We start from the raw sequence: 54,260 nt of genomic DNA, 5'->3' as shown, positions 1-54,260 counted from the left end.
CCTGCCGGATGGTCTGGCTTCGGCGGGTTTCGATCAGGCGGTGATCCTCTGGGATCCGGAGCGGGCACAGGCGCGGCGGGTGATCCGCTGGCATGGCGGGGCGGTGAATGCCCTCGCCGCGCTGCCGGGCGGCGGCCTCGCCAGCGCCGGAGAGGATGGGCGGATTGCCCTCTGGCCGCCGGGCGGGGCGGCGCAGCCGATGCGGGTGCTGGAGGGGCACCGGGCGCCCGTCGCGGCGCTCGCGGCAGGGCCGGATGGGATGCTGGGCAGCGCCGGCTGGGATGGGATGGTTCGCCTTTGGTCCGCCGATGGGACGGCGCGGGTGCTGGAAGGGCATCAGGGCCCGGTCAACGGCATCGCATGGACAGGCACGCGCTGGGCGAGCGCCGGCTATGACGGAACGGTTCGGACCTGGGATGGCCAGGGCGGGCAGGTGCTCGCCGAATTCGGTCTGCCGCAGCATGCGCTCCTGGCCCTGCCCGGCGGCGGGCTGGCCGCGGGCGGGGCGGATGGCATCGTCCGGCTGATCGGTGACGATGGCGCGGTGCGGGAATGGGCCGCGGGCAACCGGCCGGTGGTGGCGCTGGCCACGGGTGGCGGGCGGCTGGCGGCGGCCTCGCTCGGCGGGAGCGTCACGCTCTGGTCTCTCGCCGAGGGGCGCCTGCTCGCCACGCTGGAGGGGCCCGGCCTGCCGGTCTGGTCGGTCGCCTTCGCCATGGATGGGCGGATGCTCTGGACCGGCGGGCAGGACCGGGTGGTGCGGCGCTGGGATGCCTCGACCGGCAACCCGCTCGGCCCGCTCGCTCCGGTCGCCGAGGAGGCGCTGCCGGCCGGGGCTGACGCGGAGGGCGCCCGGGTCTTCGGCGCCTGCCGTGCGTGCCACGCGCTTGCGCCCGATTCGGGGCCGATGGCGGGGCCGAGCCTGCACGGTATCTTCGGCCGGCGGATGGGCAGCCTGCCGGGCTATCCCTATTCGCCGCGTCTGGCGCGGGGCGATATTACCTGGACGCCGGAGACGGTGGCCGACCTCTTCACCCGCGGGCCGGATGTGGTGACGCCGGGGACGACCATGCCGGTGCAGCGCCTTGGCGACCCGGCGGCGATGGCGGCGCTGATCAGGTTCCTGGAAGTCGCTACCGCCGGTCGGCCCGTCCGGTAGCGCGGCCTTGCGCGTCATAGGCCCGCCAGCTGCCGCCCCGGTCCTCGATCCGGCCGGTGCTGCGCCCCTCGGCGTCGTAGAGGCGGGTCGTGCCGCCATGGGTTTCGGCCCGCCCGGTCGAGCGGCCCATGGCATCGTAGCTGCGGCCGCCCTTGGCCCGGCCCGTGCTTCGCCCCTGTGCGTCGTAGAAGCGCGTGGCGTCTCCCCTCGCTTCGGACCGCCCGGCGGAGCGGCCCTGGGCGTCATAGAAGCGGGTGACGCCGCCGTGGGTCTCGGCCCGGCCGGTGGAACGACCCTGGGCATCGTAGAAGCGCTCGGTCTGCGCGGCGGCGCCGGTGGCGAAGCAGAGAAGAAGCAGGAGGAGGCGGACCATTGCGCCATGCTGCACCGGGCCCATGGCCGGATCAGGGCAACAGGCGGGCAATGGTCACCTCGCGCATGTCGCGGTCCTCCAGCTCCCGCGTCACCGGGACGGCGAAGCGGGCCATCTCCGCGAGCCCCTCGCGCGGCACATAGGCGCGGCCCGGATCGGCCAGCCAGACTTCCGCCCCGGCCGCCGCCATGGCGCGGAGCCAGGGTAGGATGTGGGCAGTCATCGGCGCCTCGTAGCAGACATCGCCGGCGAGGATGAGGTCCCAGCGGCAGGGCGCGCCGACCACGTCGCCGTCGAGCGGCGTGACCGCCACGTTATTCAGCGCGGCATTCAGGCGGATGGCGGCGATGGCGAGCGGGTCGATCTCCGCCGCCTCGGCCAGCGCCGCGCCCGCCTGCGCGGCGGCGATGGCGGCGAGGCCGCAGCCGGCGGCGAAGTCCAGCACGCGGCGGCCGGCGGCATGGGGCGGCGCGTCGAGGATCAGCCGCGCCATGGCCTGGCTGCCGGGCCAGGCGAAGGCCCAGAAGGGCGGCTCGATCCCCTCCTGCGCCAGCCAGGCCTCGGTCGCCTGCCAGATCGGCGTGATCTCGGTGGCGAGGTGGAGGCTGATCTCCGGCACCAGGGCCGGGGCGGCGATGGCAGTGTGGGCGCGGAGGAAGGCCTCGGTGTCGCTCACAGCCGGCCGATCAGGAAGGCGAGGGCCACGGCGAGCCCGGCCTCGCGGTTCGCCCTGAACAGGCGAAGGCAGAGCGCCGGGTCGTGGATGTCGAGCCGGACGACCTGGCGGGCCAGCAGCGCGGCCGGCAGGAGCAGCGCCGGGAGATAGAGCCAGCCGAGGCCGCCGGCCCAGCCGGCCAGGGCGAGCAGCGCCAGCATCGCGGTGTAGCAGGCGGCGAGAAAAGGCCGCGTCCGCTCGCCCCAGCGCAGCGCCGTGCTGCCGATGCCGACCATGGCGTCGTCCTCGCGGTCCTGATGCGCGTAGATCGTGTCGTAGCCGAGGATCCAGCAGAAGGCCGCGGCCCAGAGGATCAACGCCACCGCATCCACCCGGCCCGTCGCGGCGGCGATGCCCTCGGGCGCGGCCCAGGAGAAGGTGAGGCCGAGCATCGCCTGCGGCCAGTTCGTCACCCGCTTGGCCAGCGGGTAGAGCAGGATCGGCAGCAGCGAGCAGACCCCGAGCAGGATCGCCGTGCCGTTCAGCTGCAGCAGCACGGCGAGGCCGATGCAGCAGAGCACGGCGAGGAAGACCAGGGCCTGGAAGGGCGTCACCGTCCCGGCGGCGAGCGGGCGGCCGCGGGTGCGTTCCACGCGGCGGTCGATGTCGCGGTCCCAGAGGTCGTTCACCACGCAGCCGGCACCGCGCATGGCGACGGCGCCGATGCCGAAGAGCAGGGCGAGGCGGAGCCCCTCGGCCCAGCCCGGCGCGGCGAGCGCGAAGGCCCAGAGGCCCGGCAGGAAGAGCAGCCAGGAGCCGATCGGCCGGTCGAAGCGGGCGAGCAGCGCATAGGGCCGCCAGCCCTGCGGCAGGCGGGCGACCCAGCCCTGCGCCTCGATATCGGTGAAGCCTTGCATGCGCCCTCTGTTCCAGCGAAAGGGCGGCATGTCCATCCCGCGGCTCTATCTGGATCAACCGCTCGAGGCCGGGCGCGAGGTGCCCGCCACTTCGGGCCAGGCGCACTATCTCGGCAGCGTCATGCGGCGCGCGCCGGGCGATGCCGTGCTGCTGTTCAACGGGCGGGACGGCGAGTGGGAAGGGCGCATCGCCGCCATCCGCAAGGACCGCTGCACCCTGGCCCCGGAGCGGCTGGCGCGGCCCCAGGCGCCGCAGGCCGATACCCGGCTGCTGGTCGCCGCCCTCAAGCGGGACGCGATGGAATGGGTGGTGGAGAAGGCGACGGAACTCGGCATCGGCCTCATCCAGCCGGTGCTCACGCGGCGGAGCGTGGCGGACCGGGTGAACACAACACGGTTAGCCGCCATCGCCCAGGAGGCGGCGGAGCAGTGCGAGCGGCTCGGCCTGCCCAGGGTCGAGCCGGCCCGCCCCTTGCCGGCGGTGCTCGATGCATGGGATGGGATACCCCTGCTCGTCGGCGCCGAGCGGCGGGAAAGCCCGTCGCTCGGTCGTGTCGCCCAGGGGATGCACGCCCCCTGGGCGTGGCTCGTCGGGCCGGAGGGCGGGTTCGAACGGGTGGAGCTTGACGATCTGGCGCGGCGCGCCTTTGTTTCGACGGCCAGCCTCGGCCCCCGCATCCTGCGGGCGGAGACGGCGGCGGTTGCGGGGCTCGCGCTTCTCCAGGCGCTGGCCGGCGACTGGGACGATCAACCGATATCCATTGGCGACAGGGCATTGGGCAGTTCCGCCCGGGCCGGGACATGACGGAAGGCGGGGATGTCCAATCCTGGCGAAGCGGACCTGACGCCCATCACCGACCGGCGGCAGCTGGCCGAGTGGTTCGCCGCCGGCAGCAAGCCGCGCGGCGAATGGACCGTGGGGACCGAGCACGAGAAATTCGGCTTCACCCGAACCGGCTTCGTGAGTCCGGGCTATGACGGGGAGGCCGGCATCCGTGCCATCCTCGAGGGGCTGGCGGCGCTCGGCTGGACGCCGATCCTCGATGACGGCAAGCCGATCGGGCTGAAGCGCGGCGGTGCCTCGATCAGCCTTGAGCCGGCGGGGCAGCTGGAGCTGTCGGGCGGGTTGCAAGCCGACCTGCATGCGACGCATCTGGAGCTTGAGGCGCATCTGCGCGAGGTGCATCAGGTGGCCGGGCCGATGGGCGTCGGCTTCGCCGCGCTCGGCTTCCACCCGACGCATTCGCGCGCCGAGATGCCGTGGATGCCGAAAGGCCGCTACGCCATCATGCGGCGCTACATGCCGACGGTGGGCTCGCTCGGCCTCGACATGATGCAGCGCACCTGCACGGTGCAGGCCAATCTCGACTATGGCGACGAGGCCGACATGGTCGAGAAGCTGCGTGTCAGCCTGGCCCTGCAGCCGGTCGCGACGGCGCTCTTCGCCAACTCGCCCTTCACCGAGGGGCGGCCGAACGGCTTCCGCAGCATGCGGGCGCAGGTCTGGACCGATACCGACGGGGCACGCACTGGCATCCCCGGCGTGGTCTTCGAGCAGGGCTTCGGCTTCGAGCGCTTCGCCGACTGGCTGCTCGACGTGCCGATGTATTTCGTCATGCGCGAGGGGCGCTGGCTGGATGCGGCGGGCGCCAGCTTCCGCGACTTCCTCGATGGCCGGCTCGGCGTCCTGCCCGGCGAGCGAGCGACGATCGGCGACTTCGCCGACCACGTGACGACGGCCTTCACCGATGTGCGGCTGAAGCGCTTCCTCGAGATGCGTGGCTCCGATGTCGGGGCCCCTGGGATGATCGTGGCGCAGGCGGCGCTCTGGGTCGGGCTGATCTACGACGACGCGGCGCAGAAGGCGGCCGCAGCGCTGATCCGCGATTGGTCTTTGGAGGAGATCCGCGCGCTGCGGGCGGCGGTGCCGCGCGAGGCGCTGACGGCCGGCATCCGCGGCCGGCGCGTGCGGGAGGTGGCGCTCGACGTGCTCGCCATCGCGCGGGACGGGCTGCGGGCGCGGGGGCTCGGCGAAGAGGTCTACCTGGCGCCGCTCGACGAGATCGCGGCAAGCGGACTGACCCAGGCGGACCGGCTGCTGCATCTCTATGAGCGGGCCTGGGGCGGCGATGCGGCGCGGGCGCTGCTGCATGCGGAGATCTGAGGCGGAACCTGTCTGTCCGGTTGCGGTTTCCGCTCTGACAGGCGGGAGGTGCGGGCGATGGACGGGTCCCTGGTACGGCGTGCGGCGGTGCCGCGGGGCGGGCGCGAGCGGGATATCGGCCTCGGCCTGCTGGTGACGGGCGGGGCGGTACTGGCCTCGGCGCTGTTCGCGGCGCGCTACTCGCCCTCGCCGGTGCATGGGCGCATCCGGCGCGACTATGAGCGGCTGGAGAAGCCGCCCTTCAACCCGCCCGATCCGGCCTTCGCCATCTGGGGGCCGCTCTATGCGCTGCTGACGCTCTCCGGGCTGCGAATCTGGACCGCCCCGCGCGGCGCGGCGCGGGAGAGGGCGCTCGGCCATTGGTTCGGCATCCAGGTACTGAACGCGCTCTGGCTCTGGCTCGGCTTCGGCGAGCGTCGGCTGGGGGCAGCGACGGTGGAGGCGGGGGCGACTGTCGCCAATGCCGTCGCCTATGTCGATGCGGCGCGAAAGGTCGATCCGCCGGCGGCCTGGATGGCGGTGCCCTATGCCGCCTGGATCGGCTTCGCGGCGCTGCTCAGCGAGGAGCTGTGGCGGCGGAACCGCTGACGGGCTTCGCCATGAAGACGCGGCTGAAGCCCTTCTGCACCTCGCGCCCGGTCTCGGCATAGCCGCGCCGGGCATAGAGGGCGATGTTCCGCTCCATCAGGATGTTGGTGTAGAGCCGCACCTCCGGCAGACCGCGCCGCGCCGCCTCGGCCTCGACGAAATCGAGCAGCATCTGCCCCTCGCCGCGGCCCTGGCGGGCCGGGTCGACGGCGATGTTGTCGAGCAGCAGATGGTCCGGGTGCTGCTCGATGACGACGAGCGCGACGGGCGCGCCGGCTTCCTCCAGCACCCAGGCCTCGCCGGCGGCGATGCGGCCAGGGTAGTCATCCTCCATTGGCATCGGGCGGCGGCCGATGACGGGGACCCAAGGAGCGTAGGCCCGCTCGACGATGGCCGCCAGGACCGGCGCCTCCTCGGGCCAGGCCTGGCGGATGCTCATACGGCGGTGCCGCCGATGGTGAGGCCGGCGAGCTTCAGCGTCGGCTGGCCGACGCCAACCGGCACGCCCTGGCCCTGCTTGCCGCAGGTGCCGATGCCCGGGTCGAGCGCCATGTCGTTGCCGACCATCGTCACCTTGGTCAGGCTGTCCGGTCCGTTGCCGATCAGCGTCGCGCCCTTCACCGGGGCACCGAGCTTGCCGTCCTCGACCATGTAGGCCTCGGAGGCGGAGAAGACGAACTTGCCGCTGGTGATGTCCACCTGGCCGCCACCGAAGTTCACCGCGTAGAGGCCGCGCTTCACGCTGCGGAGGATCTCCTCCGGCGCATGCTCCCCACCCAGCATCACCGTATTGGTCATGCGCGGCATGGGGATGTGGGCGTAGCTCTGCCGCCGCCCGTTGCCGGTGGAGGCGACGCCCATCAGCCGCGCATTCTGCCGGTCCTGCAGGAAGCCCGTCAGGATGCCGTCCTCGATCAGCACGGTGCGGTTGGAAGGCGTGCCCTCGTCATCGACGGTGAGGCTGCCGCGGCGGTCGGGCATGGTGCCGTCATCGATGACGGTGACGCCCGGGGCGGCGATGCGCTGGCCGAGCAGGCCGGCGAAGGCCGAGGTCTTCTTGCGGTTGAAGTCGCCCTCCAGCCCGTGCCCGATCGCCTCGTGCAGGAGGATGCCTGGCCAGCCGGGGCCGAGCACCACCTCCATCTCCCCGGCCGGGGCCGGGACGCTGTCGAGGTTGACGAGGGCCTGGCGCAGCGCCTCGTCCACCGCCGCCTGCCAGACCGGGGCGGCGAGGATGCGGGCATAGTCGAAGCGGCCGCCGAGGCCGTGGCTGCCGGTCTCCCGCCGCCCGTCCTGCTCCACCACCACGGCGACGTTGAGGCGGACAAGCGGCCGGATGTCGGCGACGCGCGTGCCGTCCGGGCGGATGATCTGCACCGCCTGCCACTCGCCGAAGATGGAGGCCATCACCTGCGCGACGCGCGGGTCGCGGCCGCGGGCGAAGGCGTCGATCTCGCCGAGGAGCGCGGTCTTGGCGCCGAAATCGAGCAGCGCCAGCGGGTTGCCATCGGCGTAAAGCCGGGCATTGGTCGAGCGCGGGGCGAGGTCGAGCGTGCCGGAATGGCCGTGGCGGACGGCGCCGACCGTCTCCGCCGCACGCTTCAGCGCGGCCTCGGACATCTCGCCGGAATGGGCATAGCCGGCCGCCTCGCCGGCCACGGCACGCAGGCCGAAGCCGCGGGTGGCGTCGAAGGTGGCGGAGCGGATGCGGCCATCGTCGAGCGAGATGCCCTCGCTTTCGCGGTATTCGAGGAAGAGTTCGCCATCGTCGGCGCCGGAGAGCGCCTCGCGGACCAGGCGCTCGGCGCCGGCGCGGTCGAGGCCTTCCTCGGCGAAGAAGAGGCGATCGGTGACCGAAAGCGGCGTGTCGAGCGGCATAGTGGGGCTCCTAGAGCGTGATCGCCGGACCGGAGGCGTCGATCACGCGATGAAAAAACGGGGTTCAGGCGGCCAGGTCGGCTAGCAGGCGGTCCTTCGGGAAGCGCAGCAAGGCGGTGGTGCCCTGGCCGGGCTTGCTCTCCAGGGTGAGGGTCGCACCCTGCGCCTCGGCCAGCGCCCTTGACAGATATAGGCCGAGGCCGGAGCCGGGGAAGCGCCGCGACAACGAGGAATCGAGCTGGGTGAATGGCTCGAAGGCGCGCGGGATATCGGCCGCGGCGATGCCGATGCCGGTGTCGCTGACCTTCAGCACCAGGTCGCCCTCGGGCGCGATCTCGGCGCCGAGGGTGACGCTGCCGCCGGAGGGGGTGAACTTCACCGCATTGGCGAGGAGGTTCAGCAGCACCTGGCGCAAGCGGAGCTCGTCGGCGCGGAGCAGGGGCAGGCGCTGCGGCAGCGCGGCGCCGAGGGTGATGCCGGTCGTCGCCGCCGTCGCCTGCATCATCTGCACCGCACCCTCGGCCAGCGGCAGCACCGCCACATGGCCCTCGGTGATCTGGAAGCCGGTTGTCTCCGAACGGGTGACGTCGAGGATGTCGTCGATCAGCGAGAGCAGGTGCCGCCCGGCCTCGTGGATCGACTGCACGTAGTCGAGCCGGCGGGCCGGGTCGCTGTCGATCAGGTAGGCCTCGGAGAAGCCGATGACGGCGTTGAGCGGCGTCCGCAGCTCGTGGCTCATGGTGGCGAGGAAGCGGGACTTGGCGCGGTTGGCGGCCTCGGCCGCGTCGCGGGCGCGCTCGAGCTCGGCACGGGCGCGCAGCTCGTCGGTGGTGTCGCGGTAGCTGCGGATGTAGCCGACGCAGCCGACGCCGTCGGTGGTGATCTCGACCTTCCGCCCGTTGAGCGTCCGGAGATGGGTGGACGGCACCGTCCAGGGCCGGTCCTGCGGCACCATCGCCAGGGCGTCGGCGAAGGCTGCCGCGTCGAGATCGCCGTTGTCGGCCTGCAGCTGGATCAGTGCCTGGATCGGCCGGCCGGGCCAGATCGCATCCGGCGGCAGGCCGTTCAGCGTGGCGGCGATGCCGTTGGCGGCGACGACGCGCCCGACCATGTCGAAGAGGATGATGCCCTGGCGGCTGTTGTCCAGCATGGCCTGGAGGATGGCGGCGCGGCTGCGCGCCTCCTCCTCCGCCCGGACCAGGGGGGTGATGTCGGCGGTGGTGACGACGAAGCCGCCGCCCGGCGTCGGGTCGGACGTGACCTCGATGATGTGGCCATCGGCGGTCGGGCGGGTGTAGCGGGAGGGCTGGCTGCGATCCATGTCGAGGGCGAGCTGCGCCGCCCGCGCGCCGCTCTCGCCGCCGACACCGCGGGCGAGCTGGTCCTCCACCAGCTCCTCGATGCTGCGGCCGGGGCGGAGGGTGCCCGGCGAGTACCTGCCGAACTCGGCGGCGAGGGCATTGGCGGCGATCACCCGGCGGTCCGGACCGTAGTAGCAGATGCCGTGGCGGGTATTCTCCAGCATCACCTGCAAGACCCCGGCCCGCTCCCGCGCCGCGGCCTCGGCGCGGGTGAGCGCGGTGATGTCGGTATAGGTGGTGACGAAGCCGCCTTCCGGCGTCGGGTTGGTGGTGACCTCGATCACCCGGCCATCCGCGCCGGGCCGGACGAAGCGGAGCGGGCGGCTGTAGTCGTCCGCGACGATCCTCGGGATCTCCCCGGCATCGAGCAGGCCGGCGGCGGATATGTCCGCGACCACCTCGCTCCAGGCGCGGCCCGGCTCGAAGGCGGCTGCGTCGAGCCCGTTGAGGCGGGCGGCGAGCAGGTTGGCGGTCACCAGCCGGTGCTTCCGGTCGAACAGCGCGATGCCGTGCAGCATGCTGTCCATCATGAGCTGGATCTGGGCGCCGCGGGCGGCGGCGGCCTCCTGCGCCTCCAGGAGTTCGGTCACGTCGGAATGGGTGACGACGAAGCCGCCATTCGGCGCCGGGTTGGAGGAAATCTCGACCAGTCGGCCGCCGCCAGTACGGCGCAGGTATCGATCCGGCTTGCTGCGATCGAGGTGGATCCGCGCCTGCTTGATCGCCGCGGTCTCCTCGGCAGTGCCGAAGGAGCCGACGACGGCACTGCGGTCCACGATGGTCTCGAGCGAATCGCCGGGCCGCAGCGGAACGCGGCCGTCTTCGCCGACCAGTTCCTCGGCCAGGCGGTTGCAGGCGATCAGCCGGCGGTCCGGGCCGAAATAGGAGATGCCGTGCCGGATGTTGTCGAGCATCAGCTGGAGCGTCGTGGCGCGGTCGGAGGATTCGGCCTTGGCCTCCTCCAGGGCGGTCACGTCGGACTGGGTGATGACGAAGCCGCCATCGGGCGTCGGGTCGCTGGCGATGTCGATCACCCGGCCGTCCTGCATGCGGCGCTGGATCCGCGCCGGCTGGGAGCGGTCGCGGCCGAGCGCCGTGGCGTAGCGCCGGCTCGCCTCCGGCTCCGGGCCGAAATGGCCGAGGGCGTATTGCTCGCGGAGGATGTCGTCGAACAGGGTCCCGGTGCGCCCGGGCAGGCCGGGCAGCCCGTGATGCGGCCCGGCCAGGCGGTTGGCGAGGATCAGCCGGCGGTCCGGCCCATAGAGGGCGATGCCATGGCGCACGCTGTCGAGCGTCACCTGGAGGTCGCGGGCGCGGCTCTTGGCCTCCGCCTCCGCCTCGGCGCGGGCGGTGATGTCGGTGAAGGTGACGACGAAGCCGCCATCGGGCGTCGGGTCGCTGAAGACTTCGACCACCTGGCCGTCCGGCATGTGCCGGGTGCGCCGCCAGGATTGGCTGCGGTCGGCCGCCAGCAGCCGGGTCAGGGTTTCGTCGCTCTCCGGCGGCGCGCCGTACATGCCGCGGGCATGCTGCCGACGGAGCTGGTCGTCGAGACTGGTGCCCGGCGCCAGTTCCTCGGCCGAGAGCCCGCCGATCTCGCTGGCCAGCCGGTTGGAGATGAGGAGCCGCCGGTCGGGGCCGAAGAGCATGAAGCCGTGCCGCATGGTATCGAGCGCGGCGCGCAGCATGGCGGCGCGGGAATGCGCCTCCTGCTCCGCCTGGGCCAGGGGGGTGACGTCGGCGAAGGCGATGGAGAAGCCGCCATCCGGCATCGGGTCGGAATGGATCTCGATCAGCCGCCCGTCGCTGGTGCGGCGCATGTAGCGGTGGGGCTCGCGCCGGTCGAGCGCGAGCAGCCGCTGCAGCTCCCGCTCCGGCTCGGGGCCAAGGCCACCGATCGCGGCCTGGCGGCGCAGGATGTCGACCATGGAGGTGCCGGGCGGCATCGGCCCATCGCCTTCGGGGAAGGGGAGGCTGCCCTGGCCGCTGCCGAGGCGCTTCACCGCGATCAGCCTGTGATCGGCATCGTAGAGGGCGATGCCGTGGCGGATGGCGTGCAGCATCGCCTCCTGCAGCTCGGCGCGCTGGCGCAGCTCGGCCTCGGCGCGGGTCAGGGCGGTGATGTCGGTGATGGTGATGACGAACCCGCCATCCGGCATGGGATCGGAAGCGACGTCGAGCATCCGGCCGTCCCGCGAGGGGCGGGTATGTCGCTGCGGCTTCGAGCGGTCGGCCGCAAGGGCCTGGGAAGCGTGCATCGCGTCGAGCGTGGGGTCGCCGGAGGCGGAGGCGTCGCGCTGGGCGGTGATCAGCTCGCTGATGTGCCGCCCCGGCACCGTCATCCCGTCCGGAAGGCCGGCCAGGTCGTGGATCAGGCGGTTGGCCGCCACCGCCCAGCCCTCGGGGTCGAACAGGGCGACGCCGTGGCGCATGTTCTCGATCATGGCCTGGAGCGTGGCGGCACGCGCCTCGGCCGCCTTCTCGGCCTCGATCAGCGGCGTGACGTCGGACCAGGTGATGACGAAGCCGCCATCGGGCGTCGGGTCGGAGCGGACATCGACGATGCGGCCGTCATGCAGCCGGCGGCGGAGGGCACGCGGCCGGTTGCGGTCGTGGCTGGACACGGCCTCCGGCTCCTCGCCGAACAGGCCGCGGGCACGCTGAAGGGCGGCGATCCCGGCCGGGGTCGTGCCGGGCGGCATCTCCTCCGGGCGGAGGCCGGCCAGCTCGGCGGCGAGGTCGTTGGCGACGATCAGCCGCTGGTCCGGGCCGAACAGGGCGATGCCGTGCCGCATCGTCTCCTGCATGGTCTGGAGCAGCTCGGCGCGCGCGCGCGAGGCGGCCTCGGCCTGGGCGATGGGGGTGATGTCGGTATAGGTGACGACATGGCCCCCGGCGCCGTCGGGGCCGATCGGGTTGGAGGCGACCTTGACGACCCGCCCGTTCGGCGTGGAGCGGGTGATCTCATTGTAGCCGCCGGCCGGGCGCTGGAGCAGCCGGTCCCGCTCCGTCGCAGCGGCCTCGCCGCTGCCGAAGGCACCGCGGGCATGCTGAAGGGCGATGAGCTCGGCACGGGGGCGGCCGGGGACCAGCTCCTCCGGTGCCAGGCCGGCGCTGGAGGCGGCGAGGGCGTTGGCGGCGAGGAGACGGTCGTCCGGCCCGTAGATCAGGCAGCCATGCTGCATCGAGTCGAGAGCCGCGCTCAGCAGGGCGGCGCGGTCGCGGGCGGCCTGCTCGGCGCGGGCGCGGGCGGTGATGTCGCTGTAGGTGACGATGAAGCCGCCATCCGGCGTCGGGTCGGCGGCGACTTCGAGCACGGTGCCGTCGGGGCGGGTGCGGGTATAGCGGTGGGGCGCGCGCCGGTCGAAGCTGCGCGTGGAGGCGATGCGCTGCTCGACGGCCTCAGCATCGCCGAACTCGCCGGCGGCGGCCTGGGCCAGGACGATCGTCATGAGGTTGGCGCCGATCGGCAGCGTGTCGCCCGGGATGGCGCCAAGCCGGCGGGCCAGCTCGTTCGCTGCCACCAACCGGTCCTCGGCGTCGAACAGGGCGATGCCGTGCCGCATGCTGTCGAGCACCAGCTGCAGCAGGGCACCCTCGTTGGCACACGGCACGATGGCGGTTTCGCCCTCGATCATGAAGCTCTCTCCGGAGCGCGGAGGCCATGCAGCGCCAGCAGCGCCGCGGTCAGCACCAGGACGGCCGTGGCCTGGTGCAGCGTGCCGAGCCAGACGGGCACGGCATGCAGCACGGTGGCGATGCCGAGGACGTATTGCAGGGCCACCGCCCCGCCGAGGCCGAGGCAGGCGCGGCGGGCGAAGCCGGGCGGCAGGCGGCGCCAGCCGGCGAAGGCGGCGCCCAACGCGGCCAGCGCCGCGAGGCTCGCCAGCAGGCGATGGTTGAACTGCACCGTCGCCACATCGAGGGTGAGGTTGGCCCAGGCGGACTCCATCGGCCAGTAGCCCGGCGGCACCAGCTGCCCCTCCATCAGCGGGAAGGTGTTGTAAGCGAGCCCGGCCCGGTTGCCGGCGACGAAGCCGCCGGCGAGCATCGCCGCCACCAGCAGCCAGGCCGCGGCCTTGGCCTGGCGGCGGATGCTGCGGGTGGCGGGCGGGGCTTCAGCGGGGCGGGGACGCAGCAGGCTGAGGCCGGTCCAGGTCAGCGCCGCGAAGAGGCCGAGCGCCAGGCCGAGATGCATCACGAGCCGGTAGGGCGAGACCGTGGTGCGGTCCGCCTCGAAGCCGGAGGCGACCATGAACCAGCCGACCGCGCCCTGCAGGCCGCCCAGCACCAGCAGCAGCAGGAGGCGTCCCTTGTATCCCGCCGGGATGCCACCGCGCAGCCAGAACCAGGCGAGCGGCAGGGCATAGGCGAGGCCGATCAGCCGGCCCCACAGGCGGTGCGCCCATTCCAGCCAGAAGATCCGCTTGAAGCCTTCGATCCCGAAGCCCTGGTTGACCAGCTCGTACTGCGGGATGGTGCGGTAGAGGTTGTAGAGGCGCTGCCACTCGGCATCGGAGAGCGGCGGCAGGGTGCCGGAGAGCGGCGCCCATTCCATGATGGACAGGCCGGAGCCGGTGAGGCGGGTGGCGCCGCCGAGGGCGACCATCACCCAGACCATGGCGGCCACGCCAAGCAGCCAGAGGCCGATGGCGCGGGGGGCTGCCCGGCTGCGGACCGGGCGCGTGGAGGGGGCATCGAAAGGCATCCCCTTAGTATAGGGCTGCGAGGCGGCAAGGACACCAATCGAACGCCACCCCGGCGAAACAATCGGCGCGGCTTGCGGCCTGGCTGCGTGACTGCTACCGCAGCGGCGCGATGCAGACCGCCCCCGATGCGGCCGGTGCTCCGGCTGATACCCCCCTGGCGGCCCCGGCCAACCCTCCCCTGATCTCCGTTGTCATCCCGGTACGCAACGAGGCGCCGAACATCGCCCCGCTCGTCGCCGAGATCGAGGCGGCGCTGGCCGGGCTGGCGCATGAGATCGTCTATGTCGACGATGGCTCGACCGACGGGACGCCGGCGGCGCTGCGCGAGGCGGCGGGTACCGCACCGCTGCGGCACCTGCGGCACCGGGCGAGTTGCGGGCAGTCGGCCGCCGTCATCACCGGGGTGAAGGCGGCGCGCGGCGCCTGGATCGCCACCCTCGACGGCGACGGGCAGAACGACCCGGCCGACATCCCCCGCCTGCTGGCCCGGGCCCGGGGGGAGATGCAGGCCGAGCCGGCGCCGGTGCTGGTGGCGGGGCACCGGGTGACGCGGCGGGACAGCTGGGTGAAGCGGCGCTCCAGCCGCATCGCCAACCGCATCCGCGCCCGGCTGCTCGGCGATGCGACGCCGGATACCGGCTGCGGGCTGAAGGTCTTCCCGCGGGCGCTCTTCCTCGACCTGCCGCATTTCGACCACATGCACCGCTTCCTGCCGGCGCTTGTGCTGCGTCAGGGCGGGCAGGTGGTGAGCGAGCCGGTGAACCATCGGCCGCGGGTGCGCGGGCGCTCGAATTACGGGACGCTGGACCGGCTGGCGGTCTCGATCTTCGACCTCTTCGGCGTCGCCTGGCTGCAACGCCGCGGCTCCCGCCCCGTGGTCGAAACGGTGGCCGGGGAGTGAGCGAGCGCGGCCGGGCCGTCGCCAAGCTGCTGGTGCTGGCGGCGGGGCTGGTGGCGGCGGGGCTGCTGCTCAGGGCGCTCGGCGAGCTGCTCGGGACGGAATGGGTGGACCGCACCATTCGCGGGCGGGGTCTATGGGGGGAGGGCATCTTCCTCCTGGTTGGGATGGCGGCGACGGCGGTCGGCATTCCTCGCCAGGGCGTCGCCTTCCTCGGTGGCTATGCCTTCGGGGTGGTGGTGGGGACGGGGCTGGCGTTGCTGGCGCAGCTGCTTGGCTGCGCGCTGTCCTTCGCCTGGGCGCGGCTGGTCGGGCGGGGTTGGGCGGAGCGAAGGCTGGCCGGGCGCCTCGGGCGGCGGCTCAGGCCGCTGCGCGACCTGCTGGCGTCGAGGCCCTTCGATGCGACGCTGGCGCTGCGGCTGCTGCCGCTCGGCAATAACCTGGCGCTCAACCTGCTGGCGGGGATGGCGGGGATCGCGGCTGCCCCGTTCCTCGCCGCCTCGGCGATCGGCTACCTGCCGCAGACGGTGGTCTTCGCCCTGCTCGGCAAGGGGGTGCGGGTGGACGGGGCCTGGCAGCTCGGGCTTTCGGCCATGCTGCTGGCGGGGTCGGTGGCGATCGGCTTCGCCTTGCTCAGGCAGCACCGGGCGGGGCGGGCGCTGGAGGAGTAGCGCCCGCGGAGACCACTCAGTGCAGGACGAACTGGCCGTTGGCGAAGCGCAGCTCGGCCGGGCGGGTGAGCGCGGCGGAGGCGACGCGGACGGAGTGCAGCGGGCCCTCGATCTCGCGGCGCCAGAACTCCAGGAAGCGGGAAAGTTCGGGGAAGGCCGGGGCGTGGTCGACCTTTTGCCAGACGAAGGTCTGAAGGACGCCTGGATGGTCCGGCATGTGGTAGAGAATCTCGGCTGTGGTGAGCCGCCAGTCGGGGATTCGGACGAAGCGTTCGAGGCTGTGCAGCACGCAACACGATCCTTCTTTTCGGTGCCAGCCGTTGCGGCCGGCGATTTCCTCCGCCTTTGCAACGCAGAGCTTGCCACGGCTTTCCAGGTGCCTTGCAACAAAATTGTGGGATTTCAGTGGGTTGGCACTCGCACTCGGAGAGTGCTGCAAATCCCTTGACGCCCGCGCAAGCCTGCCCTAGATCGCTTGGCACTCCTCTGGGGTGAGTGCTAGCGGTCCCGCTGGCGCCTCCCGGCGGGGGGACCCATTCCAAGAGAATAGGCCAGGAGAGGACCGCATATGAGCTTCCGTCCCCTGCATGACCGCGTTCTCGTCCGTCGCGTGACGGCCGAGGAGAAGACCCGCGGCGGCATCATCATCCCCGACACCGCCAAGGAGAAGCCGCAGGAAGGCGAGGTTATCGCCGTCGGCTCCGGTACGCTGAACGACAAGGGCGAGCTTCGCGCGCTCGACGTGAAGGCCGGCGACCGCATCCTGTTCGGCAAGTGGTCGGGCACCGAGGTGAAGCTCGATGGTGAGGAGCTTCTCATCATGAAGGAGTCCGACATCATGGGCATCCTCGAGAACGCCGCCGTCGCCAAGGCCGCCTGAGCACCCGCTCCGGCACCTGACAGTCTTCAATACCGGCGAACGGGACCGCGCCAGGGCAATGATGCCCCGGCAGTGGCCGAACGCCCGAACCAATGAGGTACATACATGGCTGCGAAGGACGTTAAGTTCGGCGCCAATGCGCGCGACCGCATGCTGCGTGGCGTGGACATCCTGGCCGACGCGGTGAAGGTGACGCTCGGCCCCAAGGGCCGCAACGTCGTCATCGACAAGAGCTTCGGCGCTCCGCGGATCACCAAGGACGGCGTGACCGTCGCCAAGGAGATCGAGCTGGCCGACAAGTTCGAGAACATGGGCGCGCAGATGGTGCGCGAAGTGGCCTCGAAGACCAACGACATCGCCGGTGACGGCACCACCACCGCGACCGTGCTCGCCCAGGCGATCGTCCGCGAGGGCGCCAAGGCCGTGGCCGCCGGCATGAACCCGATGGACCTGAAGCGCGGCATCGACAAGGCCGTCGCCTCCGTCGTGGCCGAGCTCGAAGCCAAGACCAAGAAGATCTCGACCTCCGGCGAGGTGGCACAGGTCGGCTCGATCTCCGCCAACGGCGAGACCGAGATCGGCGAGATGATCGCCCAGGCGATGGAAAAGGTCGGCAACGAGGGCGTCATCACGGTCGAGGAGGCCAAGGGCATCCAGACCGAGCTCGACGTCGTCGAGGGCATGCAGTTCGACCGCGGCTACGTCTCCCCGTATTTCATCACGAATGCGGAGAAGATGATCGTCGAGATGGAGAGCCCCTACCTGCTGATCTTCGAGAAGAAGCTCAGCCAGCTGCAGCCGATGCTGCCGCTGCTCGAGGCGGTTGTTCAGTCCGGCCGTCCGCTCATCATCGTCGCCGAGGATGTCGAGGGCGAGGCGCTGGCCACCCTGGTGGTCAACAAGCTGCGCGGCGGCCTGAAGGTCGCGGCCGTGAAGGCGCCGGGCTTCGGCGATCGCCGCAAGGCGATGCTCGAGGACATCGCCATCCTGACCGGCGGTGAGGTGATCTCCGAGGATCTCGGCATCAAGCTCGAGAGCGTGACGCTGGCCCAGCTCGGCAAGGCCAAGATGGTCCGCATCGAGAAGGAGAACACTACGATCGTCGATGGCGCTGGCGAGAAGTCGGCGATCCAGGGCCGCGTGGAGCAGATCAAGGCGCAGATCGAGGAGACCACCTCGGACTACGACCGCGAGAAGCTGCAGGAGCGCCTGGCGAAGCTGGCCGGTGGCGTTGCCGTCATCCGCGTCGGCGGCTCGACCGAGGTCGAGGTGAAGGAGCGCAAGGATCGCGTCGACGACGCGCTGCATGCGACCCGCGCCGCGGTCCAGGAAGGCATCGTGCCGGGTGGCGGCGTGGCGCTGCTGCGCGCCTCGACCAACCTCGGCCACCTGAAGGGCCTGAACAACGACGAGCAGGTCGGCATCGAGATCGTCCGTCGCGCCATCCAGGCTCCGGCGAAGCAGATCGCCGAGAATGCCGGCAAGGACGGCGCGGTCGTGGCGGGTGAGGTGCTGCGCACCGACACCTATGTCTACGGCTACGACGCCCAGAAGGACGAGTACAAGGACCTCGTTGCCGCCGGCATCATCGACCCGACCAAGGTCGTGCGCACGGCGCTGCAGGATGCGGCCTCGGTCGCCTCGCTGCTGATCACCACCGAAGCCATGGTGGCCGAGCGTCCGGAGCGCAAGGCTCCGGCCGGCGGCCCCCCGGGCGGCGGCATGGGCGGCATGGGCGACATGGACTTCTGATCGAGCCCGAAAGGCCGATCGGAGAGAGGGGGCGGGCCGCAGGGCCCGCCCCTTTTTCGTGTCGGTTCGAGGCCTTTCCTGTTCCGAAATCCCTCACGATAACGCGTATGCGTGATCGTTGACTTCAACCGGCCGATCCGTGTCCACTCCGTGAGCCAGCAGTCCTTGGCCCGCCTTGCCGTGCCGTCCCGGAGCCCTCCGGCCGCCTTCAAGCGATCAAGCCTGGCGGTTTCGCATGGGCGATCCTCGCCCATGCCTGATGCATGGGAGGGCACGTCGCATGGCGATCGGCACCGTGAAATGGTTCAACGCCACCAAGGGCTTCGGCTTCATCGTGCCGCAGGATGGCGGCAAGGATGTGTTCGTCCACATCACCGCCGTGCAGAAGGCGGGCCTCCAGGGCCTCAACGAGAACCAGAAGATCAGCTACGAGGTGGTGATGGAGCGCGGCAAGGCCGCAGCAGCGAACCTCAAGCCGTTATAGGTTAATCCAGCCGCGCTCCGCTGCGGCGGACGATCTCGGCATGGTGGCGGAGTTCCGCGCCGAGATGGGTGGCCAACCGCTCGGGCGGGCCACCATAGGGGGCAAGGCCGGTCTCCTCCAGCCGCGCCCGCAAGGCGAGGTCGGCCAATACCCCGGATTGGGGCTGAGCCTGGGCCGCACAACTGGAGAGGCCAAGCGCGAGATGGCTCCGCCGTGCCACCGAGCCTGACGCCATCTCTCGATCCCCGTTGCCCGCAGGGCACAGTGTGGCGTGGCGGTGCGGCCCTTGCCAGGGACCGCGAAGGCTCAGGCGGCCTTCCTGTCCTCGATCCAGACGCGGCGGGCGCCCTGGCTTTGCAGGAAGCGCTGCGCCTCGGCCTTCTCATCCTCGGTCTGCGCCTGGATGCCGAGGGAGGGGCCTTCGGTCTTTGTCGAATCCTCCGGGCGGCTGCCGCTATCGGAGGGGCTGGCGGCGGCGCCGGCCGTCTCGCCGACCGCGAGCGTCGCGGCGCCGGCGGCCGCTGCAGCCGCGACGGCAGGCAGGGCGGCACCACCGGTTGCGATGACGATCCCGGCTGCCAGCATCGAGGTCGAGGCGGTGCCGATGCCAACGAAATTCTGCCGCAGGTTACGGGCGTCGGCGCCCTTCGGATTCTCGTCGGGGGTGATGACCTGGTCGTTGTCGGCAGGGCGTTCGCCCTGTGGCGCGGCGCGGGCCTGGAGTTCGCGGAACCACGCCTCGGCCTGGAGCTTCGCTGCGGCGCTGTCGAGCGTTTCGCGGTCCGCGAATTCACCCCAGACGACCGGGCCGGCATGGGAGCCGTGATCGTACTCGCCCGTCCATTGGCTGCTGTCGGCGACGATGGCCATGGGCATTCCCCTTGCTGTCCTGGGCAGGAGCAACGTCTGCGGCGGGACATTGTTCCGCGCCGGTGCCGGCGGCGGCGGCGCCCTGAGCATCAGAAGGCGGCGCGCAGGCGGAGCGTGGCGATCGGGACCGGGCCGCGATCGGCGTTGAAGCCGGGATTGACGATGAGCTGGAAGTCGAGCGCGGCATTCAGCCCGGGCGCGAGGACGGCGTCGTAATAGGTCTCGGCCACCACTCCGGGGGCATAGTTCAGGCGGCCGTCGCCGAGGATGAAGCCGGTGCCCCCGGCGGCGAGAAAGCGGCGCTGCGGGCCGTGCAGGCCGCCGACATTCGCGGCGAGGCCGATCGTGTCGCCCGGGCGCTGCCAGCGCCAGCCATCCAGCGAGATGCCACAGGAGACCGACCAATCCATCTCGGTGAGCATGATGTTCTGCGAGCGGCCGTCATTCCAGCCGAGGCGAAGGCGCCGAGCGTCCCGGTGATCTGCTGCTGCCAGTTCAGCGCCGCCATCATCTTGGTGCGGTAGGCACGCAGGCGGTCGGTATCTTCCTCGCCGGCGAGGAGGGCGCGCGTCAGGTCGCCGTGACCGGCCGAGCGGCTGCACAAGGCGCCGACCAGCATGCAGAGCGCGCCGGGCTCACGCCCGATGAATCAGAACCGGTCGAGCTGGCCGAGGATCTGCCAGCCGCGGCCGACACGCTCGTCGAGCTGGTCGCCACCCTGCCCGCGGTGACCTGGAAGGCGCCGAGGCGGTAGCCCAGCGGCCGTTCTCCCATTCCAGCACGGCGCCATGGGTGTAGCCGGCCGGGTCGCTCGCATAGCCCACGGCGCCGGCGCCGACGAGCGCATAGTTGAGGAATTGCGTGCGCGGCTCATGGGCGAAGCGGTTGTTGTCGAAGAAGTCCCAGACCGCGAGCTTGCCGGCGGTGATGGTGATGCGCTCGCGTGCCCGGGGCCCCGGTGAAGCGCATCGGGTCGTCATCCGCGCCGAAGGCATCGTAGGAGAAGTCTATGGTCTGGCGCAGGAACGGGCGGGTGACGTTCCAGTCCCAGTTGCGGGTGTCGCCGTGGAAGCCCTCCGTGTTGCTCAGCGCGCCGAGGCCGTGATTGTCGGAGAAGCCGAAGCCGCGCGTGGGGGAGGGGACGGCGATCATCTCCGCCCCGACCAGAGGCGGCGGCCGAGCACGATGTCGATGGTCTGCATCGCCGTGCTGTCGCGCTTCGGCGAGAGGCTGTTCTCGCCGCGATAGGGCGATCGGAAAGCGGGATGCGCCTGGATAGTGTTGGTCATCTGGCCGCGCAGCGGCCAGCCCAGCTGCTCCACCGGGCGAGGGCCTGCTCGGCGCCCCTGATCAACGTGTCGATGTTGCGTTCGTAGATCGGGCCGGCGACGCCGCGCTGCGCCGCGGCCGGGGTGGCGGCGAGCAGCGGCAGCGCGGCGAGCCAGGCGCGCCGCAATGTCAGTAGCGGTCGGGGACGTAGAGGTCCGACGGCAGCGTGCGCCGCTCGTAATTCGGGTCGAAGACGCGCTCGGGCAGCACGACCGGCTGGTGCGGCACGTCCTCGTAGGGGATCTGGGAGAGGAGGTGCTGGATGCAATTCAGCCGCGCGCGCTTCTTGTCGTTGCCCTCGACGATGTACCACGGCGCCTCGGGAATGCTGGTGCGTTCGAACATGGCCTCCTTCGCCTTGGTGTACTGCTCCCAGCGAACGCGGGATTGCAGGTCCATCGGCGACAGCTTCCACTGCTTGATCGGGTCATGGATGCGCATGAGGAAGCGAAGCTGCTGCTCCTGGTCGGTGATGGAGAACCAGTACTTCACCAGGATGATGCCGGAGCGGACGAGCATGCGCTCGAACTCCGGTACGTCGCGGAAGAAATCCTCGACCTGCGCCTCGCTGGCGAAGCCCATGACGCGCTCGACGCCGGCGCGGTTGTACCAGCTGCGGTCGAACAGCACGACCTCGCCGGCGGCGGGAAGATGCGCGACGTAGCGCTGGAAGTACCATTGCGTCCGCTCGCGGTCGGAAGGCGCGGGCAGGGCGACGACGCGGCAGATGCGCGGGTTGGTGCGCTGGGTGATGCGCTTGATGGCGCCGCCCTTGCCGGCGCTGTCGCGGCCCTCGAACAGCACCACCACCTTGAGGCCGCGATGGGCGACCCAGTCCTGCAGCTTCACCAGCTCGCCCTGCAGCCGCAGCAGCTCGCGGAAGTAGAGGCGGCGGTCAATGGTGCGGGTCTGGCGGGAGTGCAGCAGGTGGCGGACCTCCTCGGGCAGGCGCCGGTCGTCGATCTCCTGCTCCAGCTCCTCGTCGAAATCGTCCTCCAGCTCCGCCTGCAGCCAGGGCCGCATGGCCTCCTCGTCGTCCGGCATCAGCCTCTCTCCATTCGTTCGCAGGAGAATAACCCAGGAAGGTTGCAGGCCTATGACGCTCAGCCGCCGGCGCGGCGCACCACCGGGCCGCACAGGCCGAGGCCGGTATTGACCAGGGCGATATGGCTGAGCGCCTGGGGGAAATTGCCGATCAGGCGGCGGCTCGGCAGGTGGTACTCCTCGGCGAGCAGGCCGACATCGTTGCGAAGGGCAAGCACGTGGAGGAACAGCATGCGTGCCTCCTCGTGGCGGCCCTGCATGGCCATGCAATCGGCCAACCAGCATGAGCAGGCGATGAAGGCGCCCTCTTGGTCGTCGGCCCGGTCGGCATAGCGGTGGACGATGCCGCCATCGAGCAGGTGGCGCTCGATGGCAGCGATGGTGCCGGCGATGCGGGGATCCTCGACGGGGAGGAAGCCCATGAGCGGCAGCATCAGCAGGCTCGCATCCAGCGCCCGCGCGCCGTAGTACTGAACGAAATGGCCGAGTTCCGGGTCGTAGCCGCGGCGGCAGACCTCGGCATGGATCTCGTCGCGGAGGGCGGCGAGGCGGGTGAGGGCTTCCGGCTCCAGCCCGTCATCGGCATGGACCTTGAGGAAGCGGTCCACCGCGACCCAGCACATCGCCTTGGAATAGACGTGGTGCTGCGGCTCGCCGCGGCTTTCCCAGAGGCCCTGGTCGGGCTGGCGCCAGATGCGCTCGACGAATTCGATGAGGGTGCGGCCGATGCGGCGGCCATGCTCGCTGCCGTCGATGCCGGAGCGGCGGGCGAGGTGGACGGTGTCGAGAATCTCGCCGAAGACGTCGAGCTGGATCTGACTGGCCGCGGCATTGCCGATGCGGACGGGGCGGGAGCCCTCATAGCCAGGCAGCCAGGGCGCCTGCCATTCCTCGAGACGGCGGGACCCGTCGACCCGGTACATGATGCGCATCTTCTCCGGCGTGCCGCCGATGGCGCGCAGCAGCCATTGCAGCCATTCGCGCGCCTCGTCGCGGAAGCCGGCATTGAGCAGGGCGCAGCAGGTGAAGGTGGAATCGCGCACCCAGCAATAGCGGTAGTCCCAGTTCATCCCGCCGCCGGGCTTCTCCGGCAGGCCGAGGGTCGGAGCGGCGATGAGGCCGCCGGTGCGGGGGTGGCTCAGCGCCTTCAGCGTGAGGAGGGACCGGCGCACCGCCTCCGGCCATTCGGTCGGCTTGTCGAACTGGCCGATCCAGCCCTGCCAGTAGGCGAGGGTGCGGTCGAGGGCCGCCTCGGCATCGAGCGGGCCCGGCTCCGGGTCATAGGAGCGGGCATAGCGCAGGACGAAGGGGATGGTCTCGCCAGCCGCCAGGGTGAAGCTGCCATGGGTGGTGCCCTCCGCCGTCTCGAGCGGGGCCGGGCTGCGGAGGATGATCTGGTCGGGGCCGGCCACGGCGTGCATGCCGTCCGGCCGCGGCGTCAGCCAGCAGGGGACGCTGCCATAGTCGAAGCGAAGGCGCAGGTCGCACTCCATCTCGACCTCGCCGCGGAGGCCGGTGAGAATGCGGACCAGCGCGGTGCCGCCCTCGGGCTCGGCCGGCATGAAGTCGGTGAGGCGAACGGTGCCGGTCGCTGTCTCGAACTCCGTCTCCAGCACCAGCGTGTCGCCCTGGTAGCGGCGGGTGATGCGCGGCGCCGAATCGCGCGGGGCGAGGCGCCAGCGGCCATGCTCCGGGCCGCCGAGCAGGGCGGCGAAGCAGGCATCGTCGTCGAAGCGCGGCCAGCAGAGCCAGTCGATCGACCCGTCCCGCGCCACCAGCGCCGCGGTCTCGCCGTCGCCGATGAGCGCATAATCCTCGATGGGCTTTGACATGGGCCGTGCAACCCGGAGCGGCGCCCCGGGTTGCCTGAGCGATATGGTTTGCGCCGCGCACGAAAGGAGGATGGATGGCCGGGCGGCGACGGCATCCAGCTTGGCATGGTGCATCCGCCGGCAGCGAATATCCCGCAGTTAGATCGGGCTTGAACGAGATAGGGCGGTGGGCCCGAGCGTGCCGAGGGTCCGGCTTGGCTGACAGCTCTGTCAGCCGGTGCGGCGACGCTTGCAATTAAGAATAGCTCTCATTAATGGCGCTGCAAACCATTTCGGGGGTTGTTCCTTGTCCGCTCGCAGCCACCTGCCCCTGCTCTGCCTTGGGCTGACCCACCTCGCCCTCGCTGGCCCCGCCTGGGCGCAGGGCGCCGATGACGCGGCGGTCCGGCTGCCGGAACTCGCCATCTCCGGCCGGCCGGCGCTCGGCGCCACCGAGCCCCCCCGCGGCTTCGTCGCCAGCGAGGAGACTGCAGGCACCAAGGGCGCCTCCCGGCTGACCGAGGTGCCGCAATCCGTCTCCGTCGTGCCGCGGGCCACCATCGACGCGCTCCAGGCCCAGAGTCTCGGCGAGGCGGTGCGCTACCAGGCCGGGCTGCGGGCCGAGAGCTACGGGCCCGACCCGCGCGCCGACTTCCTGCTGCTGCGCGGCTTCGATGCGGTGGACAACGGCTATTACCTCGACGGGCTTCGCTACAGCGTCGGCTTCGCGGCGGGGTCCATCGAGCCCTATGGCCTCGACCGCTTCGAGATCGTCCGCGGCCCGGCCTCGGTGCTCTACGGGCAGATCCAACCGGGCGGGCTCATCAACCAGGTTTCGCGCCGGCCGACCCAGACGCCGCAGGGCGAGATGCGCCTCACTGCCGGCGATTTCGGCCGGGCGCAGGCGGCAGGCACCAGCAGCGGGCCGCTCGACCGGGACGGCGTCTGGTCCTACAGCCTGACCGGGCTCGGGCGGCTGGCGGATAGCCAGATCGACAAGGTGGGCAACGACCGGGCCTTCATCGCCCCGGCCCTCACCTGGCGGCCGGATGAGGATACGCGGCTCACGCTGCACGCCTATTACCAGCGCGACCGTACCCAGGGCGCGCAGTTCCTGCCCTATCTCGGCACGGTGCGGGAGACGGCATTCGGCCGCATCCCGACCCGGCGCTTCGTCGGCGAGTCGGGCTTCGACAAGTACGACATCACCCAATGGGGCATCGGCAGCGAATTCGAGCGGCGGCTGAGCGACGCGGTGACGCTGCGGCAGAACATGCGCTGGGCGCATTCGGGGATCAATTGGCGGCAGACCGTCGGCATCGGGCTGCTGGCGGACGAGCGGACACTCGGGCGCATCGGCTTCCTCTCGACGCCGGATATCGACCGCTTCCAGGTGGACAACCAGGCGGAGTTCCGCTTCACGACCGGGCCGCTGGGGCACCGTCTGCTGGCCGGCTTCGACTATTCGACGGTGCGGATCTCCAACCCGCAGGCCTTCGGCGGGGCGCCGAGCCTCGACGTCTTCCGCCCCGCCTACGGCTCGCCGGTGCCGCTCGCCGCGGCGGGGACGAATACGCGGCAGAACACCTCGCAATACGGGCTCTACGCCCAGGATCAGGTTCGCCTCGGCGAGCGCTGGGTGTTGACGGCGGGCGTGCGGCAGGACTGGGTGGAGAGCAGCACGCTCGACCGCATCGGCGGCGGCACGCAGCGGCAGAGCGACACGGCGACGACGGCGCGGGTCGGCCTCGTCTACCTCGCGCCGGGCGGCTTCGCGCCCTATGCGAGCTGGTCCACCTCCTTCCTGCCGACGCCGGGGACGAGCGCGGCGGGCCGCGCCTTCACGCCGCGCCAGGGCGAGCAGTTCGAGATCGGCATCAAGTACCAGCCGCCGGGGCGGGACAGCTTCGTCCAGGCCTCGCTCTTCCAGATCACCCAGACGAACAGCCTGACGACGGACCCGAACAGCCCGCTCTTCCAGGTGCAGAGCGGCGAGATCCGGGTGCGGGGCATGGAGCTCGAGGGCGTGGCGCGGCTGCCGCGCGGGCTGAGCCTCATCGGCTCCTTCACCGCGCTCGATGCGGAGATCACCAAGGGCGCGCCGGAGGAGCGCGGCAACCGCCCGGCCGGCGTGCCGGCGACGGGGGCCGGGCTCTATGCCGATCAGAGCTTCGGCGAGGAGGCCGGGCGGCTGGCGGGGCTCGGCCTCGGTGCCGGGCTGCGCTTCCTCGGCAACAGCACGACGGGCAATGCGGCGCACAACGTCGTTCCCTCGGTGACGCTGGTGGATGCGGCACTGCGCTACGATCTCTCGCGCTTCGGCAGCGGCCTCGCCGGTGCGCAGCTCGCCGTCACCGCAAACAACCTGTTCGACACCGCCTATGTCGCGCGCTGCACCAGCGACACGGCCTGCTTCTACGGCAACCGCCGCACGGTGCTCGCCAGCCTGGTGAAGCGCTGGTGAGCCTGCGCGCCTGGTCCCGCCTGCATACCTGGACGAGCCTCGTCTGCACGGTCTTCCTGCTGCTGCTCTGCCTGACCGGGCTGCCGCTGATCTTCCACCACGAGATCGGTCACTTGACCGGCGCGGAGGTGGAAGCGCCCGTCATGCCGCCGGGGACGCCGATGGCCGACCTTGACCGCGTCGTCGCCGCGGCGCGGGCACAGCGACCGGGCGAGGTGGTGCAGTACCTGATCTGGGAGGAGGACGATCCGGCCATCCTCTACCTGAGCATGGCGCCAACCCCGATCTCGCCGCCGCAGGAGCTGCGTACGGTGGTGATCGATGCGCGCACCGCCCTGGTGTTGGACGAGCCGCGCGACGAGGGCTTCATGTACTGGATGCTCCGGCTGCACACGGACCTCTTCGCCGGCATCCCCGGCAAGCTCTTCCTCGGCGCGATGGGGCTGCTCTTCGTCCTTGCTACCGTTTCGGGCGCGGTGCTCTACGGCCCCTTCGCGCGGCATGGCGAATTCGGCACCGTGCGCAGCGGGCGGAGCGGGCGGCTGCGCTGGCTCGACCTGCACAACATCCTCGGCATCGTCACGCTGAGCTGGGTGCTGGTGGTCGGCGCGACCGGCGTCGTCAACACCCTGGCGGAGCAGGTGCTCGCGGTCTGGCGGGCGGACCAGTTGGCCGAGATGGTGGAACCCTGGCGCGGGCAGCCGCCGGTCGCGGAGCCGGGCTCGGTGCAGGCGGCGGTGGCGGCGGCGCGGGACGCGGCGCCGGACCGGAAACCGTTCTTTGTCGCCTGGCCGCAGACCATGTTCTCGAGCGGGCACCATTATGCCGTCTTCCTGCGCGGCGACACGCCGCTTACCCACCGGCTGCTGACCCCGGCACTGGTCGATGCCGAGACCGGGCGGCTCACCGACCTGCGCGCCCCGCCCTGGTACGTGACGGCGCTGCTGGTCTCGCAGCCGCTGCATTTCGGCGACTATGGCGGGATGGCGCTGAAGATCGCGTGGGCGGTGCTCGACCTCGTCACCATCGTCGTCCTCGGCAGCGGGCTGTGGCTGTGGTGGCGCCGGCGGCGGGGGGCGGCGGCATGAGGGCGCGGCCGCAGGTGTGGCGCATCCCGGCGGTGCTGGCGGTGCTCTCCGCCGTCGCGCTGCTGGGCGGGCTGATGAGGGACGGCGTCTGGGACGCCGTCGCCAGCCTGGCCCTGGTGCTGCCGCTGCTCGTCGCCTGGTGGGCGGGGCGGCGGGTCAGAAATCCAGGCGCTCGCGCGCCGCGCTGAGGGTGGCGCGGGCGCCCGAGGCGTAGAGGGATTGCAGCCAGCGACGCAGCGGCCCAGTGAAGGCGGGCTGCGCCGCGAGGTCGCCGAAGACGGCTTCGACCGCGAGCAGCGGCCCCGGATCCGCGCCGCCCGCCGCCGCGCGCTCCCGCAGCAACGGGGCAAGGGCGTGGCGAAGGGCGACCGGCCGGCCCGCCTCGTCCTCGCCGCGGGCGCAGCGCATCCAGGCGGCGACGGCGAGGGCGAGAAGGTCCACCGGCTGGCCGGCGCGCAGCCGGTCGCGCAGCGGCTCCAGCACGATGTTGGGCGAGCCGTCGGCGACGATGCGCCCGGGCGTGTCCCGGATGGCGGGGTTGGCGAAGCGGGCGGTGACCGAGTCCTTGTAGGCGTCGAGATCGATGCCGGGGACGGGCGGCACGGTGGGGCCGGTCTCGCGGTCCATGACGGCGCGCATCAGCGCGGCGAGGTCGGCATCGGCCATGCAGTCGGAGACATGGGCGTGGCCCAGCAGCACGCCGAGGCCGGCGATGGTGTGGTGGCTGGCGTTCAGCAGGCGCAGCTTCATGAACTCGTAGGGGCCGACATCGGGCACGAGCTGCGCGCCCACCTCCTCCCAGGGCGGCCGGCCGGCGGCGAAGCGGTCCTCGATCACCCATTGGTGGAAGGTCTCGCAAGGCACCGGCCAGCGGTCGCGGAAGCCGTGGCGGGCTTCGAGCGACTGCCGGTCCTCATCCGTGGTGCCGGGAGTGATGCGGTCCACCATGGTGGAAGGGAAGGCGGCCTTGTCCTCGATCCAGCGGGCGAGCGAGGGATCGCGCAGCGCGGCGAAGACGAGCACCGCGTCGCGCAGCACCTGGCCGTTGTGCTGGAGGTTGTCGCAGGACATCACGGTGAAGGCGGCGGCGCCGGCCCGGCGGCGGCGGCGCAGCGCCTCCGTGATGACGCCGATGGCGGAGCGTGGCGCCTCGGGGGCGGCGAGGTCCGCCTGGATCAGTGGGTTGGCGGGGTCGAGGCGGCGGGTGGCGCGGTCGATGCAGTAGCCGTTCTCCGTCACCGTCAGGCTGACGATGCGGATGGCGGGCGCCTCCATTGCCCGCAGCAGGGCTGCGGAGGATTCGCCGGCGAAGGTCACCTCTGCGAGCGAGCCGATGACGGTGGCGCACTCCTCGCCCTCGCCGCGCTCGAGCAGGGTGTAAAGCCCGTCCTGCGGCGCGAGGGCGTCCACGATCCGCCGGTCGGGCGGCATCAGCCCGGCGCCGAGGATGCCCCAGGCGAGCGCGTCGGCGCGGCGCTCCATCAGGTCGTGCGCGTAGCGGGCCATATGGGCGCGATGGAAATTGCCGGGGCCGAGATGGACGATGCCGGCCGTGACGGCGGCCGGATCATAGGAGGGGATGTGCAGCCCGGGTGGGAGGCTGCGCAGGGTCGCCCGGTTCAGCTCCATCGCGCCATCCTTTGCTGTCATGCGGCGATGATCTCCACGCCCGCCGCGCGCAGCGCCTTCTGCGTTGCGGCGGGGACATCCTCCGTCACCAGCAGCGCGCCGCGGCCGGGGCGGGTGACGCGGCAAGGGGCGGCGCGGCGGAATTTCGCGCCATCCGCGACGATGAGCAAGCGGCCGGCACCGGCCAGCATGGCGCGGGCCACGGCCACCTCGTCCTCATGATAGTCGAGCAGCCAACCATCCTCGCCGATCGCGCCGACACCGGTGACGAGCGTGTCGCAGCGCCAGCGGCCGGCCAGCTCGGCCGCGGTCGCGCCGGTCAGGCCGCCGTTTCGCGCCTGCCAGGCGCCGCCGAGCAGATGCACCTTCATCCCCGGCGTGGCGCCGAGGATGCGCGCGGCCGCGCTGCTGTTGGTGACGACGAGGAGGTCGCGGTGGGTGGCGGCCAGCGCCTCCGCCGTCGCCTCCACGGTGGTGCCGAGGGTGAGGAAGAGCGAGGAGCCGTCGGGGATGAGCGCCGCGGCGGCACGGGCGATGCGATGCTTGGCGGCGCTGTTCTCGACATGGCGCACCGCGTAGTCGGTATTGGCGATGGAGGAGGGCAGGCTCGCCCCGCCATGGTGGCGCCGGAGCAGGCCCTTCCCGGCCAGTTCCGAAAGGTCGCGTCGGATGGTCTGGGGCGTGACCGCGAGGCCGCTCGCCAGCTCCTCGATGCCGGCATAGCCGCCGCGCCTGCGGAGCGCGTCGAGAATCCCAGCATGGCGGCTGTCGGCGCCCATCGCTCCTCCGTCTTGTGTGCGGGTGCGAAAACGAAAATCCGCTTGCGGAAGCGAACATAGATCGGCTTCACTCGCCGGCACAAGAAAGACGGTTGGGAGGAAGGCCATGAAGCGGCGCGAGCTCATCGGTGGCGCCCTGTCGCTCGCGGCGGCGCCCGCCTTCGCCCAATCGGGCGGCTTCGACTGGCGCCGGCAGGACGGCCAGACCATCACCCTGATGTTCAACAACCATCCCTGGTCGCAGGCGATGCGGGACATGGCCGGCGAGTTCACCGCGCGCACCGGCATCCGCACCCGCATCGAGATCTTCAACGAGGAGCAATTCCGCGCCCGGCTGACGACCTTCATGCAGGGGCGCTCGGCTGAGCTCGACGTGTTCATGACGCTGGCCAGCCGCGAGGGGCCGGTCTTCCGCAAGGCGGGTTGGTATGCCGACCTCGCGCCGCTGCTGGCGGACCCTGCGCTCACGGCGCCCGACTACGAGGCGACGGACTTCGCCCCCTCTATCCAGGGGGCGAATGTCTTCGACCGGCAGGTGGTCGCGGTGCCGATCAACCAGGAGGGGCCGCTCTTCTACTGGCGCCGGGACGTGTTTGAGCGGCTCGGCATCCCGGAGCCGCGCACGCTCGAGGACATCCCGGCGGCGGCCGCCGTCATCAAGGCGCGCGAGCCGGGCATCATCCCCTGGGCGGCGCGTGGGCTGCGCACGGCGATCCCCTATGCCTTCGTCGGCTTCGTCAACAATCTCGGCGGCTCGGTGGCGACGCCGGACGGCAAGCCGGGCATGTCGCAGCCGGGCAGCGTCAAGGCGATCGAGATGTATGCGAACCTTCTGAAGGAATACGGCCCGCCCGGCGCGCTGAACCACACCTTCACCCAGGTGATCGAGCTGCTCGGCGCCGGCCGCGTCGCCATGGTGCATGAGAGCAGCAACGAGTTCGCCAACATCATGCGCTTCCCGAACCGGGCGAACGACCTCGGCGTGAAGATCCTGCCACCGGGGAAAGAGAGCGGCATCTCGAAGCCGGCGGCAATCGGCTGGGGCATCGCCATCTCCGCGCATTCGCGCAAGCAGGCGGCAGCCTGGACCTTCCTGCAATGGGCGACCTCGAAGGAGACGCAGGCGAAGCTGGTCTCGGCCGGCGTCGCGCCGCCGCGTGCCTCCGTCTTCAAGGGGCCGGCCTTCGATGCCTGGACGGCGGAACTGCCCATCCGTCGCGCCTGGGCCGAGGCGCTGGTGCAGCTCGGCCGCGAGGGCAGCGGCGTCTTCCAGCCGCCGACCGACCGCATCCCCGAGGCGCGCGAGAAGATCGGCGATGCAGTGCAGCAGGTGGTCCTCGGCCGCGCGACACCGGCCGAGGCGGCCCGTATGGCAGATGAAGAGCTTGCGAAACTCCAGTAGAAGCGGCACCTCCTATCGCTGGATGGTGGCGCCGGCGCTGCTTTTCGCCGGGGTGATGATCGTCTTTCCCTTCGGCTATGCGGTGTGGCTGTCGCTCTGCGAGGTGGCGCTGGGCCAGCCGCCGCGGCTGAACGGCGGCGCCAATTACGCGCGCCTCGCGGCCGACCCGGATTTCTGGAACGGGCTGCGGCTGACGCTCTGGCTCTATGCCATCTCGCTGGTCGCGCAGCTCGTCATCGGCACCTGGCTCGGCCTGCTGCTGGCGCGGACGCGGCGGGCGCGGGGGCTGATCCGAACCATCCTCGTCTCGCCCTTCATGCTGCCGCCGGTGGTGATCGGAATGATGGCGATCGTGATCCTCGACCCCTCCTTCGGCATCGCCAACTGGATCCTGGCGCAGCTCGGCCTGCCGCCGCGGCTCTGGCTGTCGGACCCGGACACGGTGATCCTGACCGTCGCCGCGATCGACACCTGGCAATGGACGCCCTTCGTCGCGCTGATCGTCATGGGTGGCTACCTCTCGCTGCCCGGCGAGGTCTTCGAGGCGGCGGAGGTGGACGGGGCGCGGGGCTGGCAGCGCTTCCGCCGGCTGACGCTGCCTCTGCTCGGGCCGACGCTGGTGACGGCGGCGGTGCTCCGCAGCGTCGACCTGCTGCGCTTCTTCGACGTGATCTACATCACGACGCAGGGCGGGCCGGGGACGGCGAGCACCACGCTCAACATCCTCGCCTATCGCCGGGGCTTCGAGTTCTTCGACATCGGCTATGCCAGCGCGATCATGGTGACGCTCTCGGCCCTGGTCTTCGGCTCGGTGCTGGTCTTCGCGCGGCTGCGGCGGGCGGTGACGTGGTAGGGCGGCGCCTCGGCCGGGCGGCGGATATCGCTGCACTCGGCGCGGTGCTGCTGGTGCTGGTGGCGCCGGTGGCCTGGGTTCTGCTCAGCGCCTTCAAGACGCGGACGGAGGTGGCGGCGCTGCCGCCGCGCCTCTTCTTCACGCCGACGCTCGAGAATTTCGCCGAGCTGTTCGGGCGCAGCGACTTCCTCGACTACAGCTGGAACAGCTTCGTCGTGGCGGGCGGCTCGACGGTGCTCGGCCTCCTGCTCGGCGTGCCGGCGGCCTTCGCCATGGCTTGGCACCGGATGACCTGGCCGGCGACGGCGACCCTCTTCGCCCGCATGGCGCCGGGCACGCTCTTCCTGCTGCCCTGGCTGGTGATGTTCACCGCGGTGGGGCTGACGGGGACGCGGACGGTGCTCATCCTCACCCATGCCGTCATCACCCTGCCGATCGCCATCTGGGTGCTGCTGCCCTATCTCGAGGCGGTGCCGCGGGAGCTCGTGGAGAGCGCGCAGATCGACGGCGCGCGGGCGCATCAGGTGCTGCTGCGGGTGGTGCTGCCGGTGGTGGTGCCGGGTGTCGTGGTGGCGGCGATCCTCGCCTTCGTCTTCTCGTGGAACTACTTTCTCTTCGCCCTGGTCCTCTCCGGCATGGAGAGCAAGACGGCGATCGTGGCGAGCTTCAATTTCGTGGGCGAGGGCGTGACCAACTGGGGCGCGCTGATGGCGGCCGCCGTGGTGATCGCGGCCCCGCCCCTGATCCTGACTTTGTTGATCCAGCGCCGCCTGGTGGGCGGCCTCGCGGCGGGAGCGGTGAAGGGATGAGGGCGGCGCAGTTCCACGGCGAGGGCCGGATCACGGTGGAGCGGGCCGCGGAGCCTGCCCCGGCCGGGGGTGAGGTGACGGTGCGGGTCGCGGCCTGCGCGCTCTGCGGCAGCGACCTCAGGCCCCTGCGCAAGGGTTGGCCCCTCACCCCGGGGCATGAGATCGCCGGGCGGGTGGATCAGCCGGGGCATGCGCGGCACGGGCAGCGGGTGGCGGTCTACATCCCCGTCTTCTGCGGCCATTGCGAGGCCTGCGCGGGCGGGCGGACGCATCTCTGCCGGAACAGCCGGGAGCTGGTCGGCTGGCAGCGGCCGGGCGGCTATGCCGAGGCGGTGGCGGTGCCCGAGCGCTGCCTGCTGCCGCTGCCGGACGACGTGCCGGACCACCTGGCGCCGCTGCTGCTCGATACCATCGGCACCACGGCGCATGGCCTCAGGCTGGCGCGGCGGGTGGTGGAGGGCGGGCCGGCGCTGGTGCTCGGGGCCGGGCCGATCGGGCTCGGCGCCATCCTGGTGCTGCGGCGGATGGGGTTCGGGCCGATCTCGGTCGTCGATCCGGCGGCTTACCGGGCGGGCTTCGCGGTGAGCCTGGGGGCGGGGGCGATCACGGCCGAGGCGGCGGCGGCGGGGCGCTTCGCCCTGGTCGTCGAGGCGACGGGCAAGGATGCGGCGCGGCAGGTGGCGCTGGAGGCGGTTGGCGTTGAGGGCGTCATCCTCCAGCTCGGCGAGTCCGATGCCTGGTCGATCACCGAGACGCGCTCCATCCGGCTGAAGGACTTCTTCCTCCTTCGCTCCTTCTATTTCCCGATCGGGGATTTCGCGGCGAATCTGGAGCTGCTGCGGGCCGACCGGGCGGAGTATGAGCGGCTGGTGGATGACCGGGCCGGGCTCGACGGGCTGGAGGGGCTTTTCGCCGCCTTCGCCCGTGGCGAGCGGCTGAAGCCGGTGCTGGTGCCCACGGCATGACGCCGGGCCTGACCGGACGCGTGGTCTGCGTCGGGATCGCCGTGCTGGACCAGGTGTGGGAGCTGCCGGCGCTGCCGCCGGGGCCGGGCAAATTCATCGCCCATGGCTTCCGCGAGACCGGGGGCGGCATGGCGGCGACGGCCGCCGTCGCCATCGCGGCGCTCGGCGGCATGGCGCTGTGGCATGGCCGGCTCGGTGCCGACGGGCCCGGGGCAACGCTGCTCGGTCTGCTGGCGCGCTGCGGCGTGGAGGTTGTGGATGTGGTGCCGGCGCCCGGCGGGCGCTCGGCCGTCTCCGGCGTGCTGGTGGATGCGGAGGGCGAGCGGGTGCTCGCCGTCTTCCCCGGCGACGGCCTGCCTGGGGCCTCGGCGCTGGCTAAGGGGCGGCTGGACGGGGCAGGGGCAGTGCTGGCCGATCCGCGCTGGCCGGCCGGGGCGGAGCGGCTGTTCCGCCTGGCCGGCCCGCGGGGGCTGCCGCGGGTGCTCGATGCCGATGTGGCGGCGGCGGGCACCATCGCCGACCTCGCGCCGCTCACCGATCATTTGGTCTTCTCCCAGCGTGGACTGGTGGAGTTCACCGGCATCGAGGAGCCCGCGGCGGGCCTTGCCGCGGCGGCGGGACGGCTCGGCGGGATGCCGGCGCTCGGACCGGCGGGCGGGCTCGGCGTCACGCTCGGGGCGCGGGGCAGCCTGTGGTGGCGGGAGGGCGGCGCGGTGCCGCTTGCCGCGCCGCGCATCGCCGCCCGCGACACCACGGGCTGCGGGGATGTTTTCCATGGCGCCTATGCGCTCGCCCTGGCCGAGGGGCGCGATGCGCCGGGGGCGGCGCGCTTCGCCACGGCGGTGGCGGCGCTGAAGGCGGAGCGGGGCCGGGGCTGGCTCGGGATGCCGGACCGCGCGGCGGTCGAGGTGCGGCTCGCCGAAGGATGGGCTTGACCCCGTTGCGGGTCGTCGGTTGCAGCAGGAGAGCATAATGAACAACAGCACCCAGAAAGCGGATATCAGCGCTCTCGCCCGGCCTTCCGGCGCCTTCGCCATGCTGGCGGTAGACCAGCGCGAGGGCCTGCGCGCCATGATGGCGGAGTTCCAGGACGGGCCGGTGACGGACCGGCAGATGTCCGACTTCAAGATGGCCGCCTTGCGGGCGCTGACGCCGCATGCCTCGGCGGCGCTGCTCGACCGCGAGCTCGCCTGGGACCGGGCGGTCGCGGAGCGGGCGGTGGCGCCCGGCTGCGCGCTCATCGCCGCGGGCGACACGCTGATCTCCGGGCCGGGCGAGCTGGTGGCCGAGGCGCGCATCGACGAGGCGGTGGTGCCCGCCAAGGTGCGGGCGGAGGGCGCCGTCGCCATGAAGCTGCTGGTCATCTGGCGGCCGGACGAGCCGCCGGAGCCGCGCGTCGCGCTGGTGGACGATTTCGTCGCCCGGTGCCGGGCCGCGGGGCTGGCCAGCATCGTCGAGCCGGTCTGCCGCAGGCGCCGGGACGGGCAGCCCTGGAACACCGCCGAGGGCATCCTGCCCGCGGCGCGCGAGCTCGGCGGGCGCGGCGCCGATATCTACAAGGCGGAGATGCCGCTCTTCGGCAAGGGTGGCGAGGCGGAGGTGCGGCGGGCCTGCGCCGAGCTGACGCGGACGGTGCAGGGTCCCTGGGTGGTGCTCTCCTCCGGCGTTGAGCCGGATGCCTTTCCGCAGGCGGTGGACTGGGCCTGCCGCGAAGGGGCCGTGGGCTTCCTCGCCGGGCGGGCGGTGTGGCGCATGGTCATCGGCCGGCCGGATCTCGACGCCGCCCTGCAGCAGGAGGCGGTGCCGCGGCTGCAACGCCTGGCCGAGGTGGTGGACCGCGCCGTCGGGGGCTGAACCCCCCTGGCGGCGCCGCAGGGCGAGGGTTATGGAGACGCATGCTGCGTGCCATCCGCCTCATCGTCCTCGGCCTGATCCTGCTGCTTGGCGGTGCCTGGGCCTATGCCTGGGTCAGCCGGGCGCCGGGGCAGGGCGTGGGCGAGGCCTTCATCGCGTTGCTCGGCGGCGCTTCCGGCGGCGGCGAGGCGGGGCCGGTCTCTTCCGGCGGGGTGCAGCTGCCGGCGGGCCTTGCCCTCGGTGGTCCTTTCAGCCTGACCGACCAGTCCGGCAAGCCGGTCACCGAGCGCGACTATGCCGGCGGCTGGATGCTGATCTACTTCGGCTACAGCTTCTGCCCGGATATCTGCCCGACGGAGCTCGGCACCATGGCGGCCGCGCTCGACCAGCTCGGCCCGGCCGGGGCGAAAGTCGTGCCGGTCTTCATCACCGTCGACCCGCAGCGCGACACGCCGGAGCACCTGACCGACTATGTGGGCCGCTTCCATCCGCGGATGCAGGGGCTGACCGGCACGCCGGAACAGGTGGCGGAGGCGGCGCGGCGCTTCCGCGTCTACTACAGCAAGGTCCAGCGGCCGGAGATGACCGACTACCTGATGGACCATTCGAGCTTCATCTACCTGGTTGGTCCTGATACCAAGGTCCGCAGCCTGTTCCGCCCGGAGCAAAGCCCGGAGACCATCGCCGCCGCCATCGCCGCGCAGATCGGCCGCCCCACCGGATGAGCCAAAGCACGATTCCCGAGCCCGGGAAAATTTGTTAACCTGTTCTTTGCAGCCGGTCCGCCGGCCGCGAGCGGAGACGACGCATGGCGGATGACGATTCGGATCAGGACGGCACGAGGGAGGCAGGCCGGGGCGCCGCACCGCGGCACAGCCGACGGCTGTCCGACAAGATCCTGATCGCTTTCCACCACGCCTGCGACCAGGGTGACTACGAGGTGGCGGAGCAGCTTCTCCGCATTCTTGAGATGATGCTGACCCGCCGCCCCGTCTCGCCCGACACCAACCGGCGCCGCAACATGGAAAGCCTGGTCGCGGCGCATGAGCGGCTGTGGCACCTCCGCCACCCGGACACCAACATCAGCTGAAATCGAGGGCGGCTGCGTCGCGCAGCACCGCCTCCGCCGCCGGGGTGAAGCCCTCGCCCGGCCCGTGCAGCACGAGGCCCGGGGCGATGCGCGCCGGCCCGCGCCCCTCTCGCCTGGCCTGAAGCAGCACCCGCCTGGCGGCGACGCCGGCGCGGGGCCAGAAGGGCAGCAGCAGCGTCCCGGCGCAGCCCGCCCCGGCCAGCGCCGCCATGCCGGCATCGAGCCGCGCCGCCGGCAGGATGAGGCTGAGCGTTCCCCGCCGCGCGAGCGGCGCCGCCAGGAAGCATGCCCAGTCGCCTAGCCCCGCCGCCCCTGGCCCTGCCGCGTGGGTCATCGACTCGCGGCCCGGCTCCGGCGGCGGGGTGCCGCCCGGCCAGAAGGGCGGGTTGGCGAAGGCATGGTCGCAGGGCGGCAGCCGCCGGGCCAGCGCCCGGTCGCGCACATCGCCCTCGATCACCTCGGCGGCGAGGCCGGCGGCGGCGGCATTCTCCCGCGCCAGCGCCGCCAGCCCGGCATCCCGCTCCAGGGCGATGATGCGGAGCCCCGGCACCCGCGCGGCGAGGCAGAGGAAGGCGGCCCCGCTGCCGCAGCCGGCCTCCAGCACCACCTGGCCGGGCCGGGCCGGGATGCCGGCGGCGAGCAGCACCGCATCCAGCCCAGCCCGCAGCCCCCGCCGCGGCTGGTGCAGACGGACGCGCCCGCCGAGCAGCAGGTCCTCCGTGCAGTCCTCGCTCACCCTGCCTCCTCGCCCGCCTCCTGCAGGACGCGGCGGGCGTGCTCCCAATCCTCCTCGGCGACAGCGATCCGCCGGGGGAAGGCGCCGATGCCGCCCTCGACCGCGCTGATATGCTGGTCGAGCAGCACGCAGCCGATGCCGGCATCCCGCAGCAGGGCCATGAGGAAACTGAGGCGAACCGGGTCCACGCCCTGTGCGATCAGCCGCATATTGCCGTCAAATCCTTGTTTTCCCTGCGCTTGCCGCCATCTGCCGGCATGGCTATGGTGCCGGCCGCCGCGGCGGCCCCGCCACGGCCTTTGTATTGGCGGGCGAAACGGGCCGTCCAGGCGATTCCGCCGAGAGGCCCTGCCCACCCGGAGCCAGGATTCAAGCGAAGTGGCAGCGGTTGCGCGTGCTGTGCCGGACGATTCCTCTGTGACCATGCCGGCGAGCGATGAAGGCGCCGAGGACGCGCTGACCGCGCTCACAACGCTGGTCCAGGCCGATCTCGAAGCCTGCAACCGGCTGATCGTGCAACGCATGCACAGCCCGGTCGCGCTCATCCCGCAGCTCGCAGCACATATCGTCGCCGCCGGCGGCAAGCGGCTGCGGCCGCTGCTGACGCTTGCCGCCGCCCAGCTCTGCGGCTACCGCGGCGAGAGGCATGTGGCGCTGGCTGCCTGCGTCGAGTTCATCCACACCGCGACGCTGTTGCATGACGACGTGGTGGACGAAAGCTCGCTCCGCCGCGGACAGGCCAGCGCCAATGCGCTGTTCGGCAACAAGCCGAGCGTGCTCGTCGGCGACTTCCTCTTCGCCCGCGCCTTTCAGCTGATGGTCACGGACGGCAGCCTCAAGGTGCTCGCCATTCTCTCCGAGGCCGCCGCCACCATCGCCGAGGGCGAGGTGCTGCAACTTGTCACCCAGAACGACACGACGACGACCGAGGCGCAGTACCTCGAAGTGGTCGAGGGCAAGACCGCAGCCCTCTTCGCCGCCGCGACGCGCATCGGCGCCGTCGTCGCCGAGCGGTCGGAGGCGGAGGAGGCGGCGCTCGAGGCCTATGGCCGCAACCTCGGCATCGCCTTCCAGCTCGTCGACGATGCGCTCGACTATGCCGCCGAGCAGGAGCGGCTCGGCAAGACGGTGGGCGACGATTTCCGCGAGGGCAAGATCACCCTGCCGGTGCTGCTGGCCTTCGAGCGCGGCGACGCGGCGGAGCGCGAGTTCTGGCGCCGCACGCTGGAGGAGAAGGAGCAGGGGCCGGAGGATCTTGCCCGTGCTCAATCCCTCATTCAGCGGCACGGGGCGCTGCGGGACACCGTTGCCCGCGCCCAGGCCTATGGCGATGCGGCGCTTGAGGCGCTGGAGAGCTTCGCCGATAGCCCGGTGCGCCGCGCGTTGGCCGGCATCGTCGCCTTCTGCATCGCTCGCGCACGGTGAACAGCGGGCTTCCGGTCTAGCAGGCCGTTGGGTTTGCTGGTGGTGGGTAAGTTGGGTTGAGGATCAGGCGACGAGCCGCCGGCGGTGCAACCTGCGGCAGTTGCAGCCGAAGACCGGCTCGGCGGTCTACTTTCGGCGGATGTAGCGGTCTCTGGCGCCTTGGGTTTGCGGCTTGGCCAGCATGGTGAGGTGCCAGGGCTCGGTGATGCCGCTTGGCATCTTGGGTTGGGGGTGGCGGCCGGACGTCGTAAGCGTGGTGTGCCTGGGACTGGCCGATGGTGACGGGCGCCTCGATCCCCAAAGCCTGGAAGGCGAAGGCGAAGGCGGAGTTGGTGTCGGCGAGGACGGTCTGTGGCAGGCCGATGCCTAGCTCAATGCCGGTCATGGTTGCGGCGAGGCTTGTGCATCGGCGGGTTGGCGAGGGCCAGCTGCAAGTCCTCGGCGCAGGCGACAGCCTGCGCATTGTAAGCCCGTGGCATTCGTAGGCATCGGAGTGGCGCGTCAGGGCGCAGTCGGGATTGGGAGGTGGGCTTGCCGCCCGGGTGGCTGGTCGCTCTCCAGCGGCCCAAGCGGGCTGCCGCGCTGGCCTTTACTTGGCGTCATAGGTGGCTGCTTGCCGATATTGCAGGCGCGGGTGTTCGCCCAAGTGGCCGCTGGGGCTGTACGCTTGGATCTAGGTAGCTCAGATCTCCTTGGGCTTGGCACTGAGCGGTGCCGACACTGGCTCCAACCCTTGCTCGACAAGGCACGCCCAGGCGGTCTCAGCGTCCTCGGCAAAGCGGAACAGCCCAAGATCGGCAGGCCCGATCATCCCTGCCTCAAGCAGTGCGTCGAGGTTGATGACCGAGCGCCAATAGCCCTCGTCTACCAGCACGATGGGAACTTCCGGCGCCTTGTTGGTCTGGCGAAGAGTTAGCAGCTCAAACATTTCATCCAGGGTTCCGAAGCCGCCCGGGAACACGACCAACGCGTTGGCCCTCATCGCCAGGTGCATCTTACGCATGGCGAAATAATGGAAAAGGAATGTCAGCTCCGGGGTCGAATAGGCATTTGGCTCCTGCTCGTGCGGCAGCACGATGTTGAAACCAATCGACGGTGCCCCTGTGTCCTGTGCTCCCCGGTTGGCCGCCTCCATGATCCCCGGCCCGCCACCGGTGGCAATGACATTGTCCCGGACGCCCTCTCCGTCCCGGAAGGCTCCTCCGCGCTCCGAAGCAATGCGGCCAAAGGCCCGCGCTTGGTCGTACCAAAAGGAATGCCGGCCAGGGCCGCCCTGGCTCACGCGCGCGCTGCCAAATACCACGATGGTGGAACGCACCTGCCAGGCACGGAGCACCTCGTCCGCCTTGGCGAATTCCAACAGGAAACGAACTCCTCGCATCGACGGTCCCAACAGGAAATCAGAATCACGCACCGCCAACCGATAGGAGTGGGAGGCAAGTTGGGCAACGTTTGGCCTGGATGTGGAGGAGGTGTCGGTCATGTGTGCTCCTTGCCGGGGCAGTCACTCGAATTGGCCGATGCCGGCACAAAGAGCGGCCCAAGCCTATGACGATAGATGAGGTGCTGCGGATCTGGTCCGGCGAGGGTGAGAGTTGTCTTCATCGGGCCGCCGAGCGCGGCAGAAGAGCCGAGCACCCGGCTTTCGAACTATTCCATCAATCGTGCTCGTCCCGAGGGCAGCCCAGCCACCTCAGTCCGGGCTGCGAAAACGCCGCCTGCAATCCCCGTTCCGGCGCCGTCCGGCCCGCCGGCAGTGGTGATGAACAGCGTCCGCATGTCGACACCACCGAAGGCACAACTTGTGACGTTCTCCGTCGGCAGTTCGATCCTTCCCCGCAGCTGCCCATCAGCGGAGAAGCGGGAGATGCAGCCGCCACCCCAATGCGCAACCCAAAGACATCCCTCGGCGTCTACCGCCAGGCCGTCGGGACAGCCATCGTCGTCGCCGAAGCGGACAAACATGCGCTTCTCGGAAATTTCGCGGCGCAAATCGTAGGAGTAGACAATTCGGATCGGGCTGTCGGCGCAGTACATGACGTGGCCGTCCGGAGAGAAAGCTGGGCCATTGGGAACCGTGTAAGTCCCGGCGAAACCTGTCACCTGCCCGGGGCCATCCAGGATATGGAGGGCGCCCTCCGCCGGGTGCTGGTCAACCTGCATGGTGCCGAACCAGAAGCGGCCGGACGGGTCCACTTTTCCATCGTTGAGGTGGTGGTCCGCCAACAGCCCCTTCGGCGCAACGACGAATTCAAGCTGCCCCGCCTCCGGCTCGAAGGAAAAGACCCCAGTCCTCAGGCCGATGATGATCCTGGCGGGATTCTCGGTGAGTGCCAGGCACCCTGGCTCTTGCGGCAGCTGCCACGATCTTCGGTCACCGCCAGCCTCATCCATCCCATGCAGGCTGCAGCCCTTTATATCCACCCACCAGAGCCGGCCGCCCCGGTCGTCCCAGACTGCGCCTTCCCCGAGGCGGGCACCGGCCGCCCAGACGAGACGCGCCTGCCCCAGAACCGGGCCCCTACCGGTCATCTCGGCTCCTCTCGACGGCGCAGCGCAGGCAGCACCCGCTCTCCGAAGGCATCGATGAATGCCCGCTGGTTGCGGCCCACCTGGTGAAGCTGGATTTCGTCGAAGCCAAGTTCGGCGAGCTCCGCGATCCGGGCCGCATGCCAATCCAGATCAGAGGAGATCCAGACGGACTCCCGCATGTCCTCCGGCCCGACGAAGCGTGTGGCGGTGTCGAAATCCTGGGGCTTGCGCAGCTCCCAGTTCACGTCGCCGCCCAGCACATTGGTGCGCCACTGCTCGTGCGCCCCGGTCAGCGCCTCCTCCTCGGTTCGCGCCCAGTTCAGCGTGACCTGGACAACCAGCCGTTTCCCCGTGCCGCCGCCCCGGCGGAAAGCCTGGATCATTTTCCGCAACTGGTCTGGAGATGCCGACACCGTCAGCAATCCGTCTGCCCAGGCGCCCACGGCCTCTGCCGTTGCCTCGGTCACCGCCGCGCCGAGCAAGGCCGGCGGCTGGGTGGGGCGGCTGTAGAGCTTCGCATCGACCACCGTGACGCGACCATGATGCGTCACCTCCTCACCGGCCAACAGGGACCGGATTACCTCGGCGCATTCGCGCAGGCGGGCGTTGCGCTCGGACTTCTCCTGCCAAGCCAGACCGGTGATGTCCTCGTTCAACCGCTGGCCGCTACCCAGGGCGAACCAGAAGCGGCCGGGGAACATCTCGGCCAATGTCGCTGCACCCTGGGCGAGGATGGCAGGGTGATAGCGATAGCCCGGCGCGGAGATGACGCCGAAAGGCAACCGGGTTGTTGCCATCGCGGCACCCAGCCACGACCAGGCAAAGCCCGAATGGCCCTGCGCCATGCCCCAGGGCTTGAAATGGTCGGAGGACATCGCGCAGTCGAAACCCGCCTGCTCGGCGGCGCGCGCCAAGGCCAGGAGCTCGGACGGAGGGAACTGCTCATGCGAGGCATGAAAGCCAATGCGGGGCGGGAGCGCCATGATCCGGATGCCTCTGCTGAGGTCGCCTGGAACTTGCGAATCTTCGTCCGGTTGCGTGACCGGCGCAGTTGTTCCGCTGAGCGGTGGGGATTAGGTGAGTGTGCCGGCCATTGCATTGGCAAATCGGCCGCAGTCTTGAGTTGCGAGCCACAACCTTCATGCATATCCGGAACGGGGCAAGGATTTCAGCTGGGGCCTGAGTCAGTGAGCCACGAACCTTGCCGCCGATCTTTTCCACTCAGCCACGGCCTTGTCCCAATGCAGCACCTCGACGAGGTCACAGCGACGAGCGCTGGCGCCAGCATTAGCTCGGGCACGCCGTCGACCAGAGCGGGCCGGTACCGGACGTGCTCGTGCGGCGATGCCGCGACAGGCAGGCCACCAAGCGGCTGCTGCTGAAGCGGCAAGGCCGGCCGCCCTGCATTGCAACTCCGCCGTGACCACGGCTCCGTCAGCGAGTGCCGAACCGCAGGTCGCGTGCAATGGCGGCGTGGACATCCACGAGCGACATGGCCACCGTAGCGTAGCGACCCGCACGAGCCGCCTTCGCCAGGCATCCACCAACCTCCCGGCGACGGCAAGCCGACGGCGCCCAAGGGACCCCCGGGCTGCAACTGGTGTGCTCTGGCAGAGTCTGACGTCTCGGGGGGATGCCCGTGATAGGTGACGGGCCACGCTCGCAAACAAACCGGCGGCAAGAATGGGGCAGCTCGAGCCCGGACGGCCGGAACACGTCCGCATCGCATGCTCCCGAACACGGCCTGAATCAGGAGCTGTGCGCACTGACCCATGCGACAGGGACACCGTTCGGTCCCTGCTTCCGCTTTTCTCCGCGCGATGCCTGCCATCCGGCCCGAGGCAGCCCTCGCCGCAGCCGCCCCGGCAGCCCAATATATCACGGCGGATCCCTCTTGTTTGGCGCTCAAGCCTGGATCAGCCTGCAGCCAGATCCGGCTGGGGAGACTACCGTCTCCGCTTGCGTGGTTGATGAGACCGCAGCGCTTCCGCGTGCGGAAGGCCGAGATGGAGACACGCCCATGACGATCCGCCTCACTCGCCGCGCCGCGCTTGGCGCTGTCACGGCACTCGCCGCGCCCGGCCTGTCGCAGGCGCAGCGTGGCGCCGACCCGCGCGTGCTGCGCTTCGTGCCCCAGGCGGCGCTGACCAATCTCGACCCGATCGCATCGCTGGCCGGGGTCGCCGTCAATCACGGCTACTACGTATTCGACACGCTCTACGGCATCGACGCCCGGATGCGCCCGCAGCCGCAGATGGCGGAGGGGCACAGCGTCTCCGATGACGGCCTCGCCTGGACCATCCGGCTGCGCGAGGGCCTGTTCTTCCATGATGGCGAGCCGGTCCGCTCGCGCGACTGCGCCGCCAGCCTCAGGCGCTGGGGCGGCCGCGACACCTTCGGCCGCACCCTGGCTGCGGTGGTGCGGGACTACGAGACACCCGACGACCGCACCCTGGTCATTCGCCTCGCCAGGCCCTTTCCCCTGCTGCTGGACGCCATCGCCAAGGCCGGCACCGCCCCGGCCTTCATCATGCCGGAACGCCTCGCCGCCACCGATCCGGTGCGGCCGGTGCCGGAGATGATCGGCTCCGGCCCCTACCGCTTCCTGGCTGACGAATTCGTCGCCGGCAGCCGCGCCGCCTATGCGCGCTTCGACCGCTACCGTCCGCGGACGGAGACGCCGGAATGGACGTCCGGCGGCAAGGTGGCGCATTTCGAGCGCGTCGAGTGGCACATGATGCCCGATGCCGCGACTGCCGCCTCGGCGCTACAGGCAGGCGAGGTCGACTGGTGGGAGCAGGTCGCCGCCGACCTGATCCCGGTGCTGCGCCGGTCGCGTGACATCACCATCGCGAATGGCGACCCGGCCGGCTACATGGGCGTGCTGCGCTTCAACCACCTGCAGCCACCCTTCGACAAGCCGGCGGTGCGCCGCGCCGTGCTCGCCGCCATCGACCAGCCGGACTTCATGGCGGCGGTGACGAACAGCGACCCGAGCGCCTTCAATGTCTGCCACTCCTTCTTCCCCTGCACCACGCCCTATGGCCGCCCGCCGGCGCAGGACCCGATGGCCTCGCCCGGCCTCGACCGCGCCCGCGCGCTGCTGCGCGAGAGCGGCTATGCCGGCGAGCGGGTGGTGATGCTGAACCCGGCCGACTTCACCTCCATCGCGCCGCTCGGCCTGATCGGGCAGGACCTGCTGACGCGCATCGGCTTCAACGTGGAGTTCGTCACCACCGACTGGGGCACGGTGCTGAGCCGCACCCTCAACCGCAACCCACCCGCCCAGGGCGGCTGGAACATCTACCCGGTCTGGTGGAGCGGCATGGGCATCGTCACGCCGACGCAGAACGCGCTAATCCGCGGCCAGGGCACCGGCGGCTGGAACGGCTGGTACGAGAGCGCCGAGATGGAGGCGCTGAACGCCGAATGGCTCAGCGCCCCGGACGAGGCGGCGCGGCTCGCCATCGGCATGCGGATGCAGGACCTCGCCTTCCGCGACGTGCCCAGCGTGCCGCTCGGGCAGTTCTTCATCCGCACCGCCTATCGCCGCTCGCTGACCGGCGTGCTGGAGGGACCGCGCCCGGTGCCCTGGAATGCGAGGCGCGCGTGATGCAGGCCGTGCCGCCCGTCGCGGGCTATCTCGACCGCCTCTCGCGCCGTCCCGGCGAGCGCTTCACCGCCCATGTCAGCCTGCGCGAGGCAGCGCCCTGCCGCGTGCGCATCCTGCGCGTGGTCAGCGGCGACCCGAACCCGGCGGGGCCGGGCCTCGACCTGCGCCCGGTGCCGGACCTCGACGAGATCCGCTTCGAGGGCCGGCACCAGCCGGTGCCGATCGGCTCCTGCGCGGTGATCCGGCGCGGGCCGCGCCTCGCGCCGGAGGAGCCGCGCTGCTGGTCGGCGCTGGTCTGGATGCGCGGCGATCAGGCGGCGGCGACGGTGCTCTCGGCCGAGGGCGGCGGGCTGGCCCTGGCGCTGCGGGCCGGCACGGCGGGTGCCGAGGCCGAGGTGACGCTCGGCACCGCCACCTGCCGCCTCGCGACGGGGGTGGCGCTGGCGCCGCGGTGCTGGCACCGCCTCTGGCTCTCCCATGATCCGTCCACCGGGCGGCTCCTGCTCGGCCAGTCCGGCGCCGGGACCATGGAGACGGCCGAGGCGAGCCTGCCGGCGGGCCCGGCGCCTGCGACGGATGGCGTGGTCGTCGCGGCGCGTGGCCTGGACGCCCCCCGCGACCACTTCACTGGCAAGATTGAGGCGCCGATGGCGGCCGCCGCCTTCGTCGCGGCTTGGCCCGAGCCGCTGGACGTGCCGGCCGAGGCCGCTGCGGCCCTCCGCGCCGCCTGGGATTTCTCTCGGGGCATCGGCACCGATACCGTGCACGATGCCGGGCCGGATGGGCTGCATGGCATGCTGGTCAACGCGCCGACGCAGGCCGTGGTGGGCGCGCGGTGGAGCGGCGAGGAAAGCTGCTGGCGCCACGCGCCGGGGGACTACGCGGCGATCCATTTCCACGCCGACGACCTCGAGGATTGCCGCTGGGCGCCCTCCTTCCAGTTCGACGTGCCGGAGGGCATGGCGAGCGGCTGCTACGCCTTCCACGTCGTCACCCAGGCCGGGGAGGATTGGCTGCCCTTCTACGTGCTGCCGCCGCGCGGGCGGGCAACGGCCGCGGTGGTGTTCCTCGCCTCCACCTTCACCTACCAGGCCTATGCGAACCACGCGCGCGGCAATGCGGACGAGGCCTACCAGGCGCGCGTCGCCGCCTGGGGCGCCTATCCGCACAACCCGGACCAGTACGGCGCCTACGGCACCTCGACCTACAACCGCCACCCGGACGGCAGCGGCATCGCGCTCTCCTCGCGCCTGCGGCCGGTGCTGACGATGCGGCCCGGCTTCCTCACCTTCGACGATGCGCGCGGCTCCGGCCTGCGGCACTACCCGGCCGACACGCATCTGCTGGCCTGGCTGGAGGCGCAGGGCATTCCCTTCGACGTCGTCACCGACGAGGACCTGGACGACGAGGGCACGGCGCTGATCGCGCCCTACCGCGTCCTGCTGACGGGCACGCATCCCGAATACCACACCGGGCGGATGCTGGATGCGCTGACCTACTACCGCGACCATGGCGGCAGGCTGGTCTATCTCGGTGGCAACGGTTTCTACTGGCGCATCGCGCGCGACCCGGCCCGACCGCATCTGATCGAGGTGCGCCGTGCCGAGGGCGGCATCCGCGCCTGGGACGCGGAGCCGGGCGAGTATTACCACCAGCTCGACGGCCAGCTCGGGGGCCTGTGGCGGCGCAACCGCCGGCCGCCGCAGGCGCTGGTCGGCGTCGGCTTCTCGGCTCAGGGCCTGTTCGAGGGGACGAGCTTCCGCTGCCTGCCGGCGGCGCGCGCGCCCGAGCATGCCTGGATCATGGAGGGGGTGCCGGAGGAGTTCGGCGATACCGGCCTGTCCGGCGGCGGCGCGGCCGGCTTCGAACTCGACCGGGCCGATATCCGCCTCGGCACGCCCGCCAATGCCGCCATCCTGGCAAGGTCGGGCCCGCCGCCGCCCTCCTTCGTGACCGTGCCGGAGGAGCTGCTGTCCCATGTCGCGACCGTCACCGGCGAGCCGCCGCGCGCTCTGCAGCGCGGCGAGATCGTGTATTTCACCGTACCCGGCGGCGGCGCCGTCTTCTCCGTCGGCTCCATCACATTCTGCGGCAGCCTGTGGGATGGCCGGGCCTTCGCCGGGCCGGTCTCCCGCTTGCTGGAGAATGTGGTGAGGCGCTTCATGACGGCCTGACCCATGTCGGCCCAGCCGTCGAGAGGGTACATCCCGCGCTCAAAGGCAGATGCCGGCGGAACGCAGGGAGCGTCCGCTCAAGGCCTGCGTGGCTCGCTGGTGTCCACGGCCCGCTGGTAGGCGACAAGGTCGAGGAAGGCTTCGGCCTCCACGACCACGCCGTCCCTCATCCGGAAGATCCACACGAACTGGTTGCTGTAGGCACCGCCCGCGGTGGTCGAGGCACTTGCTTCGAAGCGGATGATGACCGTGTCGCCGACCGCCCAGATATGGTGAACCCGCGGGACGAGCGGCGTCGCAAGCCGGATGATCAGGGGCCGCGAAGCGCGCTCGACGAATTCCTCGCGGCTCCGGTAGGTCCCCGCTACCGGGCCGGAGCCATGAATGGTCCAGACCACATCAGGCGCAAGCAGTCTGGCGAAGACATTGTCACCAGCACTCCATTCCTCGAAAGCCCGCCGCACGATCTCCTCGTTGCTGGACTTCGCAGGATCCGCGGCCCCCGCGGGTGCTGCAGCGAGTGCGAGCGCCAGCGCGGCCCCCGCGAACGGCCAAAGCAGGTTTCTCAGATCCATGACATCGCCTTTCTTGCTGTAACAATCTGCAGCCTGGGCGCCCGACCAGGGGCGCCGCCTATCAGGGGGGCGACGGGGAACGGCTTGGATGCACCCGCCGGCGCAGCACCATGCCGCCGTGATGGAGGGTATCGGCATCGACGAAGTCGCCATCCGCGGTGAAGCCGGTGTCGTCCCAGTACTCGATGTGAGTGCCGGTCACTTCGTAGCGGCCCCGGTACGCGCTCTCCCGCCTGCCACGCGCCTCGTCGTAGCGGCCGTTCGGCAGCAGCTCGTGCCGCACCTGCCCGTCATTGGTGACCCACATGCCGACATAGGGATGCGTCTGCCGCGCCACGCCCTGCTCCACGGATGCCGGGCTGGAAAGCGCCATGGCCAGGCCCGCCGCCGCTGCGCTGAGGGCGCGCATCAATGCGCCGCCCGGGTCGGGCGTACCACGATCTCGTTGACGTCCACCTCCTCCGGCTGCTCCAGCGCAAAGCGCACGGCGCGGCCGATGGCATCGGGCTGGAGCGCAACGGCGCGGTAGGTTCTCATGGCCTCCGCCGCTGCGGGGTCGGTGATCGTGCCGGCAAGCTCGCTCTCCACCACGCCCGGATGGATGCAGGTGACGCGGATGTCCTCGCGCTCCTGCCGCAGGCCATCCGATATCGCGCGGACGGCGAATTTGGTGGCGCAGTACACCGCGGCAGTCGGCGAAACGGTGAGCGCGCCCACCGAGGCAATGTTGACGACATGGCCAGAGCCGCGCGCCACCATCTCGGGCAGCACGGCGCCGATGCCGTAGAGCACGCCCTTGATGTTCACATCCACCATACGCTCCCACTCCTCGACCTTCATCGACACCATGAGCGACAGCGGCATAACCCCGGCGTTGTTGACGATCGCATCCACCCGGCCGAACTCATCCCGCCCCGCTTGGGCGAAGGCCTCGACGCTGCGGCGGTCCGTCACGTCGAGGTGGCGCGTCAGGATGTGGGCGCCGGCGCCTCGAAGTTCCTCCGCAAGCGCCTCCAGGCGCTCCGTCCGGCGGGCGCCGAGCACCAGCGTCGCACCGGCCGCTGCGAGTTCCCGGGCGATGCCGAGGCCGATGCCGCTGGAGGCGCCGGTGACAAGAACAACCTTCTCAAGAGCCATGGCGGCTTCTCCCTTCTGCCCGGCTCCGATTCCGCTCCCTGACGGCGGGAATGGCGGCTTCGGCCGGCGGGGGGAAACTAAGTGCGCGGGATTGGCTTGATAATCCGCCTTCTCGGCAACAGGCCGGTTAGTATAACTGGACAATGCGATCCGATCTCAATGCCCTCGCCGTTTTCGCCACCGTGGCGGAAGAACGCAGCTTCCGCGCCGCCGCAGACCGCCTGGGCGTCACCCGATCCGCCGTCAGCCAGTCGATCCGTCGGCTGGAGGAAACACTCGGCGCGGCGATCCTGCACCGGACCACGCGCAGCGTCGCACTGACCGAAGCCGGCGAGCGGCTGCGCGCCGACATCGCCCCCGCGATCGCCGAGATGCGCGCCGCCATGGAGGGCGTGCGCAGCCTCGGCGGCGCGCCGCGCGGGCAGTTGCGCATCGCCGTGTCGTCCATCGCGGAGACCTTCCTGTCCGGTTCGCTGCTCGCCGGCTTCAGCCGGGCTTTTCCGGCAGTACAGCTCGACATCCTCGTCACCGACGAGGAGGGCGACATCGTGGCGCTGGGCTTCGATGCGGGCGTGCGCCTGGGTGAGGTGATCGAGCAGGACATGATCGCCGTCCCAGTCTCGGACGATCAGCGCCAGCTCGCCGTGTGCTCCCCTGCCTATCTGGCGGAGCGCGGCCGGCCCAGACACCCGCGCGACCTGGCGCGGCACCGCTGCATCGGCTGGCGCCCGGCTCCCCACCGCCCGCCCTATCGCTGGGAGTTCGTCGAAGGCGGTCGGGAGTTTGCCGTTGACGTCGTACCCGAGGTCACCACCAACGACATGGGCCTGATGATCCGTATGGCGCTCAGCGGCGCTGGGATCACCTTCGGCATGGCGGACACGTTCGGGAGTTTTTTGGAGCGGGGCGAACTCGTGCCTTTGCTGGAGGAGTTCAGCGTACCCTTCGCGGGTTTCTACCTCTATTACCCGAACCGCCGGAACGTCGCGCCCAAGCTTCGCGCACTCATCGAGCACGTCCAACGCCACCGTGGCGGCCACAAGCAGGACCAGCCGCCTTCCAAGAACTTGGAGCCAAAACGTCCGCCATGACGGCCTGCGCCGCCGGGCGACGTGGTTTTTGCTTCTATTCTTTTCGGCCCGCCGACATCAGACGTCCACCTCCGCCTCGTCGAGCTTCGCGGCATTCTCCTGGATGAACTTGAACCGAAGCTCCGGCTTGCGGCCCATCAACGCCTCCATCAGCTCCGCGGTGCGCGTGCGCTCCTCAGGCGGCAGGACGACCTTCAGCAGCGTGCGGCGCTTCGGGTCCATCGTCGTCTCCTTCAGCGCCGCGGGCGGCATCTCGCCGAGGCCCTTGAAGCGGCTCACCTCGACCTTCTGGCTCGGCTTGAACTCGCGCTTCAGGATGCGCTCGCGGTCGGCGTCGTTCATCGCATAGACCGACCTGCCGCCATGCTGCAGCCGGTAGAGCGGCGGCTGGGCGAGATGCAGCCGGCCCTGGCGCACCAGCTCAGGCAGTTCCTTGTAGAAGAAGGTCATCAGAAGGGCTGCGATATGCGCGCCGTCCACATCGGCATCGGTCATGATGACGATGCGGCCATAGCGCAGCCTGCCGATGTCGAAGCGCTCGCCCGCGCCGCAGCCGAGCGCCTCGATCAGGTCCTTCAGCTCCTGGTTCTGCCGCAGCTTGTCGGCCGAGGCGGAGGCGACGTTCAGGATCTTGCCGCGCAGCGGCAGCACCGCCTGGGTCTCCCGGTCGCGCGCCTGCTTGGCCGAACCGCCGGCCGAATCGCCCTCGACCAGGAAAAGCTCGGTGCCCTCGGCGCTCTCGCGCGAGCAGTCCGCCAGCTTGCCGGGAAGGCGAAGCTTCCGCGTCGCCGACTTGCGCGGCGTGTCCTTCTGCTCGCGCCGGCGGATGCGTTCCTCGGCGCGCTCGATGGCCCAGGTGAGGAGGTTGCCGGCCGTGGTCGGGTCGCCCGCGAGCCAATGGTCGAAATGGTCGCGCAGCGCCGTCTCGACCAGCTTCGTGGCCTCGGGGCTGGTCAGCTTCTCCTTGGTCTGACCCTGGAATTGCGGGTCCCGCACGAAGACGCTCAGCATGCCGGCAAGGCCGCCGAACAGGTCCTCGGCGGTGACGCTGGCCGCGCGCTTCTCCTTCTTCAGCTCGCCATAGGCGCGGAGGCCCTTCACCAGGGCGCCCCGCAGCCCGGCCTCATGCGTGCCGCCCTGCGGGGTCGGGATGGTGTTGGCGTAGGTGGAGAGGAAGCCGTCGCCCTGCTCCAGCCAGGTCACCGCCCATTCGCAGCGCCCGGCGCCCTCGGGGAAGGTCGCTTCGCCGACATAGGGGACGGGGACGACCTGGCTGCGGCCTTCGAGCGCCGAGCCGAGGAAGTCGGCCAGGCCGCCCGGGAAGTGCAGCGTGGCGCTGGCCGGCGTCTCGCCGCTGGCGAGCGAGGCGTCGCAGGCCCAGCGGATCTCGACGCCACGATAGAGATAGGCCTTGGAGCGGCAGAGCCGGTAGAGCCGGGCGGCGGAGAAGTCGAGCTTGCCGAAGATCTCCGGGTCCGGCTTGAAGCGGATGGTGGTGCCGCGCCGGTTGTGGATGGGCCCGGCATTCTTCAGCTTCCCGAGCGGCTTGCCGCGGGCATAGGCCTGGGTGAAGAGGGTGCGGTCGCGCGCCACCTCCACCTCCAGCCGCTCCGCCAGCGCATTGACGACCGAGGAGCCGACGCCATGCAGGCCGCCCGAGGTCTCGTAGGCCTTGCCGGAGAATTTCCCGCCCGAGTGCAGGGTGGTGAAGATCACCTCGAGCGCCGAAAGCTTCGGGAATTTCGGGTGGGGGTCGGTCGGGATGCCGCGCCCGTTGTCGCGCACGGTCAGCCAGTTGTCCGGCTCCAGCGTGACCTCGATGCGGTCGGCATGGCCGGCCACCGCCTCGTCCATGGCGTTGTCGATGATCTCGGCGGCGAGATGGTGCAGGGCATTCTCGTCGGTGCCGCCGATATACATGCCCGGCCGGCGGCGGACGGGCTCCAGCCCCTCCAGCACCTCGATATCCTTGGCGGAATAGCTGGCCGCCTCGGTTGCGGTGGCGATGCCGCCCTTACCACCGGGGCGGCGGCCGCCGAAAAGGTCGTTCATGTCTTGTTCCCCTGTTGCGGCAAAGATAGCCGCCAGAGGCGTCCGATACAATGAGGGCGGCGGGTTGCCCCGCCGCCCGGCCCGTCACTGTGGCTTTCGGAGCGCCCGCGTCAGGACGTCCGGCTCAGGGTGCCTTGTCCTGCGGCAGGTGCGCCTCGATCATCCACAGCATCTTGTCCGCGGCGCGGGACTGCTCGGTCAGCAGGTCGGCCGTGTCGGCATCCCCCGCCTCGTCCGTGGTGTCGATGCCCTCGCGCAGCGCCTTGCCGACCATGGCGTAGCGGTCGGCGAGCTGCACCACATGGTCCATGCCGGCATAGACATCGGTCGGGTAGGGCGGCAGGCGGGTGCTGGCGGCGAGCGTCTGAGTCACGCCGTTGGCCGTGCCGCCGAGCTGGACGATGCGCTCGGCCAGGTCATCGGTCGACTCCTGGAGCGCGTTGTAGAACTCCTCGAACAGCTTGTGCAGCTCGCCGAAATGCGGGCCCTTCACGTTCCAATGCGCCTGACGGGTGGCGTTGTAGAGGTCGATCGTATCGACCAGGCAAGCCTGCAGCACGCCGATCGAGACCTGCTTCGCATTGCTCGGCACGTCGTTGCGGGTGGTATGGGTCTTGGCGGCTTTCGCCATGGGTAACTCCTCCGTTCGGTCACCGGTACATGTGGAGCGTCCGGGCCAGAGGGAAGCCCCCCTTGCCGCGTCCGCTGCCATGCCGCAGCGCAGAAGGCCCGCCCGGGACGCGCGGGGCTTCAGTGACAAACCCGTGTGCGGGGCCGTTGCGGGGGAAGATGGGACCGCTGTCAGCCCCTCGTCATGCCGGGGCCACGCCAGGGGCGCAAGCTCGGTCGCAGGACAATCGAAATCGGAAGGGCGGGGCAATGAATGGGCTGACGCATGTGCTGCGGACGAACAGTTGGCTGTCGATCGCCATCGCGCTGCTGGTGGCGGCGGGGCTCACCGCCATCGGCCAGACCCAGTTCGCCTCGCTGCTGGCCTGCATCGGGGGGATACTGCTGATGTGGAAGAGCGAGCGCGACAACCCGGGCACCCCGCCCGAGCTCGACGCCGCATGATCACGGATGGACGTTGAGGAAGCGCGCCGCCTCCGGCGCCTCGCCATCGCCGCCCTGGTGCAGGGCGGCGGCGCGGGCAAGGGCGGCGTGGTCGCCCTCCGTCAGGCGGGATTCCTCGCGCAGGTGCTCGGTCCAGCTATCGACGGTCCAGAGCTCCACCCAGCGTTCGGGATGGGCGACATCCTCGTAGAGGTTCCAATTCCCGGCGCCTGAGCGCAGCCTGACGCGCCGGACCTCCTGCATGGCGGCGAGGAAGGCGCGGCGCTGCGCCGGGTCGATCCGGTAGCGGACGACCTCCATCACCCGGCCGGACGCCTCGCCCAGCAGGCCGCGCAACTCGGCGGCAGGCGCCTCGGGCTTCGGCATGACGGCGGAGGCGGGCGGCGCCTCGCTCAGTGCCAGGCTGTCGATCCGCCAGGGCCTGACCAGCACGGCGGCGATGGCGCAGCCGGCCGCCGCCAGGCCGAGGGCGAGCGGCACGCTGAAGCTGCCGCCGAGCCAGCCCGCCAGCGCCGAACCCAGCGCCATCACCCCGAAGAAGCTGAGCTGGTAGATGGCGATCGCCCGCGCCCGCACCCAGCCCGGCGCTGCCAGCTGCGCCGCGGCGGCAAGGGTGCTCCCCGCCGTGATCCAGGCCGCGCCGTAGAACAGCATCCCGAGCGCCGCCGGCGCCCAGTGGTGCGAGACGGCGAGGATCGCCATGGCGATGGCGGCAAGGATGGAGGCCCAGAACACCGTGCCGCTGCGGTCGAGCCGCCCGCGCAGCGCGGGCAGGGCAAAGCCGGCGGCAACGGCCGAGAAGCCCATCACCCCGAGCATCAGGCCGAAGGCCTGCGGGCCAAGCCCCAATTGCTGGCGGACGAAAAGCGGCAGCAGCCCCCAGACCGCCGCGGCGAAGAGGAAGAAGGCGCAGGCCCGGAAGATGATGGCCCGCATCGCCGGGCTCGCCTCGACGAAGCGCATGCCGGCCCGCATGGCGGAGAGCAGGTGCTCCTTCGGCATCCGCCGCGGTGGCTCGGTCCGGCGCCAGAAAATCAAGGCCAGGATCAGCACGAGGAAGGCGACCGCGTTCAGCGCGAAGGCCGCTTCCGGCCCGGCCGCCGCGATGGCGAAGCCGCCCAGCGCCGGGCCCACCGCCCGCGCGAGGTTGAAGCCGATGCCGTTCAGCGCGATGGCGCCGACCAGGTCCTCGCGCGGCACCAGCTCGTTGGTGGTGGCGGCCCAGGCGGGGAAATTCATCGCGCTGCCGATGCCGATGGCGAAGGTCAGGGCCAGCAGCCCCCAGGGGCCGATCGCCCCGGTGGCCGTGAGCACGGCGAGGATCAGCGCCATCAGCAGCACCCAGGCCTGGGCGCCGATCAGGAAGAGCCGCCGG

54 protein-coding genes (2 of these 54 cut by a window edge) are annotated in these 54,260 nt (G+C 70.9%); 26 read left to right on the top strand and 28 right to left on the bottom strand.

The features are described from left to right. Positions 1–1,159, top strand: partial view of a hypothetical protein gene (locus JMJ56_RS20675; RefSeq protein WP_202833664.1) — the 3' portion only. The gene continues 98 nt to the left of window position 1, outside the view; only the last 1,159 of its 1,257 coding nucleotides appear in the window; its start codon lies beyond the left edge, outside the window; it ends in the stop codon at positions 1,157–1,159. On the opposite strand, the gene JMJ56_RS20670 is transcribed toward JMJ56_RS20675, so the two are convergent. Genes JMJ56_RS20670 through ubiA form a run of 3 tightly spaced genes read right to left on the bottom strand, consistent with a single transcriptional unit; the run spans position 1,134 to position 3,104 of the window. Continuing rightward, positions 1,134–1,532 carry a type IV secretion protein Rhs gene (locus JMJ56_RS20670; protein WP_236038114.1) on the bottom strand — a complete coding sequence of 133 codons (399 nt, stop codon included), beginning with the start codon at positions 1,530–1,532 and terminating at the stop codon, positions 1,134–1,136. The genes JMJ56_RS20675 and JMJ56_RS20670 overlap by 26 nt on opposite strands. A 31-nt stretch (positions 1,533–1,563) precedes the next feature. After that, the gene (locus JMJ56_RS20665; RefSeq protein ID WP_202833662.1) at positions 1,564–2,208 is read right to left on the bottom strand and encodes a class I SAM-dependent methyltransferase; all 645 of its coding nucleotides are present in this window, start codon (positions 2,206–2,208) and stop codon (positions 1,564–1,566) included. Continuing rightward, complete coding sequence (gene ubiA / locus JMJ56_RS20660) at positions 2,205–3,104, bottom strand: 4-hydroxybenzoate octaprenyltransferase (protein ID WP_202833661.1); 900 nt, start codon at positions 3,102–3,104, stop codon at positions 2,205–2,207. Before ubiA ends, JMJ56_RS20665 begins: the two co-directional genes overlap by 4 nt. Between ubiA and JMJ56_RS20655 the strand changes: the two genes are divergently transcribed. The 3 genes from JMJ56_RS20655 to JMJ56_RS20645 are packed head-to-tail and all read left to right on the top strand — an operon-like array spanning position 3,103 to position 5,856. Beyond that, positions 3,103–3,909 (top strand): 16S rRNA (uracil(1498)-N(3))-methyltransferase, encoded by an 807-nt coding sequence (locus JMJ56_RS20655; protein WP_236038112.1) that lies wholly within the window; start codon positions 3,103–3,105, stop codon positions 3,907–3,909. The genes ubiA and JMJ56_RS20655 overlap by 2 nt on opposite strands. A gap of 12 nt (positions 3,910–3,921) precedes the next feature. Next, positions 3,922–5,268, top strand: a complete 1,347-nt coding sequence (locus JMJ56_RS20650; protein WP_202833660.1) for a glutamate--cysteine ligase — start codon at positions 3,922–3,924, stop codon at positions 5,266–5,268. 57 nt (positions 5,269–5,325) lie between these two features. Continuing rightward, positions 5,326–5,856 (top strand): TspO/MBR family protein, encoded by a 531-nt coding sequence (locus tag JMJ56_RS20645; protein WP_202833659.1) that lies wholly within the window; start codon positions 5,326–5,328, stop codon positions 5,854–5,856. Here the strand turns inward: JMJ56_RS20645 and JMJ56_RS20640 are convergent. The 4 genes from JMJ56_RS20640 to JMJ56_RS20625 all read right to left on the bottom strand — a co-directional run bounded on the left by JMJ56_RS20640 (position 5,825) and on the right by JMJ56_RS20625 (position 13,803). Next, the gene (locus JMJ56_RS20640) at positions 5,825–6,295 is read right to left on the bottom strand and encodes a GNAT family N-acetyltransferase (RefSeq protein ID WP_202833658.1); all 471 of its coding nucleotides are present in this window, start codon (positions 6,293–6,295) and stop codon (positions 5,825–5,827) included. The genes JMJ56_RS20645 and JMJ56_RS20640 overlap by 32 nt on opposite strands. Continuing rightward, positions 6,292–7,734 (bottom strand): metalloprotease TldD, encoded by a 1,443-nt coding sequence (gene tldD / locus JMJ56_RS20635; protein WP_202833657.1) that lies wholly within the window; start codon positions 7,732–7,734, stop codon positions 6,292–6,294. Before tldD ends, JMJ56_RS20640 begins: the two co-directional genes overlap by 4 nt. 64 nt (positions 7,735–7,798) lie before the next feature. After that, a complete protein-coding gene (locus JMJ56_RS20630) occupies positions 7,799–12,733 on the bottom strand; it encodes a PAS-domain containing protein (RefSeq protein ID WP_202833656.1) in 4,935 nt (1,644 codons plus the stop codon). After that, a complete protein-coding gene (locus JMJ56_RS20625; protein ID WP_202833655.1) occupies positions 12,730–13,803 on the bottom strand; it encodes a COX15/CtaA family protein in 1,074 nt (357 codons plus the stop codon). The genes JMJ56_RS20630 and JMJ56_RS20625 overlap by 4 nt, the downstream gene beginning before the upstream one ends. A 110-nt stretch (positions 13,804–13,913) precedes the next feature. Between JMJ56_RS20625 and JMJ56_RS20620 the strand changes: the two genes are divergently transcribed. Both JMJ56_RS20620 and JMJ56_RS20615 read left to right on the top strand, forming a co-directional pair. After that, positions 13,914–14,705 carry a glycosyltransferase family 2 protein gene (locus JMJ56_RS20620; protein WP_202833654.1) on the top strand — a complete coding sequence of 264 codons (792 nt, stop codon included), beginning with the start codon at positions 13,914–13,916 and terminating at the stop codon, positions 14,703–14,705. Further along, positions 14,702–15,373, top strand: a complete 672-nt coding sequence (locus tag JMJ56_RS20615) for a VTT domain-containing protein (RefSeq protein ID WP_202833653.1) — start codon at positions 14,702–14,704, stop codon at positions 15,371–15,373. Before JMJ56_RS20620 ends, JMJ56_RS20615 begins: the two co-directional genes overlap by 4 nt. A gap of 16 nt (positions 15,374–15,389) precedes the next feature. Here the strand turns inward: JMJ56_RS20615 and JMJ56_RS20610 are convergent, their stop codons facing one another. Next, positions 15,390–15,662, bottom strand: coding sequence for an usg protein (locus JMJ56_RS20610; protein ID WP_202833652.1), 273 nt, complete (start codon positions 15,660–15,662; stop codon positions 15,390–15,392). Between the two features lie 279 nt (positions 15,663–15,941). Between JMJ56_RS20610 and groES the strand changes: the two genes are divergently transcribed. The 3 genes from groES to JMJ56_RS20595 all read left to right on the top strand — a co-directional run bounded on the left by groES (position 15,942) and on the right by JMJ56_RS20595 (position 18,489). Further along, positions 15,942–16,253 (top strand): co-chaperone GroES, encoded by a 312-nt coding sequence (groES, locus tag JMJ56_RS20605; RefSeq protein ID WP_202833651.1) that lies wholly within the window; start codon positions 15,942–15,944, stop codon positions 16,251–16,253. A 105-nt stretch (positions 16,254–16,358) separates the two neighbouring features. Further along, positions 16,359–18,005, top strand: a complete 1,647-nt coding sequence (gene groL / locus JMJ56_RS20600; protein WP_202833650.1) for a chaperonin GroEL — start codon at positions 16,359–16,361, stop codon at positions 18,003–18,005. A 280-nt stretch (positions 18,006–18,285) separates the two neighbouring features. Next, complete coding sequence (locus tag JMJ56_RS20595) at positions 18,286–18,489, top strand: cold-shock protein (RefSeq protein ID WP_043337601.1); 204 nt, start codon at positions 18,286–18,288, stop codon at positions 18,487–18,489. A gap of 1 nt (position 18,490) precedes the next feature. Here the strand turns inward: JMJ56_RS20595 and JMJ56_RS20590 are convergent, their stop codons facing one another. From JMJ56_RS20590 to JMJ56_RS20580, 3 genes are all read right to left on the bottom strand, one after another. Continuing rightward, on the bottom strand, positions 18,491–18,724 hold the full coding sequence (locus JMJ56_RS20590) for a hypothetical protein (RefSeq protein WP_202833649.1): 234 nt from the start codon (positions 18,722–18,724) through the stop codon (positions 18,491–18,493). A gap of 71 nt (positions 18,725–18,795) precedes the next feature. Continuing rightward, positions 18,796–19,365 carry a hypothetical protein gene (locus JMJ56_RS20585; protein ID WP_202833648.1) on the bottom strand — a complete coding sequence of 190 codons (570 nt, stop codon included), beginning with the start codon at positions 19,363–19,365 and terminating at the stop codon, positions 18,796–18,798. A gap of 83 nt (positions 19,366–19,448) precedes the next feature. After that, positions 19,449–19,961, bottom strand: a complete 513-nt coding sequence (locus tag JMJ56_RS20580; protein ID WP_328702439.1) for a carbohydrate porin — start codon at positions 19,959–19,961, stop codon at positions 19,449–19,451. Here JMJ56_RS20580 and JMJ56_RS20575 point away from each other — a divergent pair. Continuing rightward, on the top strand, positions 19,940–20,113 hold the full coding sequence (locus tag JMJ56_RS20575; RefSeq protein WP_202833646.1) for a hypothetical protein: 174 nt from the start codon (positions 19,940–19,942) through the stop codon (positions 20,111–20,113). The genes JMJ56_RS20580 and JMJ56_RS20575 overlap by 22 nt on opposite strands. 116 nt (positions 20,114–20,229) lie before the next feature. On the opposite strand, the gene JMJ56_RS20570 is transcribed toward JMJ56_RS20575, so the two are convergent. From JMJ56_RS20570 to JMJ56_RS20555, 4 genes are all read right to left on the bottom strand, one after another. Further along, positions 20,230–20,511 carry a hypothetical protein gene (locus JMJ56_RS20570; RefSeq protein ID WP_202833645.1) on the bottom strand — a complete coding sequence of 94 codons (282 nt, stop codon included), beginning with the start codon at positions 20,509–20,511 and terminating at the stop codon, positions 20,230–20,232. Continuing rightward, positions 20,508–20,681: a hypothetical protein gene (locus tag JMJ56_RS20565; protein WP_202833644.1), complete on the bottom strand. Its 174-nt coding sequence runs from the start codon at positions 20,679–20,681 to the stop codon at positions 20,508–20,510. The genes JMJ56_RS20570 and JMJ56_RS20565 overlap by 4 nt, the downstream gene beginning before the upstream one ends. 136 nt (positions 20,682–20,817) lie before the next feature. Next, positions 20,818–21,732, bottom strand: a complete 915-nt coding sequence (ppk2, locus tag JMJ56_RS20560; RefSeq protein WP_202833643.1) for a polyphosphate kinase 2 — start codon at positions 21,730–21,732, stop codon at positions 20,818–20,820. Positions 21,733–21,791: 59 nt separating this feature from the next. Continuing rightward, positions 21,792–23,564 carry a glycoside hydrolase family 15 protein gene (locus JMJ56_RS20555; protein ID WP_202833642.1) on the bottom strand — a complete coding sequence of 591 codons (1,773 nt, stop codon included), beginning with the start codon at positions 23,562–23,564 and terminating at the stop codon, positions 21,792–21,794. A 286-nt stretch (positions 23,565–23,850) separates the two neighbouring features. Between JMJ56_RS20555 and JMJ56_RS20550 the strand changes: the two genes are divergently transcribed. Genes JMJ56_RS20550 through JMJ56_RS20540 form a run of 3 tightly spaced genes read left to right on the top strand, consistent with a single transcriptional unit; the run spans position 23,851 to position 27,283 of the window. Further along, positions 23,851–26,007 carry a TonB-dependent siderophore receptor gene (locus tag JMJ56_RS20550; RefSeq protein WP_202833641.1) on the top strand — a complete coding sequence of 719 codons (2,157 nt, stop codon included), beginning with the start codon at positions 23,851–23,853 and terminating at the stop codon, positions 26,005–26,007. Continuing rightward, the gene (locus tag JMJ56_RS20545; protein ID WP_202833640.1) at positions 26,004–27,095 is read left to right on the top strand and encodes a PepSY-associated TM helix domain-containing protein; all 1,092 of its coding nucleotides are present in this window, start codon (positions 26,004–26,006) and stop codon (positions 27,093–27,095) included. The genes JMJ56_RS20550 and JMJ56_RS20545 overlap by 4 nt, the downstream gene beginning before the upstream one ends. After that, the gene (locus JMJ56_RS20540; RefSeq protein WP_202833639.1) at positions 27,092–27,283 is read left to right on the top strand and encodes a hypothetical protein; all 192 of its coding nucleotides are present in this window, start codon (positions 27,092–27,094) and stop codon (positions 27,281–27,283) included. The genes JMJ56_RS20545 and JMJ56_RS20540 overlap by 4 nt, the downstream gene beginning before the upstream one ends. Here JMJ56_RS20540 and JMJ56_RS20535 read toward each other — a convergent pair. Together JMJ56_RS20535 and JMJ56_RS20530 are read right to left on the bottom strand one after the other, a co-directional pair. After that, positions 27,252–28,745 (bottom strand): mannitol dehydrogenase family protein, encoded by a 1,494-nt coding sequence (locus JMJ56_RS20535; protein WP_236038110.1) that lies wholly within the window; start codon positions 28,743–28,745, stop codon positions 27,252–27,254. The genes JMJ56_RS20540 and JMJ56_RS20535 overlap by 32 nt on opposite strands. Further along, complete coding sequence (locus JMJ56_RS20530) at positions 28,742–29,503, bottom strand: DeoR/GlpR family DNA-binding transcription regulator (RefSeq protein ID WP_202833638.1); 762 nt, start codon at positions 29,501–29,503, stop codon at positions 28,742–28,744. The genes JMJ56_RS20535 and JMJ56_RS20530 overlap by 4 nt, the downstream gene beginning before the upstream one ends. Positions 29,504–29,609: 106 nt before the next feature. Between JMJ56_RS20530 and JMJ56_RS20525 the strand changes: the two genes are divergently transcribed. From JMJ56_RS20525 to JMJ56_RS20490, 8 genes are all read left to right on the top strand, one after another. Beyond that, positions 29,610–30,905 carry an ABC transporter substrate-binding protein gene (locus JMJ56_RS20525; RefSeq protein ID WP_202833637.1) on the top strand — a complete coding sequence of 432 codons (1,296 nt, stop codon included), beginning with the start codon at positions 29,610–29,612 and terminating at the stop codon, positions 30,903–30,905. After that, the gene (locus JMJ56_RS20520; protein ID WP_236038108.1) at positions 30,880–31,758 is read left to right on the top strand and encodes a carbohydrate ABC transporter permease; all 879 of its coding nucleotides are present in this window, start codon (positions 30,880–30,882) and stop codon (positions 31,756–31,758) included. Before JMJ56_RS20525 ends, JMJ56_RS20520 begins: the two co-directional genes overlap by 26 nt. Further along, positions 31,752–32,567, top strand: coding sequence for a carbohydrate ABC transporter permease (locus JMJ56_RS34005; RefSeq protein ID WP_202833636.1), 816 nt, complete (start codon positions 31,752–31,754; stop codon positions 32,565–32,567). The genes JMJ56_RS20520 and JMJ56_RS34005 overlap by 7 nt, the downstream gene beginning before the upstream one ends. Next, positions 32,564–33,532 (top strand): alcohol dehydrogenase catalytic domain-containing protein, encoded by a 969-nt coding sequence (locus tag JMJ56_RS20510; RefSeq protein ID WP_202833635.1) that lies wholly within the window; start codon positions 32,564–32,566, stop codon positions 33,530–33,532. Before JMJ56_RS34005 ends, JMJ56_RS20510 begins: the two co-directional genes overlap by 4 nt. Beyond that, on the top strand, positions 33,529–34,467 hold the full coding sequence (locus tag JMJ56_RS20505; RefSeq protein WP_202833634.1) for a PfkB family carbohydrate kinase: 939 nt from the start codon (positions 33,529–33,531) through the stop codon (positions 34,465–34,467). Before JMJ56_RS20510 ends, JMJ56_RS20505 begins: the two co-directional genes overlap by 4 nt. A 37-nt stretch (positions 34,468–34,504) precedes the next feature. Further along, positions 34,505–35,386 (top strand): aldolase, encoded by an 882-nt coding sequence (locus JMJ56_RS20500; protein ID WP_202833633.1) that lies wholly within the window; start codon positions 34,505–34,507, stop codon positions 35,384–35,386. A gap of 41 nt (positions 35,387–35,427) precedes the next feature. Beyond that, positions 35,428–36,111 (top strand): SCO family protein, encoded by a 684-nt coding sequence (locus JMJ56_RS20495; protein WP_202833632.1) that lies wholly within the window; start codon positions 35,428–35,430, stop codon positions 36,109–36,111. A gap of 83 nt (positions 36,112–36,194) precedes the next feature. Next, positions 36,195–36,476, top strand: a complete 282-nt coding sequence (locus JMJ56_RS20490) for a hypothetical protein (protein WP_043337613.1) — start codon at positions 36,195–36,197, stop codon at positions 36,474–36,476. On the opposite strand, the gene JMJ56_RS20485 is transcribed toward JMJ56_RS20490, so the two are convergent. Further along, complete coding sequence (locus tag JMJ56_RS20485) at positions 36,469–37,212, bottom strand: tRNA1(Val) (adenine(37)-N6)-methyltransferase (protein WP_202833631.1); 744 nt, start codon at positions 37,210–37,212, stop codon at positions 36,469–36,471. The two genes, JMJ56_RS20490 and JMJ56_RS20485, sit on opposite strands and share 8 nt — an antisense overlap. Next, the gene (locus JMJ56_RS20480; RefSeq protein WP_202833630.1) at positions 37,209–37,421 is read right to left on the bottom strand and encodes a putative signal transducing protein; all 213 of its coding nucleotides are present in this window, start codon (positions 37,419–37,421) and stop codon (positions 37,209–37,211) included. Before JMJ56_RS20480 ends, JMJ56_RS20485 begins: the two co-directional genes overlap by 4 nt. Before the next feature lie 214 nt (positions 37,422–37,635). Between JMJ56_RS20480 and JMJ56_RS20475 the strand changes: the two genes are divergently transcribed. Beyond that, a complete protein-coding gene (locus JMJ56_RS20475) occupies positions 37,636–38,637 on the top strand; it encodes a polyprenyl synthetase family protein (RefSeq protein WP_202833629.1) in 1,002 nt (333 codons plus the stop codon). A 682-nt stretch (positions 38,638–39,319) separates the two neighbouring features. Here the strand turns inward: JMJ56_RS20475 and JMJ56_RS20470 are convergent. The 3 genes from JMJ56_RS20470 to JMJ56_RS20460 form a co-directional block, all read right to left on the bottom strand. After that, on the bottom strand, positions 39,320–40,120 hold the full coding sequence (locus JMJ56_RS20470) for an LOG family protein (RefSeq protein ID WP_202833628.1): 801 nt from the start codon (positions 40,118–40,120) through the stop codon (positions 39,320–39,322). Positions 40,121–40,287: 167 nt separating this feature from the next. After that, the gene (locus JMJ56_RS20465) at positions 40,288–41,169 is read right to left on the bottom strand and encodes an SMP-30/gluconolactonase/LRE family protein (protein WP_202833627.1); all 882 of its coding nucleotides are present in this window, start codon (positions 41,167–41,169) and stop codon (positions 40,288–40,290) included. Next, positions 41,166–42,152, bottom strand: coding sequence for a TIGR03885 family FMN-dependent LLM class oxidoreductase (locus tag JMJ56_RS20460; protein ID WP_202833626.1), 987 nt, complete (start codon positions 42,150–42,152; stop codon positions 41,166–41,168). Before JMJ56_RS20460 ends, JMJ56_RS20465 begins: the two co-directional genes overlap by 4 nt. Before the next feature lie 1,037 nt (positions 42,153–43,189). Here JMJ56_RS20460 and JMJ56_RS20455 point away from each other — a divergent pair. Continuing rightward, a complete protein-coding gene (locus tag JMJ56_RS20455) occupies positions 43,190–44,782 on the top strand; it encodes an ABC transporter substrate-binding protein (protein WP_202833625.1) in 1,593 nt (530 codons plus the stop codon). Further along, entirely contained in the window at positions 44,782–46,956 is a 2,175-nt protein-coding gene (locus JMJ56_RS20450) for a N,N-dimethylformamidase beta subunit family domain-containing protein (RefSeq protein WP_236038105.1), read from the top strand. The genes JMJ56_RS20455 and JMJ56_RS20450 overlap by 1 nt, the downstream gene beginning before the upstream one ends. Before the next feature lie 77 nt (positions 46,957–47,033). Here JMJ56_RS20450 and JMJ56_RS20445 read toward each other — a convergent pair whose 3' ends face one another. The 3 genes from JMJ56_RS20445 to JMJ56_RS20435 form a co-directional block, all read right to left on the bottom strand. Then, positions 47,034–47,531, bottom strand: coding sequence for a nuclear transport factor 2 family protein (locus JMJ56_RS20445; RefSeq protein WP_202833624.1), 498 nt, complete (start codon positions 47,529–47,531; stop codon positions 47,034–47,036). Between the two features lie 61 nt (positions 47,532–47,592). Further along, positions 47,593–47,940 carry an Atu4866 domain-containing protein gene (locus JMJ56_RS20440; RefSeq protein WP_202833623.1) on the bottom strand — a complete coding sequence of 116 codons (348 nt, stop codon included), beginning with the start codon at positions 47,938–47,940 and terminating at the stop codon, positions 47,593–47,595. Further along, on the bottom strand, positions 47,940–48,668 hold the full coding sequence (locus tag JMJ56_RS20435; RefSeq protein ID WP_202833622.1) for an SDR family oxidoreductase: 729 nt from the start codon (positions 48,666–48,668) through the stop codon (positions 47,940–47,942). The genes JMJ56_RS20440 and JMJ56_RS20435 overlap by 1 nt, the downstream gene beginning before the upstream one ends. A gap of 143 nt (positions 48,669–48,811) precedes the next feature. Here JMJ56_RS20435 and JMJ56_RS20430 point away from each other — a divergent pair, with 143 nt between their 5' ends. Then, on the top strand, positions 48,812–49,759 hold the full coding sequence (locus tag JMJ56_RS20430; RefSeq protein ID WP_202833621.1) for a LysR family transcriptional regulator: 948 nt from the start codon (positions 48,812–48,814) through the stop codon (positions 49,757–49,759). Positions 49,760–49,816: 57 nt separating this feature from the next. On the opposite strand, the gene parE is transcribed toward JMJ56_RS20430, so the two are convergent. Both parE and dps read right to left on the bottom strand, forming a co-directional pair. After that, the gene (parE, locus tag JMJ56_RS20425) at positions 49,817–51,811 is read right to left on the bottom strand and encodes a DNA topoisomerase IV subunit B (RefSeq protein ID WP_202833620.1); all 1,995 of its coding nucleotides are present in this window, start codon (positions 51,809–51,811) and stop codon (positions 49,817–49,819) included. A 124-nt stretch (positions 51,812–51,935) separates the two neighbouring features. After that, positions 51,936–52,442, bottom strand: coding sequence for a DNA starvation/stationary phase protection protein Dps (gene dps / locus JMJ56_RS20420; protein WP_043334499.1), 507 nt, complete (start codon positions 52,440–52,442; stop codon positions 51,936–51,938). 248 nt (positions 52,443–52,690) lie between these two features. Here dps and JMJ56_RS20415 point away from each other — a divergent pair, with 248 nt between their 5' ends. Next, positions 52,691–52,885, top strand: a complete 195-nt coding sequence (locus tag JMJ56_RS20415) for a hypothetical protein (protein WP_202833619.1) — start codon at positions 52,691–52,693, stop codon at positions 52,883–52,885. On the opposite strand, the gene JMJ56_RS20410 is transcribed toward JMJ56_RS20415, so the two are convergent. Further along, positions 52,886–54,260: the 3' portion of an MFS transporter gene (locus tag JMJ56_RS20410; RefSeq protein WP_202833618.1), read on the bottom strand. It continues 227 nt past the right edge of the window; only the last 1,375 of its 1,602 coding nucleotides appear in the window; its start codon lies off the right edge, out of view — the gene reads right to left on this strand; it ends in the stop codon at positions 52,886–52,888. It lies immediately after the preceding gene.

Origin of the sequence: Belnapia arida (genome assembly GCF_016773205.1) — a bacterium.
GTDB classification, from domain to species: Bacteria; Pseudomonadota; Alphaproteobacteria; order Acetobacterales; family Acetobacteraceae; genus Belnapia; species Belnapia arida.
The sequence above is the reverse complement of the archived record's forward strand: the minus strand, read 5'-3'. Positions and strand labels throughout refer to the sequence as shown.

Bases quoted from the DNA above. Each gene is read 5' to 3' on its own strand.
- JMJ56_RS20475 (WP_202833629.1), top strand. From the start codon at position 37,636: ATGCCGGCGAGCGATGAAGGCGCCGAGGACGCGCTGACCGCGCTCACA.
- dps (WP_043334499.1), bottom strand. From the start codon at position 52,442: ATGGCGAAAGCCGCCAAGACCCATACCACCCGCAACGACGTGCCGAGC.
- JMJ56_RS20460 (WP_202833626.1), bottom strand. From the start codon at position 42,152: ATGGCGCTCCCGCCCCGCATTGGCTTTCATGCCTCGCATGAGCAGTTC.
- JMJ56_RS20585 (WP_202833648.1), bottom strand. From the start codon at position 19,365: ATGCCCATGGCCATCGTCGCCGACAGCAGCCAATGGACGGGCGAGTAC.
- JMJ56_RS20625 (WP_202833655.1), bottom strand. From the start codon at position 13,803: ATGCCTTTCGATGCCCCCTCCACGCGCCCGGTCCGCAGCCGGGCAGCC.
- JMJ56_RS20500 (WP_202833633.1), top strand. From the start codon at position 34,505: ATGAACAACAGCACCCAGAAAGCGGATATCAGCGCTCTCGCCCGGCCT.
- JMJ56_RS20495 (WP_202833632.1), top strand. From the start codon at position 35,428: ATGCTGCGTGCCATCCGCCTCATCGTCCTCGGCCTGATCCTGCTGCTT.
- JMJ56_RS20435 (WP_202833622.1), bottom strand. From the start codon at position 48,668: ATGGCTCTTGAGAAGGTTGTTCTTGTCACCGGCGCCTCCAGCGGCATC.
- JMJ56_RS20650 (WP_202833660.1), top strand. From the start codon at position 3,922: ATGTCCAATCCTGGCGAAGCGGACCTGACGCCCATCACCGACCGGCGG.
- JMJ56_RS20520 (WP_236038108.1), top strand. From the start codon at position 30,880: ATGAAGAGCTTGCGAAACTCCAGTAGAAGCGGCACCTCCTATCGCTGG.
- ppk2 (WP_202833643.1), bottom strand. From the start codon at position 21,732: ATGCCGGACGACGAGGAGGCCATGCGGCCCTGGCTGCAGGCGGAGCTG.
- JMJ56_RS20430 (WP_202833621.1), top strand. From the start codon at position 48,812: ATGCGATCCGATCTCAATGCCCTCGCCGTTTTCGCCACCGTGGCGGAA.
- JMJ56_RS20450 (WP_236038105.1), top strand. From the start codon at position 44,782: ATGCAGGCCGTGCCGCCCGTCGCGGGCTATCTCGACCGCCTCTCGCGC.
- JMJ56_RS20440 (WP_202833623.1), bottom strand. From the start codon at position 47,940: ATGCGCGCCCTCAGCGCAGCGGCGGCGGGCCTGGCCATGGCGCTTTCC.
- JMJ56_RS20510 (WP_202833635.1), top strand. From the start codon at position 32,564: ATGAGGGCGGCGCAGTTCCACGGCGAGGGCCGGATCACGGTGGAGCGG.
- JMJ56_RS20620 (WP_202833654.1), top strand. From the start codon at position 13,914: ATGCAGACCGCCCCCGATGCGGCCGGTGCTCCGGCTGATACCCCCCTG.
- ubiA (WP_202833661.1), bottom strand. From the start codon at position 3,104: ATGCAAGGCTTCACCGATATCGAGGCGCAGGGCTGGGTCGCCCGCCTG.
- JMJ56_RS20445 (WP_202833624.1), bottom strand. From the start codon at position 47,531: ATGGATCTGAGAAACCTGCTTTGGCCGTTCGCGGGGGCCGCGCTGGCG.
- JMJ56_RS20490 (WP_043337613.1), top strand. From the start codon at position 36,195: ATGGCGGATGACGATTCGGATCAGGACGGCACGAGGGAGGCAGGCCGG.
- JMJ56_RS20535 (WP_236038110.1), bottom strand. From the start codon at position 28,745: ATGACAGCAAAGGATGGCGCGATGGAGCTGAACCGGGCGACCCTGCGC.
- JMJ56_RS20555 (WP_202833642.1), bottom strand. From the start codon at position 23,564: ATGTCAAAGCCCATCGAGGATTATGCGCTCATCGGCGACGGCGAGACC.
- JMJ56_RS20640 (WP_202833658.1), bottom strand. From the start codon at position 6,295: ATGAGCATCCGCCAGGCCTGGCCCGAGGAGGCGCCGGTCCTGGCGGCC.
- JMJ56_RS20670 (WP_236038114.1), bottom strand. From the start codon at position 1,532: ATGGTCCGCCTCCTCCTGCTTCTTCTCTGCTTCGCCACCGGCGCCGCC.
- JMJ56_RS20570 (WP_202833645.1), bottom strand. From the start codon at position 20,511: ATGATCGCCGTCCCCTCCCCCACGCGCGGCTTCGGCTTCTCCGACAAT.
- JMJ56_RS20655 (WP_236038112.1), top strand. From the start codon at position 3,103: ATGCGCCCTCTGTTCCAGCGAAAGGGCGGCATGTCCATCCCGCGGCTC.
- parE (WP_202833620.1), bottom strand. From the start codon at position 51,811: ATGAACGACCTTTTCGGCGGCCGCCGCCCCGGTGGTAAGGGCGGCATC.
- JMJ56_RS20590 (WP_202833649.1), bottom strand. From the start codon at position 18,724: ATGGCGTCAGGCTCGGTGGCACGGCGGAGCCATCTCGCGCTTGGCCTC.
- JMJ56_RS20465 (WP_202833627.1), bottom strand. From the start codon at position 41,169: ATGACCGGTAGGGGCCCGGTTCTGGGGCAGGCGCGTCTCGTCTGGGCG.
- groES (WP_202833651.1), top strand. From the start codon at position 15,942: ATGAGCTTCCGTCCCCTGCATGACCGCGTTCTCGTCCGTCGCGTGACG.
- JMJ56_RS20630 (WP_202833656.1), bottom strand. From the start codon at position 12,733: ATGATCGAGGGCGAAACCGCCATCGTGCCGTGTGCCAACGAGGGTGCC.
- groL (WP_202833650.1), top strand. From the start codon at position 16,359: ATGGCTGCGAAGGACGTTAAGTTCGGCGCCAATGCGCGCGACCGCATG.
- JMJ56_RS20530 (WP_202833638.1), bottom strand. From the start codon at position 29,503: ATGGGCGCCGACAGCCGCCATGCTGGGATTCTCGACGCGCTCCGCAGG.
- JMJ56_RS20480 (WP_202833630.1), bottom strand. From the start codon at position 37,421: ATGCGGCTGATCGCACAGGGCGTGGACCCGGTTCGCCTCAGTTTCCTC.
- JMJ56_RS20540 (WP_202833639.1), top strand. From the start codon at position 27,092: ATGAGGGCGCGGCCGCAGGTGTGGCGCATCCCGGCGGTGCTGGCGGTG.
- tldD (WP_202833657.1), bottom strand. From the start codon at position 7,734: ATGCCGCTCGACACGCCGCTTTCGGTCACCGATCGCCTCTTCTTCGCC.
- JMJ56_RS20595 (WP_043337601.1), top strand. From the start codon at position 18,286: ATGGCGATCGGCACCGTGAAATGGTTCAACGCCACCAAGGGCTTCGGC.
- JMJ56_RS20525 (WP_202833637.1), top strand. From the start codon at position 29,610: ATGAAGCGGCGCGAGCTCATCGGTGGCGCCCTGTCGCTCGCGGCGGCG.
- JMJ56_RS20455 (WP_202833625.1), top strand. From the start codon at position 43,190: ATGACGATCCGCCTCACTCGCCGCGCCGCGCTTGGCGCTGTCACGGCA.
- JMJ56_RS20645 (WP_202833659.1), top strand. From the start codon at position 5,326: ATGGACGGGTCCCTGGTACGGCGTGCGGCGGTGCCGCGGGGCGGGCGC.
- JMJ56_RS20505 (WP_202833634.1), top strand. From the start codon at position 33,529: ATGACGCCGGGCCTGACCGGACGCGTGGTCTGCGTCGGGATCGCCGTG.
- JMJ56_RS20415 (WP_202833619.1), top strand. From the start codon at position 52,691: ATGAATGGGCTGACGCATGTGCTGCGGACGAACAGTTGGCTGTCGATC.
- JMJ56_RS20470 (WP_202833628.1), bottom strand. From the start codon at position 40,120: ATGACCGACACCTCCTCCACATCCAGGCCAAACGTTGCCCAACTTGCC.